This is a genomic window from Haloterrigena salifodinae (genome assembly GCF_003977755.1).
Classification (GTDB): domain Archaea; phylum Halobacteriota; class Halobacteria; order Halobacteriales; family Natrialbaceae; genus Haloterrigena; species Haloterrigena salifodinae.
This window is the reverse complement of sequence record NZ_RQWN01000001.1, coordinates 1-56,672: the sequence shown is the minus strand read 5'-3', so window position 1 is coordinate 56,672 and position 56,672 is coordinate 1. Positions and strand designations below refer to the sequence as shown.

Annotated in this window: 54 protein-coding genes, 2 rRNA genes and 1 pseudogene (1 of these 57 running past the window's edge); 26 read left to right on the top strand and 31 right to left on the bottom strand. The window is 65.9% G+C overall.

Annotated features, from left to right (window positions below):
* The 4 genes and pseudogenes from EH209_RS00280 to EH209_RS00265 form a co-directional block, all read right to left on the bottom strand.
* Nucleotides 1–623, bottom strand: the 5' portion of a protein-coding gene (locus EH209_RS00280; protein WP_126662487.1) for a M48 family metallopeptidase. It extends 34 nt beyond the left edge of the window; 623 of the gene's 657 nt are visible here — the first part of the coding sequence; its start codon is at nt 621–623; its stop codon lies off the left edge, out of view.
* A gap of 341 nt (nt 624–964) precedes the next feature.
* Nucleotides 965–1,425: pseudogene (locus EH209_RS24470) on the bottom strand (molybdopterin-binding protein); the annotation flags it as partial.
* Nucleotides 1,426–1,531: 106 nt separating this feature from the next.
* A complete protein-coding gene (locus tag EH209_RS00270) occupies nt 1,532–3,073 on the bottom strand; it encodes a hypothetical protein (protein ID WP_126661015.1) in 1,542 nt (513 codons plus the stop codon).
* A gap of 120 nt (nt 3,074–3,193) precedes the next feature.
* On the bottom strand, nt 3,194–3,967 hold the full coding sequence (locus EH209_RS00265) for a hypothetical protein (protein WP_249038716.1): 774 nt from the start codon (nt 3,965–3,967) through the stop codon (nt 3,194–3,196).
* A gap of 211 nt (nt 3,968–4,178) precedes the next feature.
* On the opposite strand from EH209_RS00265, the gene EH209_RS00260 reads away from it, so the two are divergent.
* From EH209_RS00260 to EH209_RS00250, 3 genes are all read left to right on the top strand, one after another.
* Nucleotides 4,179–7,097, top strand: a complete 2,919-nt coding sequence (locus tag EH209_RS00260; RefSeq protein ID WP_126661013.1) for an MEDS domain-containing protein — start codon at nt 4,179–4,181, stop codon at nt 7,095–7,097.
* 118 nt (nt 7,098–7,215) lie between these two features.
* Complete coding sequence (locus tag EH209_RS00255; RefSeq protein WP_126661012.1) at nt 7,216–8,733, top strand: replication factor C large subunit; 1,518 nt, start codon at nt 7,216–7,218, stop codon at nt 8,731–8,733.
* A 125-nt stretch (nt 8,734–8,858) separates the two neighbouring features.
* Nucleotides 8,859–9,059, top strand: a complete 201-nt coding sequence (locus tag EH209_RS00250; protein ID WP_126661011.1) for a hypothetical protein — start codon at nt 8,859–8,861, stop codon at nt 9,057–9,059.
* A gap of 64 nt (nt 9,060–9,123) precedes the next feature.
* Here EH209_RS00250 and bioD read toward each other — a convergent pair whose 3' ends face one another.
* The 4 genes from bioD to bioB all read right to left on the bottom strand — a co-directional run bounded on the left by bioD (nt 9,124) and on the right by bioB (nt 13,343).
* On the bottom strand, nt 9,124–9,807 hold the full coding sequence (gene bioD, locus EH209_RS00245) for a dethiobiotin synthase (RefSeq protein WP_126661010.1): 684 nt from the start codon (nt 9,805–9,807) through the stop codon (nt 9,124–9,126).
* A complete protein-coding gene (locus EH209_RS00240; RefSeq protein ID WP_126662486.1) occupies nt 9,804–11,012 on the bottom strand; it encodes an aminotransferase class I/II-fold pyridoxal phosphate-dependent enzyme in 1,209 nt (402 codons plus the stop codon). Before EH209_RS00240 ends, bioD begins: the two co-directional genes overlap by 4 nt.
* A gap of 138 nt (nt 11,013–11,150) precedes the next feature.
* On the bottom strand, nt 11,151–12,212 hold the full coding sequence (locus EH209_RS00235; RefSeq protein ID WP_126661009.1) for a transcriptional regulator: 1,062 nt from the start codon (nt 12,210–12,212) through the stop codon (nt 11,151–11,153).
* A gap of 24 nt (nt 12,213–12,236) precedes the next feature.
* Nucleotides 12,237–13,343 (bottom strand): biotin synthase BioB, encoded by a 1,107-nt coding sequence (bioB, locus tag EH209_RS00230; RefSeq protein ID WP_126661008.1) that lies wholly within the window; start codon nt 13,341–13,343, stop codon nt 12,237–12,239.
* A 214-nt stretch (nt 13,344–13,557) separates the two neighbouring features.
* On the opposite strand from bioB, the gene EH209_RS00225 reads away from it, so the two are divergent.
* On the top strand, nt 13,558–14,457 hold the full coding sequence (locus EH209_RS00225; protein ID WP_126661007.1) for a haloalkane dehalogenase: 900 nt from the start codon (nt 13,558–13,560) through the stop codon (nt 14,455–14,457).
* A gap of 41 nt (nt 14,458–14,498) precedes the next feature.
* On the opposite strand, the gene EH209_RS00220 is transcribed toward EH209_RS00225, so the two are convergent.
* The 9 genes from EH209_RS00220 to ligA form a co-directional block, all read right to left on the bottom strand.
* Nucleotides 14,499–15,110 (bottom strand): toll/interleukin-1 receptor domain-containing protein, encoded by a 612-nt coding sequence (locus EH209_RS00220; RefSeq protein ID WP_126661006.1) that lies wholly within the window; start codon nt 15,108–15,110, stop codon nt 14,499–14,501.
* Between the two features lie 44 nt (nt 15,111–15,154).
* Nucleotides 15,155–15,580, bottom strand: a complete 426-nt coding sequence (locus EH209_RS00215) for a hypothetical protein (RefSeq protein ID WP_126661005.1) — start codon at nt 15,578–15,580, stop codon at nt 15,155–15,157.
* Between the two features lie 101 nt (nt 15,581–15,681).
* Nucleotides 15,682–16,326: a triose-phosphate isomerase gene (tpiA, locus tag EH209_RS00210; protein ID WP_008895207.1), complete on the bottom strand. Its 645-nt coding sequence runs from the start codon at nt 16,324–16,326 to the stop codon at nt 15,682–15,684.
* A gap of 81 nt (nt 16,327–16,407) precedes the next feature.
* Nucleotides 16,408–16,956 carry a multiprotein bridging factor aMBF1 gene (locus EH209_RS00205; RefSeq protein WP_012943078.1) on the bottom strand — a complete coding sequence of 183 codons (549 nt, stop codon included), beginning with the start codon at nt 16,954–16,956 and terminating at the stop codon, nt 16,408–16,410.
* A 189-nt stretch (nt 16,957–17,145) separates the two neighbouring features.
* On the bottom strand, nt 17,146–17,760 hold the full coding sequence (locus tag EH209_RS00200) for a CDP-alcohol phosphatidyltransferase family protein (RefSeq protein WP_126661004.1): 615 nt from the start codon (nt 17,758–17,760) through the stop codon (nt 17,146–17,148).
* On the bottom strand, nt 17,757–18,293 hold the full coding sequence (locus tag EH209_RS00195; protein ID WP_126661003.1) for an adenylate kinase family protein: 537 nt from the start codon (nt 18,291–18,293) through the stop codon (nt 17,757–17,759). The genes EH209_RS00200 and EH209_RS00195 overlap by 4 nt, the downstream gene beginning before the upstream one ends.
* Entirely contained in the window at nt 18,290–19,435 is a 1,146-nt protein-coding gene (hisC, locus tag EH209_RS00190) for a histidinol-phosphate transaminase (protein ID WP_126661002.1), read from the bottom strand. Before hisC ends, EH209_RS00195 begins: the two co-directional genes overlap by 4 nt.
* A 97-nt stretch (nt 19,436–19,532) precedes the next feature.
* Nucleotides 19,533–20,690 carry an MFS transporter gene (locus EH209_RS00185; protein ID WP_126661001.1) on the bottom strand — a complete coding sequence of 386 codons (1,158 nt, stop codon included), beginning with the start codon at nt 20,688–20,690 and terminating at the stop codon, nt 19,533–19,535.
* A gap of 99 nt (nt 20,691–20,789) precedes the next feature.
* Nucleotides 20,790–22,556 (bottom strand): ATP-dependent DNA ligase LigA, encoded by a 1,767-nt coding sequence (gene ligA, locus EH209_RS00180; protein ID WP_126661000.1) that lies wholly within the window; start codon nt 22,554–22,556, stop codon nt 20,790–20,792.
* A gap of 122 nt (nt 22,557–22,678) precedes the next feature.
* Between ligA and EH209_RS00175 the strand changes: the two genes are divergently transcribed.
* From EH209_RS00175 to EH209_RS00130, 10 genes are all read left to right on the top strand, one after another.
* Complete coding sequence (locus tag EH209_RS00175) at nt 22,679–24,232, top strand: hypothetical protein (RefSeq protein ID WP_126660999.1); 1,554 nt, start codon at nt 22,679–22,681, stop codon at nt 24,230–24,232.
* A gap of 251 nt (nt 24,233–24,483) precedes the next feature.
* Complete coding sequence (locus EH209_RS00170) at nt 24,484–25,098, top strand: TetR/AcrR family transcriptional regulator (RefSeq protein WP_249038715.1); 615 nt, start codon at nt 24,484–24,486, stop codon at nt 25,096–25,098.
* On the top strand, nt 25,095–26,591 hold the full coding sequence (locus tag EH209_RS00165) for an MATE family efflux transporter (RefSeq protein WP_126660998.1): 1,497 nt from the start codon (nt 25,095–25,097) through the stop codon (nt 26,589–26,591). Before EH209_RS00170 ends, EH209_RS00165 begins: the two co-directional genes overlap by 4 nt.
* A 96-nt stretch (nt 26,592–26,687) precedes the next feature.
* Entirely contained in the window at nt 26,688–27,680 is a 993-nt protein-coding gene (cofD, locus tag EH209_RS00160) for a 2-phospho-L-lactate transferase (RefSeq protein ID WP_126660997.1), read from the top strand.
* Between the two features lie 102 nt (nt 27,681–27,782).
* Nucleotides 27,783–28,529, top strand: coding sequence for a tRNA-dihydrouridine synthase (locus tag EH209_RS00155; protein WP_126660996.1), 747 nt, complete (start codon nt 27,783–27,785; stop codon nt 28,527–28,529).
* A gap of 66 nt (nt 28,530–28,595) precedes the next feature.
* Nucleotides 28,596–28,967, top strand: coding sequence for a cupin domain-containing protein (locus tag EH209_RS00150; protein ID WP_126660995.1), 372 nt, complete (start codon nt 28,596–28,598; stop codon nt 28,965–28,967).
* A 210-nt stretch (nt 28,968–29,177) separates the two neighbouring features.
* Nucleotides 29,178–29,399 (top strand): hypothetical protein, encoded by a 222-nt coding sequence (locus EH209_RS00145; RefSeq protein ID WP_126660994.1) that lies wholly within the window; start codon nt 29,178–29,180, stop codon nt 29,397–29,399.
* Between the two features lie 395 nt (nt 29,400–29,794).
* Entirely contained in the window at nt 29,795–30,646 is an 852-nt protein-coding gene (locus tag EH209_RS00140) for a triphosphoribosyl-dephospho-CoA synthase (protein WP_126660993.1), read from the top strand.
* A complete protein-coding gene (locus EH209_RS00135) occupies nt 30,643–31,317 on the top strand; it encodes a DUF447 domain-containing protein (protein ID WP_126660992.1) in 675 nt (224 codons plus the stop codon). The genes EH209_RS00140 and EH209_RS00135 overlap by 4 nt, the downstream gene beginning before the upstream one ends.
* Nucleotides 31,318–31,419: 102 nt before the next feature.
* Nucleotides 31,420–31,614 carry a 30S ribosomal protein S17e gene (locus tag EH209_RS00130; protein WP_008895224.1) on the top strand — a complete coding sequence of 65 codons (195 nt, stop codon included), beginning with the start codon at nt 31,420–31,422 and terminating at the stop codon, nt 31,612–31,614.
* Between the two features lie 142 nt (nt 31,615–31,756).
* Here the strand turns inward: EH209_RS00130 and EH209_RS00125 are convergent, their stop codons facing one another.
* The gene (locus EH209_RS00125; protein ID WP_126660991.1) at nt 31,757–32,014 is read right to left on the bottom strand and encodes a hypothetical protein; all 258 of its coding nucleotides are present in this window, start codon (nt 32,012–32,014) and stop codon (nt 31,757–31,759) included.
* A gap of 163 nt (nt 32,015–32,177) precedes the next feature.
* On the opposite strand from EH209_RS00125, the gene asd reads away from it, so the two are divergent.
* Nucleotides 32,178–33,212 carry an aspartate-semialdehyde dehydrogenase gene (gene asd / locus EH209_RS00120; RefSeq protein ID WP_126660990.1) on the top strand — a complete coding sequence of 345 codons (1,035 nt, stop codon included), beginning with the start codon at nt 32,178–32,180 and terminating at the stop codon, nt 33,210–33,212.
* A 110-nt stretch (nt 33,213–33,322) separates the two neighbouring features.
* Nucleotides 33,323–33,787, top strand: coding sequence for a DUF7344 domain-containing protein (locus EH209_RS00115; protein ID WP_126660989.1), 465 nt, complete (start codon nt 33,323–33,325; stop codon nt 33,785–33,787).
* Nucleotides 33,788–33,873: 86 nt separating this feature from the next.
* On the opposite strand, the gene EH209_RS00110 is transcribed toward EH209_RS00115, so the two are convergent.
* From EH209_RS00110 to EH209_RS00085, 6 genes are all read right to left on the bottom strand, one after another.
* Nucleotides 33,874–34,317, bottom strand: a complete 444-nt coding sequence (locus EH209_RS00110) for a universal stress protein (protein ID WP_126660988.1) — start codon at nt 34,315–34,317, stop codon at nt 33,874–33,876.
* A 179-nt stretch (nt 34,318–34,496) separates the two neighbouring features.
* The gene (locus EH209_RS00105) at nt 34,497–35,462 is read right to left on the bottom strand and encodes a D-2-hydroxyacid dehydrogenase (RefSeq protein WP_249038714.1); all 966 of its coding nucleotides are present in this window, start codon (nt 35,460–35,462) and stop codon (nt 34,497–34,499) included.
* A 96-nt stretch (nt 35,463–35,558) separates the two neighbouring features.
* Complete coding sequence (locus tag EH209_RS00100; RefSeq protein WP_126660986.1) at nt 35,559–36,398, bottom strand: CheR family methyltransferase; 840 nt, start codon at nt 36,396–36,398, stop codon at nt 35,559–35,561.
* Between the two features lie 49 nt (nt 36,399–36,447).
* Nucleotides 36,448–36,879, bottom strand: a complete 432-nt coding sequence (locus EH209_RS00095) for a chemotaxis protein CheW (protein WP_008895231.1) — start codon at nt 36,877–36,879, stop codon at nt 36,448–36,450.
* A gap of 303 nt (nt 36,880–37,182) precedes the next feature.
* Nucleotides 37,183–38,340: a chemotaxis protein CheW gene (locus EH209_RS00090; protein WP_126660985.1), complete on the bottom strand. Its 1,158-nt coding sequence runs from the start codon at nt 38,338–38,340 to the stop codon at nt 37,183–37,185.
* A complete protein-coding gene (locus EH209_RS00085; protein ID WP_126660984.1) occupies nt 38,337–39,125 on the bottom strand; it encodes a ParA family protein in 789 nt (262 codons plus the stop codon). Before EH209_RS00085 ends, EH209_RS00090 begins: the two co-directional genes overlap by 4 nt.
* A gap of 202 nt (nt 39,126–39,327) precedes the next feature.
* Between EH209_RS00085 and EH209_RS00080 the strand changes: the two genes are divergently transcribed.
* From EH209_RS00080 to EH209_RS00045, 8 genes are all read left to right on the top strand, one after another.
* Nucleotides 39,328–39,687 carry a response regulator gene (locus tag EH209_RS00080; RefSeq protein ID WP_126660983.1) on the top strand — a complete coding sequence of 120 codons (360 nt, stop codon included), beginning with the start codon at nt 39,328–39,330 and terminating at the stop codon, nt 39,685–39,687.
* Nucleotides 39,687–40,733, top strand: a complete 1,047-nt coding sequence (cheB, locus tag EH209_RS00075; RefSeq protein WP_126660982.1) for a chemotaxis-specific protein-glutamate methyltransferase CheB — start codon at nt 39,687–39,689, stop codon at nt 40,731–40,733. The genes EH209_RS00080 and cheB overlap by 1 nt, the downstream gene beginning before the upstream one ends.
* Nucleotides 40,721–42,736, top strand: coding sequence for a chemotaxis protein CheA (cheA, locus tag EH209_RS00070; protein WP_126660981.1), 2,016 nt, complete (start codon nt 40,721–40,723; stop codon nt 42,734–42,736). Before cheB ends, cheA begins: the two co-directional genes overlap by 13 nt.
* 2 nt (nt 42,737–42,738) lie before the next feature.
* Complete coding sequence (locus EH209_RS00065; RefSeq protein ID WP_229380157.1) at nt 42,739–43,848, top strand: chemotaxis protein CheC; 1,110 nt, start codon at nt 42,739–42,741, stop codon at nt 43,846–43,848.
* The gene (locus tag EH209_RS00060) at nt 43,845–44,618 is read left to right on the top strand and encodes a chemotaxis protein CheD (RefSeq protein WP_126660980.1); all 774 of its coding nucleotides are present in this window, start codon (nt 43,845–43,847) and stop codon (nt 44,616–44,618) included. The genes EH209_RS00065 and EH209_RS00060 overlap by 4 nt, the downstream gene beginning before the upstream one ends.
* Before the next feature lie 136 nt (nt 44,619–44,754).
* Complete coding sequence (locus tag EH209_RS00055) at nt 44,755–46,455, top strand: type II/IV secretion system ATPase subunit (protein WP_211338305.1); 1,701 nt, start codon at nt 44,755–44,757, stop codon at nt 46,453–46,455.
* 95 nt (nt 46,456–46,550) lie between these two features.
* The gene (locus EH209_RS00050) at nt 46,551–47,939 is read left to right on the top strand and encodes an NAD(P)/FAD-dependent oxidoreductase (RefSeq protein WP_126660979.1); all 1,389 of its coding nucleotides are present in this window, start codon (nt 46,551–46,553) and stop codon (nt 47,937–47,939) included.
* Nucleotides 47,940–48,449: 510 nt separating this feature from the next.
* Nucleotides 48,450–49,403, top strand: coding sequence for a cytochrome c oxidase subunit 3 (locus EH209_RS00045; protein WP_126660978.1), 954 nt, complete (start codon nt 48,450–48,452; stop codon nt 49,401–49,403).
* 81 nt (nt 49,404–49,484) lie between these two features.
* On the opposite strand, the gene EH209_RS00040 is transcribed toward EH209_RS00045, so the two are convergent.
* Nucleotides 49,485–49,670, bottom strand: coding sequence for a hypothetical protein (locus tag EH209_RS00040; protein ID WP_211338304.1), 186 nt, complete (start codon nt 49,668–49,670; stop codon nt 49,485–49,487).
* Between the two features lie 94 nt (nt 49,671–49,764).
* Entirely contained in the window at nt 49,765–50,259 is a 495-nt protein-coding gene (locus EH209_RS00035; RefSeq protein ID WP_126660977.1) for a hypothetical protein, read from the bottom strand.
* A gap of 115 nt (nt 50,260–50,374) precedes the next feature.
* On the opposite strand from EH209_RS00035, the gene EH209_RS00030 reads away from it, so the two are divergent.
* Complete coding sequence (locus tag EH209_RS00030; protein ID WP_126662481.1) at nt 50,375–51,286, top strand: manganese catalase family protein; 912 nt, start codon at nt 50,375–50,377, stop codon at nt 51,284–51,286.
* A gap of 77 nt (nt 51,287–51,363) precedes the next feature.
* Here the strand turns inward: EH209_RS00030 and EH209_RS00025 are convergent, their stop codons facing one another.
* A complete protein-coding gene (locus EH209_RS00025; RefSeq protein WP_126660976.1) occupies nt 51,364–51,936 on the bottom strand; it encodes a hypothetical protein in 573 nt (190 codons plus the stop codon).
* A complete protein-coding gene (locus EH209_RS00020) occupies nt 51,933–54,212 on the bottom strand; it encodes a DUF6789 family protein (RefSeq protein WP_126660975.1) in 2,280 nt (759 codons plus the stop codon). Before EH209_RS00020 ends, EH209_RS00025 begins: the two co-directional genes overlap by 4 nt.
* A gap of 214 nt (nt 54,213–54,426) precedes the next feature.
* Between EH209_RS00020 and coxB the strand changes: the two genes are divergently transcribed.
* Nucleotides 54,427–55,200: a cytochrome c oxidase subunit II gene (coxB, locus tag EH209_RS00015; RefSeq protein WP_126660974.1), complete on the top strand. Its 774-nt coding sequence runs from the start codon at nt 54,427–54,429 to the stop codon at nt 55,198–55,200.
* A 448-nt stretch (nt 55,201–55,648) separates the two neighbouring features.
* On the opposite strand, the gene EH209_RS00010 is transcribed toward coxB, so the two are convergent.
* From EH209_RS00010 to EH209_RS24345, 3 genes are all read right to left on the bottom strand, one after another.
* Nucleotides 55,649–56,056 carry a DUF7344 domain-containing protein gene (locus EH209_RS00010; RefSeq protein WP_126660973.1) on the bottom strand — a complete coding sequence of 136 codons (408 nt, stop codon included), beginning with the start codon at nt 56,054–56,056 and terminating at the stop codon, nt 55,649–55,651.
* 182 nt (nt 56,057–56,238) lie between these two features.
* Nucleotides 56,239–56,360, bottom strand: a 5S ribosomal RNA gene (gene rrf, locus EH209_RS00005).
* A gap of 117 nt (nt 56,361–56,477) precedes the next feature.
* A 23S ribosomal RNA gene (locus EH209_RS24345) occupies nt 56,478–56,672 on the bottom strand; the annotation flags it as partial.

Here is a 56,672-nt window from a genome sequence, read left to right as displayed (position 1 = left end):
CGTGTCTCGAGGGATGGATGCGTCGATCGGGGTCCCGTCCCACTGTTCGCGGGTCCAAGAGTCGGAAGCACGTTGATCGCGTTCGTCGATCGAGCGTGGTCTCGGAGATCCGCAGTCGGTTTCGGAGTCGCCGACTCGTCGAGTGTCTCGAGTGCGCTGGCGAGTGCAGCGGGCTCACCGGTCATCACAGCGGCGGCGCGGTCGGCGGCCAACTCTCGACCACGCGAAAAGATGCTGACACCAATCAAGGCGATAAACGAGAGGTGATGGCCACAGAGCTCGAAGACGTTCGACGTGCGACCCTCGTCTTCCGTGAGCGTCTCAGCGGCGATGAGCGGCATTAGTAGGACCGAGATCAGTCGAAGATCGTCGTTGGCGATATGACCGATCTCGTGTGCGAGCACTGCCGACAGCTCGGACTGTGACAGCGTCTCGATAAGCCCCGTCGAGAGTACGATAACCGGCGTCTCGTCGCGGTCAGCGTTGATAATGGACGTATCTGGCCGATACGTCGTATATGCAAGCGGAGTGGCCGTCGAGTCGATCCGGACCGTCGGTGTCGCAATCCCTACCTGCCTCGCGAGCCGCTCGGCTGAAGAGTCGATATACGACGTCTCGGCCATCGTGGTCTCTGAGAGCGGCGTCGTTCGCTCGAGGAAGGCGGCACGTTCGGTTCGAATAATGCGTACGATCGCTCGAACGAACAAGCCTGTTGCGCCGAGCGCACAGAGTAACCAGACGATCGGCCAGAACATCTGAGGAGGAGTGATTTGAACGAACCCCAGGAGATCTGATCCATACGCGGAGAGGATCATTCCACCAGTGACTGCCATTACGGCCACAATAGCGAAGCTGCAAGCGAGTACCATCCCACTAATGGCTGCCGCGAGGACCGCACGGGTTGCGAGTCCAGCCGGGCCCGTCAGTCGCATATCGGACTATTTTCCGTACTGTCTAAAAAAAGATAGTTCCCTATCGAAACGTCGAACCGCTCGGTGACGCCCTCGAGCACCTCGTGGAGCGATCCCTCGGGTGCCGGTGTGTACAGCGTCTCCGCGGTGGAGTCCCCTCTGAAACTCGTCGGCGACCGCCTCGAACATCGCCGTTATCTCGTCGGGGATGCCGGCGAAGACGGAGACGTTCTCGACGATGCAGCCTGGGGCCCACCCCTCGTCGACGACGATCGGCGTCGCACCCTCGGGGATCGAGGCCGCGGCGCGATGTCGAGCTGGAGATCGTACTCTGCGACCATCTCGAGGTTCGCCTCGCGGAACGCGGCCACCTTCTCGGCCAGCCGCGCCCGGATCTCGCCGTGGACGACGAACTCCCGCGCTCGGTGATCTGCTCGGCCAGCCACGAGGCGTTCGTGTTCGTCGTCGCTCCGGCCAGCAACTCGTCGCCGACGGTGACGATCACGGCGTGCATAGCCGCCGTTCGACCTCGAGTTAGCCGCTCCGCCCGCGGAACTCGATCGAAATTGGGGACGATGCCGAGCCGATACTCCGTCTCGGACTGGCGGAGGCGGGTGCCGTCACGACCACCGCGTGATTGGTTCGTTGGCTCCCGCTCGACGGACGTATTCGGACTGCATCCCGGTGACCGCGTCGACGAATCGCTCGCCGGCATCCAGACGGTCGCACACTCGCTCGAGCTTCCAGCGGCTAGGTGTCGTTCGCTCGGTCCAGCGCGCTTCGAGGGGACTGAGATACGTCTCGATCGTCTCGTCGGACACGCCTTGCTCCCGGAGGCCGCGGCGGGCGAACGCGAAGAGTTCGTCGTATATCACGTCCCGATCGGATGTGCGATCGCCGTCGGCGGTGATCCACGCGAGATCGGCCTCGAGGCCGTTCGCGACCGCGTCGTAGAAACTCGCCGCGGCGGCCTCGCGCTCGAGGGTCGCGATCGGATGGGCGGCCCCGACGAGCCCGCGGAGGAGGCCGGCGACGAGACACTGGAGGCCGACGGTTTCGGCGACCGTCGGCTGGGTCGGCAGCGGTCGGTACTCGAGTCGGACCGACCAGCGATCCCCCTCCGCGACCGGCTGGCCGCCGACGACGGTGCGGAGCCACCGCCAGTAGGTCCCGCGCTTGTGGTCGAGTTCCCAGAACCGATCGGCGAACTCCTCTCGGTCGCCGGCGGCGAGCCACTCGCGGAGGAACGGTGCACAGGTCTGGTCGGCGACGAGCCTGTCGATGGCGTCTGTCGTGCGCTCGATCCGCCGGGGAACGCGAACCTTTTCCCAGGCCCGATTGACGGACTGTTCGAACACCGGGATCCGGAGTTCGTGGTGGGTCGCCTCGAGGAGCGCGTACGGATCAGTGGGACCCGCGGACTCGTCCCGTTTCTCAAAATCGTATAGATCGGGCGGCAACAGCGGCGAGTTCGTCGCGAGCGCCAGCACCGGACCGAGGGTCCCGAGCGCGGTGTTGTAGTACCGTGGAAACGCCTCGACGTCGGGGATCTGGACGTGGGGCTGGACGGAACTCGTCAGCGACTCGAACAGGAGCGACGGGAACGTCTCCTCGACGCCCGGCACCGAGAGCGCGATTTCGCCCCCCGTTCGCGCCAGCACATCGTTGTCGATCGCGTAGTATCGCGCCGATTCCGTCATGTTCTCTGCGAGCGTCACGCCCTCCCGCTCCGCGGTGGCCGCGAGGTACTCGCGGGTACCCTCCGACGGCGGCCGCGTCCACATCGCGTCCAGTACGATCTCGAGGCCGTCCGCTTCGGCGTCCGATTGCGCCTTCCGGACGCGACGCTCGAGTTGGGCCGCCTGCGCGGCGATTCCCGCCCCGTCGAACGGCGTCGGTTCGGTGTTGAACTCGACGTTGTGTCGCCCGAGTTCTCGCTCGCAGCGGCCCTCGAAGACGGCGTCCGGGACGCGAGCGAGACGTCCCGCCTCGTCGACGGCGTAGGCCTCGAGCTCGAGCCCCAGTCCGAAGCCGGGACTGTCAAATCGGCCGGCTCGGAGGGCGTCGGTGACCCGCGCGGCCTGCTCGTCGACGCGCCGGTCGAACTCGCGGCGCGTCTCGTCGGCCAGCGATCGCGCGACGAGGGCGACGGGATCCGTCATTACGGAACCGACTCGAGCCAGTTGCATCAAACCGGGGTGTGGTCGTCCGCCGGAACCCACGTCGCGTATCCGCCGCTATCGCCGCGACGGCGACCGCCCGTTCGGCGCGCCGAATTGGCGCTACGGATCGACGCGAACGTCGAACTGCGCCGTGATCAGGGTCCCCTCCGGCCTGGTCTGTAAGAACAGCCGATACCGACCCGGAGTTGGAAATCGGGCCCCGAATTCGACGCGGCCGCTGTCGGGGGCCGTCGCTTCGGGATGGACGTGCAGGTACGCGAGGTCGCCCTCGCGGAGCGCGACGAGATGCCCGAGCGCACCGAGGTACGACTCGAGTTCCGGCTCCGGATCGCTGTCGCGCCGAACCGCGAACGACAAGCGGCCGCGTTCGTCGGCGACGATGTCGTCGGTGAGCAGTTCAATCCCGTAGTTCCCCGCGGTCGCGCGACGCGAGGCGTCCGGGCGCTCGTCGTGGGTCACCGTCCCGGGTGCGAGCAGATCGAAACCCAACGTGGTCGGGTTCCCGTCGACGACGACGTCCACGAACGCGCGGTAGACGCCCGGATCCGGCACCGCGAGATCCTCGACGAGCCACGTCCCGTCCGACTGCAGTTCCGGGTGGCGGTGCTGGAATCGGGTCAGATCCCGCCGCACGACGACGAGGTGACTCGGCCGGCCGTGCGCCTCCTCGAAGTCGGTCACGACCGCTCCGTCCTCGTCGACGATCTGGAACGTCCAGTGGACGGGCGTCTTGGGTTCGAATCGCGTCTCCGACGGCTCGAGGCGGAGCCCGTTCGCCGCGAGCGACAGTCCGCCCGGCGCGGCGTGTCCCCCGGGTGCGTGCCCCCGATTCGCGTCGGTCGATCCGTCGCCGTGACTCGAGTGCTCTCCCATACCGAGCGGTTCGCTCTCGAGGGCCATACTGCTTGGCGTCGGGATTACCTACGCGATACGAATAGACTTATGCGCGCTTGAGATGCTGAATATTCACTCGTAGAGGGCTTTAGTCGGCAGCGTTAAATCCCTCAGCCACAGTCCTCGTGGGTGGTTATCACTATCTCGATAATGCCGATCTTTAACCGTCTGAATCGAATATCCCGGTCTAATGAATCAAGCCGCCGGACGCTATGACCAGCCGGAGGTACTGGGCCTCGAGAACGGTCTCGAGGCGTTTCAGTCCAGTTCCGAGTTCCGTGGTCCAGTCGAACCGCTCGACGAGCACACCTGCAACGATCACTTTGCACACATCTACGAGACTCCTGCGGAGAAGTTCGGGGCCGCCATCCCGTTTATTCGGCACGGGCTCGAGCGCGGCGAGCGCGTCATGTATGTCATCGACGAGAGTACCGAAGCCGAGGTGCGGGACGCGATGCGCGACGCCGGACTCGATGTCGATCCCGCGCTCGCCGCGGGCGCACTGACGTTCCACACCGCACAGGAGACCTATCTCCGAGACGGATCGTTCGAGCCCGACGAGATGATCGACTTCTACGGTGAGATGGTCACCGAGGCTACGAAGGACTACGAGGCGCTCCGGATCGTCGCCGAGATGACGTGGCTCGACGACGACGAGACGCCGGTCAAGCAGTTCATCGAGTACGAGCAGAAAATCAACGATCTCTTCGACCAGACGGATTCGCTTGCGGTCTGTCAGTACAACCGTGACTTGTTCGCACCGGAGGTCATCCGGAACGTCGTCCAGACGCACCCGCATCTCATCTACGACGGCGCCGCGTGCCACAACGTCTACTACACGCCGCCGGAGGAGTTCTTCGGTGCCGACGCACCGGCCCGCGAAAACGAGCGCATGCTCCGGACGCTCCGGGACCGGACCACGGCGAAGGCCCAACTCCACCGCCGCGAACGATTCCTGCAGAATCTGTACGAGGTCTCGTCCGATCCCACGCGCTCGTTCGAGGAGAAATTGCAGGCGCTGTTCGATCTCGGATGCGGGCAGTTCGGCCTCGAACTTGGAGCGATGGCCACGGTCGATCCCGACGCCGATCAGTTCGAGGTCGAATTTGTGAGCGACGATCACGAGTACTTCGAGGCGGGTCTCGAACTCCCGCTGTCGGAAACGTACTGCACCGCGGCGACCGACACCGGCGGGATCGGGAGCGTGGCCGACCCCGTTGCGGCCGGGTACGACGATATCCACGTTCACAACGAGTTCGGCATCAAAACGTATCTCGGCACCTATATCGAGGTCGAGGGCGACGACAACCGAACGTTCTTCTTCGTGTCCGAGAAGCCCCGCGACGAGGACTTCTCGGCTAACGAGCGCACGTTCCAGCGGTTGCTGGGGCAGTGGGTCAAGTACGAACTCGAACGCCAGCAGCGCGAACGGTTCCTCCACGAGTGTTACGAGATCACGTCCGATCCCGCCCTCGGCTTCGAGGAGAAACTCGAGCAGTTACTCGAACTCGGATGCGACCGGTTCGACCTCGAGATCGCCGGCCTGAATCACTTGCCGTCGTGGGACGGCAAATTCCGACTCGAGAAGGGTATCGGACTCGGCTTAGATGCCGACGAGGAGCTGTGGACCGACCCGGACAACGGCTGTTACTGCCGTCAGACCGTGACCGAGGATAGTCCGGTCGAGATGCTCGACGTGCGCGGCACTCATTGGGCCGAGGACGCGATCTACCAGGAGTTCGGCCTGACGAGCTACCTCGGGACGAAAGTGTCGACCGGAGCCGCGCCGTACGGCACGCTCTGGTTCGGGAGTACCGAACCGCGGGAGCGACCGTTTTCGGAGACCGAACGCTCGTTTATCGAGTTGATGGGACAGTGGGTCAGCTACGAGATCGAGCGCCGCGAAAACAACGACTCCCAGCGGAAACTCTACGAAATCACCGCCGATCCCGATCTCGATCCAGACGAGAAGATCGATCAATTGCTAGCAGTCGGCTGCAAGCGGCTGAACCTCCCCATCGGGATGCTCACTCGCAAACGCGAGCGGGCGTTCGAGATCGAGCATATGCACGGTACGCATCCCGAACTCGACGAAGGGACGCTCACCCCGCCGTTGACGGACAACTACTGCCGTCGCGTCGTCAACACCGGGGACTCGATTAGCGTCGGCGACGCCGAGGCGGCCGGGTGGGACGGCGACGCGCTCTACCACGAATTCGATCTCAAGTGTTACGCCGGGACGCAGGTGTTCGTCCGCGGCGAGAACTACGGCACCGTCTGTTTCACCGATCTGGGGACTCGAGAGGAGTTCACCGAGGCGGAGCAGGTGTTTCTCGATATCCTCGGCCAATGTGTGAGCTACGAAATCGAGCGCCAACAGCACGAGGCAGACCTCAAGGACACGATCGAGCAACTGGAACGATCCAACGACCGGCTGCGGCAGTTCGCGTACGCCGCCTCGCACGACCTGCAGGAACCGCTCCGGATGGTTTCGACGTATCTACAGCTGCTGGAAAACCGGTACAAGGAGGACCTCGACGGGGACGCGAAGGACTTCATCGATTTCGCAGTCAACGGAGCCGACCGGATGCGGGAGATGGTCGACGATCTGCTCGCGTTCTCGCGGGTCGAACACGCCGACGATGAGTTCGATTCGGTCGACTGTGACGCGGTCCTCGACCACGTCACCGACGATCTCCGGATGCAGATCGAGGAGAACGACGCGGAGATCAGCAGCGAGTCACTGCCGACGGTGAGCGGCGACCACGAGCAACTCGAGCACCTGTTCAGTAATCTCGTCTCGAACGCTATCAAGTATAACGAGAGTGATCCGCCGTGCGTCGAAATCTCGGCCGATCAGCGGGCTAACAGCTGGGAATTCTCGGTTACCGATAACGGGATCGGGATCGCGCCGGACGAAGCGGACAAGATATTCGACGTTTTCAAGCGGCTCCACCACGACGACGAGTACTCGGGGACGGGAGTCGGACTCTCGCTCTGCCAGAAGATCGTCAATAATCACGGCGGCGAAATCTGGGTCGAGTCCGAACCCGGCGAGGGGGCGACGTTCTCATTTACGCTTCCTGCGACGCGGAATCCGACGCAGTGAGTCCGCGGCCGTACGGTCCGCTGCGGCCCTGAACGACCGTCGACTTCGACGGTCGACCCGGCGCTTTCGAACGCACGCTCCGCAACCACTAAACGCCGAACGGCCCAACGACGTCACAATGACCGACTGGACCGAGAAGTACCGTCCGACGACACTGTCGGAGGTACGCGGAAACAACAAGGCCCGCGACAAACTCGAGGACTGGGCCGAGAGCTGGGACGACCACCGGGATGCGGTGATCGTCCACGGGAGCCCGGGCGTGGGGAAGACCTCCGCGGCCCACGCGCTGGCCGGCGACATGGGGTGGCCGGTGATGGAGCTCAACGCCAGCGACAGCCGGGGGGCCGACGTCATCGAGCGCGTCGCGGGCGAGGCCTCGAAGAGCGGGACGCTCACGGGCGGCGAGGCCGGCCGGCGACTGGTGATCTTAGACGAGGCGGACAACTTCCACGGCAACGCCGACTACGGCGGTTCGGCCGAGGTCACGCGGGTCGTCAAGGACGCCAACCAGCCGATCGTCCTCGTGGCCAACGAGTTCTACGACATGAGCCAGTCGCTGCGCAACAGCTGCGAGACCATCGAATTTCGCGACGTCTCGAAGCGCTCGATCGTCCCCGTGTTGCGCGATATCTGCCGGCGCGAGGACGTCGAGTTCGAGGAGGAGGCCTTGGAGAAGATCGCCGAGGACACCAGTGGCGACCTGCGGTCGGCAGTCAACGACCTGCAAGCGGTCGCCGAGGAAGCCGAGCGGCTGACCGTCGAGGACGTCGTCACCGGCCAGCGCGACACCACTGAGGGAATCTTCGACTTCCTCGACGCGCTCATCAAGGAGGAAGACGCCGAGGGCGCCCTTCGCGCATCGTACGACGTCGACGAGAACCCCGACGAGATGCTGAACTGGATCGAGGACAACGTCCCCAAGGACTACGCGGGCGCGGAGCTGGCCGACGCCTACGAGTTCCTCGCGAACGCCGACCGGTGGCTGGGCCGGGTGCGGGCGACCCAGGACTACTCCTACTGGCGCTACGCGTCGGACAACATGACCGCCGGAGTCGCCGCCTCGCGCCGCGAGCCCAAGGGCGGTTGGACCCGCTACGGGCCGCCGAGCTACTGGTCGAAACTCGGCCGCACCAAGGGGACCCGTAACACCCGCGACGCCATCGCGGAACGCATCGCCGAACGCGAGGGCACCAGCGTCGGGACCGCCCGGCGGGAGATACTCCCGTTCCTCTCGGCGATGACCCACCACTGCAAAAACCGGGATCTGACGGTCCGGATGGCCGCGGTGTACGAACTTGACGAGAAGGAAGTTTCGTTCGTCACCGGCAGCGGGAAAGATACCAACAAGGTCGAGTCCATCGTCGAGGAGGCCGAGGAGCGACGAACCGAGGAGACCGTCGAACACTCCGGCTCGGCCTTCTTCGAACCCGAGGACGCCGGCGACGGTGACGGCGAGGACGATCCCGATGCCGCGGACTCGAGCGACGAGGCCGATGGGCAAGAGACTCTCGCGACGGCCGGGTCGGCGGACGACGCGAACGGAGCGGCGGAGTCGGCGACCGACGAACCCGACGCGGACGGCGGCGAGGATCCCGACGCCGACGACGACCAGTCGGGACTATCCGACTTCCTCTAGCCGACCGCAACGATGCGAACCAGTCGATCTTCGAGAGAGTCTACGGACACTGATATACCACCGTGTAGTACTACCGGCACTATTACTTCGGAGAACGACGACAGTTACTCTCGGTGACCGACCGAATGACTGGCCAACACACCTGTCCCCTCTGTACGGACGCGTACGACGATCGAACGAGCCTCCGGGTTCACCTCGAGGTCGAACACCGGAAGTCGGAGATCGTCTCCGAGTTCGTCGACCTGCACGCCGCCGGCGCCGGGAGCCGGGTCGACGGCGATCCAACGGTCGTCGGAGAGGACCGACAGGCGCCGTCGGCCGACTGAGGTTCCCGTTCTGTCCTTCCCGTTCTCCCCGCCCACGTCGAGCGTCGGCTGACTCGAACAGACTTCAGTCGTCCGCAGTCGAGAGTCGCTCGAGGAACGAAGCCGAGAGCGCGTCGGCGACGCCGGTGGCCAGCGCCGCCGGCGACTCGCCGTCGAGCGGCGGCACCGTCTCGACGCCGTAGCCGGTCATACGCTCGAGTTCGTCGGGGTTCGTCCGCTCGGCGACCGTCGCACCGGCGTACTCGTTGCAGACGATCCCCGCGATGTCGACGCCGCGACGCTCTAGGGCCTCGATCGAGAGCGCGGTGTGGTTCAGCGTGCCCAGCCCTGAGCGGGTGACGACGACGGCCGTCGCCTCGAGGTCGGCGACGAGATCGATCACCTCGCGGTCGCCGGCCAGCGGGACGCGGAGCCCGCCGATCCCCTCGACGATCGGGGCGGCCGTCTCGGCGACGGCGTCCTCGCAGGCCACCCGAAGTTCCTCGTAGGAGAGTTCCTCGTCGGCCATCTCGGCCGCGACTCGCGGCGCCAGCGCGGGCTCGAGATAGTGGGGACAGGTCGCCGCCTCCGAGTCCCCACAGGCGTCGGCGACGAACGCAGCGTCGTCGTCCGGCGGATGCCCCGTCTGGGCAGGTTTGATCGCTCGGGTGTCGACGCCTCGCTCGCGAAACCAGCGGGTGATCCCCGCGGTGACGACGGTCTTTCCGATTCCGGTTCCGGTGCCAACGACTGCGATGGGGTCGGTCATAGGAGTCCGAGTTCGTCCCCGGTCGCCCGGAACGCCTCAAGGCAGGCGACGATGTCGTCGCGATCGTGGGTCGCCATCGGAACGACCCGGATGCGACTGGTTCCCTCGGGAACCGTGGGGGGCCTGATCGCGGGCGCGACGACGTTTCGTTCTCGCACGCCCTCCGCGAGCGCGAGCGCGTCGGTTCGATCGCCGACGATGACCGGGAGGATCTGCGAGTCGCCGAGCACCTCCAGACCCATCGACTCGAGGCCGTCTCGGAGGTGCGAGACGTTCTCCCAGAGACGCTCGCGGACGTCGCTGTGACGGGCGACGTGCAGCGCCTCGCTGGCGGCGGCGGCGGCGGGCGGGGCGAGGCCGGTCGAGAAGACGAACGAGCGGGCGTCGTTGACGAGACACTCGATTAGGTCCTCGCTGCCCGCGACGTAGCCGCCCTGACTCGCCAGCGCCTTCGAGAGCGTTCCCAGCTGGATGTGGACGCGGTCCGCGATGCCCTCGGCCTGGACGACGCCGCCGCCGTCGACGTAGAGCCCGGTCGCGTGGGCCTCGTCGACCATCACCCACGCGCCGTGGGCCTCGGCGGCGTCGCAAATCGCCTCGAGGGGCGCGACGGTGCCGTCCATGCTGAACACGGAGTCGGTGACGACCAGCCAGGACTCCTCGCTCGAGCCGGCGCGGTCGGCCCGGTCCTCGAGTTTCGACCGCAGGTCCGCGGCGTCGCAGTGGTCGTAGACGACCGTCTCGGCGTCGGCGAGTCGACAGCCGTCGATGATGCTCGCGTGATTGAGCTCGTCGGAGAAGATCACGTCCGGCGCTAAGGCCGCGATCGTCCCGACGTTGGCGGCGTACCCCGAGGAGAAGACGAGCGCGCGCTCAGCGTCTTTCGTCTCGGCGAGCTGGCGCTCTAAGTCCCGGTGGACCATCGTATCGCCGGTCACGAGCCGGCTCGCGCCGGCGCCCGTGCCGACGGTCGCGGCGGCCTGCCGGGCGGCGTTCTCGACGCGCTGGTCGTCGGTCAGCCCCAAGTAATTGTTCGAGGCGAAAACCAGCGCCTCGGTCGAGTCGAGGACCGGTAGCTCGCCGCCCGACGGCGGGGCGAAGTAGCCACGCTCGGCGACTCGGTCGACGGGCGAAAGCGATCGTTTCAGATCGGTGTCCTCGAGCGATCGGAGCCGGTCCTCGAGGTCGAACCCGCGATCTTCCATTCGGGTAAAGGGTGACATTGCCATGGTTTCACTCTCACGGTTCCGTTCGGAGCGGCCGTTCCCCGCGATACCATCCGGGAGGACGGCTCGGGCACTGCTGTGGCTGCGTCGGCGGAGCGGACGGGACGCCCGAGCGGTTCAGAAGCCGGGCATCAACTCGGCGGGACCAAAGACGCCGTACTCGCCCGCACGGTTTCGGCGAGCGCCGGCTTTCAGGTAGCCAAGCGCCGGTCCGTTGACGTTGGCTTCCATGCTCGTCTCGTCGCCGAGTTGGAACGTGTTCGTCGACGTCTCGCCGTCGAACGTCCGGCCCGTCACGCGGACTGTCGTGGTCGTCGGCTTCTCGTCGCTTTGCACGTCGAGGATGCCGCCCACCGTGACGTCCTCGGCGTCGCAGACCCCCGCGCGCTCGAGCAGGACGTCGTCGGCGTGTTCCATGTCTTCGAACTCGATGACGCCGTCGCGGTCGTCGATGATCGCCTCGATTTCCTCGTCGGAGAGGTTGCGCGCGGTCTCGATGTCGTAGTCGGGGAGGTGGGCGATGTCCTCGCGGACGGTGCCACGGTTGTCCTCGTAGCCCGACTTGAGTCCGACGCCCCACCAGATGTCGACGTCAGTGACCTCGACGAACGACTGGGCGGCGAGCGCCGCGGCGCCCGTCAGGAGACCGGGCGTCGCGCCGGCGCCGCAGATGAAGGTGATGCCCGCGTCCTCGAAAGCCGCGCTGCGCTCGTCCAACATGTCGATCACGCGCGAGCGTTTGAGCACGTCGATCAGCACGCCCGAGTAGCCGCCCTCGAGGAAGCGGTCGGCGACCCGCGGGATGAAGTCGTGTTCGTAGTTCGGCAGCGCGAGCAGGACGGCGTCGATCCCGTCGCCGCGATCGATGACGTCCTGAATGGGGTCCTCGCTGGGGCGAGCCTGCTCGGAGGCGATGACGCCCCTGTCCTCGCCGTGTTGTTTGACGCCGCCCTCGCTGTCGAGGGTAGTCGATCCCCCGCCGTCGGTTGCGACTTCGTTGTCGATATTCCCCTCCGTCGCCGCCAGCAGTTCGTCGACGTCCAGCCCGTCGAAGTCGATCGCGGTGCCGTGGCGGTCGCAGGCCGCGACCGGCGTCAACTCCGCTTTGTGCTGGCTCACTTCGAGCGCTCGTCGGCCGATACCTCCCGTTCCAAGTACTGCAAACGTGACTTCGTCCATGAGTGTACTCGCGTCTCTCGTTCGTCAGTCGTCGCTCGGTTCCGCGCCCGTACTCGCCGACGTCTCGGTCGACGATTCCGCAGCGTCGTCGTGGCGGGCCTTGACCGTCTCGGGGTCGTACTCGTTGACCTCCATGTTGGGCTCGAGTCCGGCCCGCTCGACGATCGCGAGGTCGTCGCCGGGCGACTGGCCCTCTGTGGTCAGGTAATCGCCCGTGAGCAGCCCGTCGGCGCCGGCCTCGAGGGGCAGGTGCTGCTCCTCAGGCGCGAGGTTCGCTTCGCGACCGCCGGTCAGGCGCACCCGCGACTCGGGGTGGAGCAGTTTGTAGACCGCGACCGTCTTCACGATCTCCTCAGTGGTGATGTCGGCACCCCGTTCGTACAGCGGCGTCCCCTCGACCGGGTTCAACACGTTCACCGGCAGCGAGGAGATGCCGATGTCCTGGAGGGCGATCGCGGCCTCGACGCGGTCGGCCGGCGTCTCGCCCATTCCGAGGATGACGCCGGCACAGAGGTCCATCCCCGCCTCCTTCGCCACCTCGAGAGTCTCGACGCGATCCTCGAAGCTGTGGGTGTCGACGATCTCAGGGAAGTACCGCGGCGAGGTCTCGATGTTGTGATTGTAGTGGTTGATCCCCTCGTCGGCGAGGATTGCGGCCTCCTCCTCGGTCAGAATACCCAGCGAGGCGTCGACCTCGAGATCGCACTCGTCGCGGACGAGCCGGATCGACTCGAGAACTTCCGCCCACTCCTCGGGACGGCGTTCCTTCGAGACGCCCTTCTCGGCGACGACGATGCCGAAGCGCTGGGCGCCGTCGGCCTCCGCGCGCTTGGCCGCCTCGAGAATCTTCTCGGGACCGAGGAAGCCGTAGGTGTCGATGCCGGTGTCGAAGTGGACCGACTGGGCGCAGAAGCCGCAGTCCTCGGCACAGTTGCCGGCCTTCGCGTTGACGATCGAACAGGCGTCGACCGTGCCGTCGCCGAAATGGTCTCGCACGACGGCGCCGGCCTCCGCGAGCGGTTCGACGGGCTGGGCTAGTAACGCGAGCCCGTCGGTCCGATCCAGTCGCTCGCCGGCCAGCACCCGCTCGAGCGCGTCGTCGACCGTCCGGTTGTTCGTCTCGTAAACCACGTTTCTAGAGGAGGTTAACGAAAATATAACGTTTTTGGATGTTCGCTTCGAGAGAAAACGGACGGAGCGAGCGTCTAAAGGCGCCGGTTGCGTCCCATAGAGCGCCGTACGAACGCGCTCCGTTTCGAGACTTGGGGGGTCGAGCGCTGACAACGCGCGGCCCGTTTACGTCGGTTCCCCAACTATTTAATATTGGTGTGTGGTCACACGGTTCATGGTAGTACGCATCTCGGAGGAACGGTTCGCCGATGTGCCCAATTTCGACTACGAACCGAAGTACGTCGACGTCGGCGAGTTGCGAATGGCGTACGTCGAAACCGGCGGGAGCGGGGACGACGGCGGAGATGAGGAGACGTTCCTCTGTCTCCACGGCGAACCGACGTGGTCGTTTCTCTACCGGAAGATGATGCCGATCCTGGCCGAGCGCGGTCGTGTCGTCGTCCCCGATCTGATCGGCTGCGGGCGCTCCGACAGGTACGAGGACCGCGACGCCTACTCCGTCGAGATGCACTACGACGCGCTCGAGACGTTCGTCGAGGAACTCGATCTGACGAACGTCACGCTCGTCTGCCAAGACTGGGGTGGCGTCCTCGGACTCCCGCTCGCGGTCCACCGGCCCGAGCGGTTCGCGCGTCTCGTCCCGATGAACACCGGCGTCCCGGACGGAACTCAGGAGATGAGCGACCGGTGGCACGAGTTCGCCGAGATGGTGGCGACCGCCGACGATCTCGACATCGGTAGACTCGTCCGGAACGGCTGTTACCGGGACCTCTCTGAGGAGGTTGTCGACGCCTATCGCGCGCCATTCCCTGACGAGCGATACATGGCTGCCGCGCGAACGTTTCCGGGCCTCGTTCCGACATCACCCGACGATCCCGGCGCGGACCTGATGGCGGAAACGCAAGAGCGCCTCGGCGAGTGGGAGAAACCGGCGTTCGTGCTGTTCGGAAGAGAGGATCCGATCACGTCTCACGACCGCGATCCGCTCCGACACCACATCCCGACCGCGACCGAGCAGCCCGACGTCTGGATCGACGAGGCGGCACACTTCCTACAGGAGGACGCCGGCGAGGAGATCGCCGAACGCATCGTCGAGTTCGTCGATCGGACCTGACTCGAGCCGGGCAAGGTGAGCTCCGGGCAACCCAACGACCGCTATCCGGGCTGCTCCTCCCGGCGAACGAAGCCGATCGTCGCCGGATCGAAGTAGTACGTCGAGCGACAGTCCGCACACGAGGCCGTCAACAGCTTCCCGTGTTTGTACTGTTTCCACAGCTTCGTCTGGTCCCGTTCGATATCCAGCGTGACCGGGTGGCCGCAGTCGGGAATCGTACAGGGAAACCGGATGTACCAGTTGGGCACCGAGAGCGCCCCGAGGGGCGCGAGTTCGCTCCGGAGGCGACTGAGCAGATTGAAGATCGTAAACGACGGGTTCTCCCGATCAATCGCCACACCGTCGACGTCGCTTACGTACCCGTCCCGCTGGCGTTCGTCCTCGTGGAGCGGGAGCACCGGAATTCCCTTGGCCCGCGCGTAGCCGATCTCCTGGTTGATCCACCGATCGGTCGCCGCGTCGTCGGTTATCACCGCGACGACGACGTCGCTGTTCGCGAGTCGTCCCTCGAGTCGCTTCCGCGGGCGGCCGGATTCGACCTCCTCGAGGGCGATGTGGACGCCGAAGGGGAAGTTCTTGACCGTCGAGAACAGTTCCTGGACGAGATCGAGGTCGCCGGGGGCGTGCGAGACGTAGATCTGTTCTCCGGTCATCTGCGAATCTACAACGACTGGTTTGTGAGACATCATTAATCTATCTACTCGGTACCAGTCACCGGCCGCCGCGTCTCGAGCACGCGCTGGGAGAACTCGAGGTCGTCCAACTCGATGCCGAGCCCGTCGAACCACTCCCGTTCGACGTGCCAGCGGCCGCGGACGTCCTCGTCTGTCGTCAGCGACGTCGCCTCGAGGCGACCCGGCGACCACTCGCGCTCGGCGGCGACGTCGAGCAGCGTCCGGACGACGACGCCGACCTCACCGCTCTCTATCCCTGCCGTTTCGGAGACGGTCTCGTACTCGAGGGTGAGTCCGGTGCCGTCCGGTGGCGTGGCTCCCTCGTCGAACGAATCGCTACCATCGGTCACCTCGCTATCGGGCGGACGATACTCGCAGTCCGTCACGTAGATTCCCTGGCCCATCAAACGGTTCTCGAGAGCGACGTCGAGGGGACGCTCGTCGGTCATGCGGTACGCTACCGCAACCAGGGGGAAAAGTCGTCGGTTGAGATTCGGTTCTGCCGGCGGTCGGGCTCGGGTTACGTCGCCGTTGAATCGCTCGACGCCGCTCAGAGCGGCTCGACGAGGTCCTCCAGGGCCGCCTGCGGGTCGTCGGCCTTCGCGACGCCGCTGGCCAGCAGGACGCCCTCGGCGCCGAGGTCGCCGGCCGCGACGACGTCGTCGCCGGTGCTGATGCCGGCACCGCAGAGGACCGACACCTCGCTATCGACGTTGTCAGCCGCCTCGACGGCGTCCTCGACGATATCGGGATCGGCCTGGCTGACCGGCGTCCCGGTGCCGATCAGTTCCGGCGGCTCGACGGCGACCGCGTCCGGACCCAGCGCCGCCGCCGCGCCGATCTGTTCGGGGTTGTTCGCGCAGACGACCGTCTCGAGGCCCGCGCGCTCGGCGGCTTGGACGGAGCCGTCGATATCGGCCAGTTTCAGCCGCTTCTCGGAGTGGTTGATCAGCGTCCCGACCGCGCCCGCGTCAGCGACCGATTCGGCGAGCGTGTGGCCGGTGTTGCTCCCGTGTTCGATCGGGTCGACGTGCTGGGCCCACGTCTCGACGCCCGTCTCGGCGACACGGGCGAGGTCGGCCGCCTGCGGCGCGACCGCGAGGCGCGCGTCGGTCGATTCGTCGACGTCGCGGACGGCTTCGGCGACTGCGACGGGGTCACAGGGATACGTCTTCAGGTTAACGAGAACGAACATACGAGCACAGCCATCCGCACGGAAGAAATAGCTTGCGAGTCGCCGGCGCGAATTGGCGTCGGTACCCGGATCGGTCGCCCGTCAGTCCTTTCGCTTGACGACGTCGCCGAGCGTGTAACTGCCCGAGGCCGACCCGCCCGACCACTCCGAATCGTCGCCGGAGCTCCCCTCGGCGCTCAGGTCGATCTCGAGGAAGCTCTCGAGTTCCGACTGAACGCGGTCGCTGGGGAGCGTGTCCCCACGTTCGATCTTACGGATCAGGCTCGCCTTCTCGTTGAGTTCATTGGCCAGGTCCGACTGGCTGAGCCCCTTCTGCTCGCGGGCGTTGCGGACGCGGTCGTCGTAGTCGGTCGCGAGTTCGTCCATGTCGTCGAACATGTCCGACCGACGCTGGGAACTCGAGCCGCCCGAACGGGACGACGAACTCGATGCAGAGCCACCCGAACTACCCCCGGAGCTGGACGACGAACTCGATCCGGTCGAGTACTTCGTCGAGGAGCTCGAGCTGGAGGTCTGCTTGACCTCAGTACCGAAATCGGTACAGTCTGAACACACGTCGAGCTTCGCGCCCTCGACCTTGATTGTCTTCGGAGACGACGTCTCGGCGCCACACATCTCGCACTGGACCATAGGGGTACGTATATTCCGGCGAGCCATAAACCATGCGGCGCGGTCTCGATGGGTTGGAGTTGGCACTGGTGACTCAGTAGTCGGTGACGCGTCGGTCGCTGCTCGAAGCCCAGGGACGACTGCAAACTCGAGCGAGATGGCACGAAAACGAGAACGGGAAAGCGAAACGCGACTCCGAGAGCGCGAAAATCAGTCCAGCGCCGCCCAGGAGTAGGCGAACCGCTGGAGCGCGGTCAGGTGGCCGACGACCGCGAGGAAGATGAGCAGCCAGCCGATCACCGTGACTCCGCCCGGCTCGAGGTCGGCCAGCGGGTAAGCGACGAAGCCGACGATCCCGATGATCGCCAGCCGGTCCGCGCGGCCGACGAGGCCACCGTAGACGCGGTCGAGGCCGACGGCCTGGGCCTGCGTGCCGAGGTAGGAGGTCATCACGACGCCCGTCACGGCCAGGAAGCCCAGCAGGTAGTCGTCGACGCCCGCGGCGAGGCCGGCGATGACGACGATGTCGGCGTAGCGGTCGAGGACGTGATCGAGGAGGTCGCCGCCCGCGGAGGCGACCTGTTGTTCGCGTGCGAGCGCGCCGTCGATGATGTCCAGCCAGCCGTTGAGGAAGACTAGCGTCGCGGCCGCGACGTACCAGATCGGATCGGCGCGACCGCCCAGCGCGAACGCGGCCGCCGCGAGGACGGCCATGCCAAAGGCCAGCACGCTCACGCCGTCGGGAGTCAGCCCGACGCGGTCGAAGCCTCTGACGAACGGATCCAAGAATCGGGAGACGTACGGTCTGAGTTTATCCAGCGTCATGCCAGGTACCCCACGTAGTCGACCTCGCCGGCGCTCGGCTCTCGTTCGCCCGTCGCGACCGCCTCGAGGGCGTCCGCGACGGCCTCGGGGTCACGGTCGGTCGTATCGATTTCGTAGACCGACTCGAGGCCGTATTCGTCGACCGCTTCCGAGAGGATGACGTCCAGCGCCTCGCTTTCGGCGTTTTCCGTCGCCTTCGCCTCGGTCTCGCCGCGCTCGCGGAGTCGCGCCTCGAGTTGCTCCGGCGCACACCGCAGGACGGCGACCCGGTCGGCCGCGAAGTGGTGGGCGAGATGGGACTCGATCACGACGTCGTCCCGGCCCTCGAGCCAGGCCGCGAGTGCGTCGAGGTCCGCGATCTTGCTCTCGCGGTCGGCGTCGACCTCGGTGTAGAGGCCCTCGTCCTCGAGGACGCGGTTGAGGTGGACGACGTCGAAGTCGGGCGCCGCGTCGTCGTCCGTGAACCGCGACTCGAGGAGTTCGGTCGCGGTGGTCTTCCCGGTGCCCGGGGTCCCGGTGACGGCGATCCTCACGTGTCGGACACCTCTGCTTCCGAGTCCATCGCGGGTTCACCGTCGGCATCGAGGTCCGCGAGCACGTCGTTTACTGTCTCGACCGCGCGCTCGGTCTCCTCGTCGGTGCCGCAGGTGATGCGGATACAGGCCGGGAGGCCGAAACTCGAGCAGTCGCGGACGATGACGCCGCGCCGTTGCATCTCCTCGGCGACAGCCGAGGCGTCGCCGACGTCGACGAGCACGAAGTTGCCCTCGCTCTCCCAGACGTGTGCGTCGATCGCGTCGCGCATGTGTTTGCGCGATTCACGAGCCGTCTCGACGGTTCGCTCGACGTGTTCCTCGTCGTCCATCGCGGCGAGCCCGGCCCGGCAGGCAAGTTCGCTGGCCGCGAAGGGAGTGTTCACGCGGGCGTAGGCCTCGCTCCACTCACCGGGGACGACGGCGTAGCCGAGGCGGACGCCGGCCAGCCCGTAGGCCTTGGAGAACGTCCGCAGGACGGCGATGTCGTCGCGAGCGTCGTACCCCTCGCGGCCCTCGATCAGGGCGACGGCGCTGTCGCGGTCGGCGAACTCGCCGTAGGCCTCGTCGACGACGAGCAGCGTCTCGTCGTCGGTCTCGTCGGCGAGTCGCTCGATCTCGGACAGCGGCATCGTCGATCCCGTCGGGTTATGGGGACTGGTGACCCAGACGACGCGGTCGCCGTCGTACGAGTCGAGGACGCCCTCAGCGGTCTGTGCGAAGTCGTCCTCGCGCTCGATGGCGTACTCCCGGACCTCGCCGTGGTGGTAGCGGGCGCTCATCCCGTAGTAGGCGAAACCCGGCGTCGGGACGCAGACGGTGTCGCTGGGATCGAGGGTCGCCCGGTGGAGGTAGTCGATCGCCCCGTCGCCGCCGTTGGCCAGCCAGACCTGCTGGTCGTCGACGTTCCAGCGGTCGGCGACGGCGGCGGTCAGGTCGGCGTGGGCGGCTTTCGGGTAGGAACTGACGCTCGAGGCGGCGTCGCGAAGCGCCACGGCGGCCGCGGGGGAGGGGCCGTGCGGGTTCTCGTTGGAGGCGAGTTTGACGAATTCCGAGGGGTCGCGCCCGAGTTCGCGGGCGACTTCCTCGATGCCTCGACCCGCCTCGTAGGCGACGTGGTCGGACAGGTCGCGCGGTTGCATACGAGCATCCTGTCGGGCGTGGGTCTTAAGGGTGCTTACCTGTCTTCGACGCGGGGAGTTTTCCCGTCACAACAGCCGACCCCCGAACGGTGCCGATTCAGTTCGGGAGCCGCCCGATTCGCTCGAGTCCCAGGAGGACGACGGCCGAGGCTCCGAGGAGGAGCGCGGCGCCGGCGAACACGCCGTCATAGGTGTAGCCGCGCTCGAGGATCCATCCCAGGGCGGACGAGCCCAGCGCCTGCGCGAGCATCCAGGCGGAGCTGAACACGGCGTAGGCGCTGCTCCGCGTCGAGTCCGGGAGCGTATCGAGGAGATACGCGTCGGTGGCCGGGAACAGCGCGTGGATGACGAGTCCGACAACCGCGCTGAGAACGGCCAACGCGAGGAAGCCCTCGACGGCCGTCAACAGGAGTAGCGTCGCGGCGAACGTTCCGACGACGCCGAGCAGGTACGGAACGTAGGGGAACCGATCGGCTAGATTCCCGCTGAAAAAGAACGCGGGGACGCCGGCCGCGAAGACGATCGTGAGCAGCGTGCCCGCCGCGCCGTCCGAGAGGCCCTTCGACTGCATGTACAGTTCGTAGAAGTTGAACAGCCCCTGCCAGACGAACGAGGTCGCGCCGACGATCGCCAGCGCCGTCACGATGAGCTTCCACTCCGAGAGCGCGCCGGCGACGAAGTCGCGGTCGGCCTCGCCCGCCGCCGGCATCTCGGTCCGTCGCGCGGTGGCCCACGTGACGGCCGTCAACAGCGCCGCGCTGGCGGCGATCGTCCACAGCGAGAGCCGCCAGTCGACGAGCAGCGTGAGCGCGACGAACGGGGCAGCGGCCACCGCGCCGATCTGGGCGGCGGCGCCGTGGATCCCCATCGCGCGGCCGACCCGCGACGGGAAGAGTTCGCTCAGCAGCGGGTTCGCCGCGACGAAGTAGACGCCGGAGGCGATGCCCATGAGGAAGGCGCCGATCAGCAGGTGTCGAACGGTCGTCGCGTTCGCGGCGAGCGCCGCGGAGATCGCGAGAATCGTCCCGGAGCCGATCGCGACGTGGTGTCTCGGAACTCTCGTGAGCAGCCACCCCGTCGGCAGCCGCGGGGAGGCGCTCCCGACCCACACGAGGGTCACGATGAGCCCCGCCGTCGCCTCGCCGATCCCGAACTCGGCGATGAAGACGTCCAGCAGCGGCGCGAAGATGATTCTGGCGAGGTTGAGAAGAAAGACGAGACCGCAGAGAGACGCGAAGAGTCGGGTGCGGGACACGGTCACGCTTTCCGATAGTCGCTCTCAAGCGTTCCGAAAGCGGAACTATCAGTACACTATTCGCTGAGTCGTCCTCGACGATACCTCCCTCGTCGATCGCTACGCTCGCAGCCGTTCGACGCGCTCGAGCGTGTCCGCGTCCTCGGGGTTCTTGTCGGAGCGAACGCTGAGGAACCGCGGGAAGCGAAGCGCGTAGCCCGACGAGTAGGTCGGCGAGCTCTGGATCTCCTCGTAGCCGACCTCGAAGACGATCGCGGGCTCTATGTCCACCGCCTGGCCCTCCTCGGCGGCGATGTGGGGCTCGAGGAGTTCCGTGAGTTCCTCGAGTTTCTCGTCGGTGATACCCGTCGCGACCTTGCCGACGGTCTCCAAGTCGTCGCCCGCGCGCACGGAGAGCTCGAAGGTGCCCAAAAACGTCGCGCGCCGACCCTCGCCCCACTCCGCGCCGGTCACCACGCAGTCCAGCGTCTCCACGTCGGGTTTGCGCTTGCGCCAGTGTTTGCCCCGCCGGCCCGGCGAGTACGCCGAGTCGGGGTCCTTGAGCATGATCCCCTCGTGGCCCGCCTCGAGGGCGTCGGCGTCGATTACCTCGATCTCGTCGGGGTCGTCGGTCGTCCAGAGCAGCGAGAGTCCCTCAATCTCGTCCTCGTCCTGCTCCAGCGACTCGCCGTCCGCCAGCACCGTCCGCAGCCGCTCGTGGCGCGTCGTCAGCGACTCCGCAAGCAGGTCCTCGCCGCCGGCGTGCAGGCAGTCGAAGAAGACCGGTCGCACCGTCACGTCCTCGCGGGCCTTCGCGACGTCGTGTTTCCGGCGGAAGCGCTTGAGCACCTCCTGGAACGGGAGCGGATCGTCGTTCTCGTCGATTGCGACGACCTCGCCGTCCAGAATCGCGGGTTCCTCGATGGTCGCCTCGGCGAACTCGGCGACTTCGGGGAGGGCGTCGGTGACTTCCTCCATGTTTCTCGAGAAGACGCGGGTCTCGGCGTCCGCCTTGGCGGCCTCGGGATCGTAGTGCAACTGGATTCTAGCCCCGTCGTACTTCCATTCCACGACGGCCTCGTCCCACTCCTCGAGCGCGTCGGTCACTGTCCCCGCCTGGGCGAGCATCGCCTGGACGGGTCGGCCGACCTCGAGGTCCAGTTCGTCGAGTCCCTCGCGGCCCTCGTCGCGGGCGACGCGGGCGACCTGCCCGTAGTCGTTCGAGACCTGCAGGGCGCGCTCGACGCGCTCGACGGGGACGTCGAAGGCCTCGGCGATCGCGTCCCGGACGGTGCCCTCGCCGACGCCGATGCGCATCTCCGAGAGGACGAGCCGCGCGAGGTAGCGGGCCTCCTTGCTCGAGCAGCGGTTGAAGAGGCCGAACAGCAGGTCGACCCTGCGGTCCTGACTGCCCGACCCCTCCGCGGCGGCGAGGTCGGCGAGCGTCTCGTAGACCTCGCGAACGGTGAGATCGTTCTCGTCGGCACCGCCGCCACCGTTTCCGCCCCCGCCGGTGAACGCGCCCAGACCCTGCTGGCCGCCAAAGTCGTAGCCGGCGGCCACCTCGCCGATCTCGCCGACCTCGGCCAGTCGCTCCTCGACGTCGTCGCCGCTCACGTTCGTCCCCGCCGCGCGGGCGATCGCCTCGTAGCACGTCGCCGGGCCGATGTCGAGTTTCGTCGAGTCCCAGGCCGGGAAGACGCGTCCCTGGACGAACCGGGCGACGATCTCGACGGTCTGCGGATCCACCGCAGAGCCAGCGGAACGTCGGTCCTCGCTGTCGTCGCCCGCGTCCGCGAGCAACTCGCTGGTTCGAGCGACGATCTCGAGATCGGCCGGCTCGGCTTCGATCGCGGCGGCGCGGTCGGCGAACGTGGCGAACTCCATCGGCGGGGTGTACCGGTGGCGGGAGTAAAACGGTTCTGAGACCGCTCGAGTGTCGGGTCCCGAGCGCCTCGCCGCGGGCACGAGGCTGTGCTTTAAAGGCGATCGCGCTCGCACTCGGAGGTATGCCAGAGGAGGAACTCGCCGAGCGAGTCGCCGACGTGCTGGCCGTCGACGCCGCGGGGTTTCGCGAACAGGCGCAGGTGGACGCCGAGGTGATCAAAGACGCCGTCGACGAGGGCGTCTTCGATAACCCGCAGGCGATCGTCGGCCTCGAGTACGAGTTCTACGCGGTCAAGAACGACGACTGCGCGCTGCGGCGGGTTCCCCGCCGGTTGCTCGAACTGATCGGGTTCGAGAAGGAACTCGGGCTGCACAACGCGGAGATGACGACTAGTCCGCAGCCGATGAACGCCCACGGGCTGGCGGCCCAGGAGTCGGAAGTGAAGGCGCGACTGCAGACGGCGCTGAACGTCACCCAGTCCGAGCGGATGCGGCTGGTTAGCGACGCGCTCTGGACGCTGCCGCCGGAGGGTGAGGACGCGACGACGTACCTCACCGACAGCGTCGAGCGGACGACGACCGACGACGACGGCACCGAGCGCTCGTTTCGCATCGCGACGAACATGAGCGACTCGGCGCGCTACCACGCGATGGCCAACACGGACCAGGCCGAGTCCGCCGGCATGTGTATCCAGGCCCCCAATGTATCGCTCCAGGCGGACACCGTCATGCCCGAGAGCCTCATCACCTCGATCCAACCCCACTATCAGGTGCCCCACGCGCCGGATCTCCCGGACTACTTCAACTACGCACTGCGCATCGCGGGGCCGCTGCTCGCACTCGGCGTCAACTCGCCGTTCTTCCCGGCCGACCTCTACGACGACGAGGCGACCCCCGAGGAGATCCTCCGGGACGGCTGGATGGAGCACCGCATCAGCGTCTTCGAGACCGTGCTCAACGATCCGACGACCGGCGAAGGGAAGGTCCGCTTTCCCCGCGATCTAGGGACCGTCGAGGACGCGATCGACCGTGTCGCCGACGACGACACTATCGTCCCGATGCCCGTCGACTCCGGCGAGCGCTTCGACGACCGGTTTCCCCACTTCAGCCGCAAACACGGCACCTACTGGCGGTGGATCCGCCCGGTGTTCGGCGGACCGACGCGCTCGGCCGCCAACGCCCGCATTGAGTTCCGCCCTATCCCCGCCCAGCCGACCGTCCGCGACTCCACGGCCTTCCTCGCCGCCTTCGCCGGCCTGATGGAGAGCCTGACCCGCCTCGAGCACCCCGTCCTCGAGCTCGACTGGCAGCTCGCCCGGGAGAACTTCTACGCGGCGATGGTCGACGGCCTCGAGGCCGAGTTGAACTGGATCACCAACGATGGCAAGGAGACCGCCGACAAGCTCGCGCTCTACGAGGACCTGCTGGCCCACGCCGAGGACGGGCTGACGAACCGCGGACTGAGCGAGGAAGAGGCCGCGAAGTACCTTTATCCGCTCCGGCGACGGGTCCGCCAGGAGGTGACGCCCGCCAGCTGGAAACGCGAGCAGGTCCGGTCGGCGCTCGCTGACGGCGCCGACCTCGACGCGGCGATCGAGGCGATGCAGCAGGCGTACATTCACCGACAGTCGGAGACGCTCCTCGACGGAAGTTTCGCCGACTGGATCGGCGACTAGTCGGTCTCGGAACCATCTCGCGTCTGGTAGTTCTTCGACCCGTCTCGCGGCGGGCGATTCGGTGATTTGATCGCGTGACTCGGCTCGAGCGATCCGGCGACGACGAACGCTTACTGGCCCGCCCCCGGGTCGGCGAATCAGCCGTGTGAAGGGCTCGCAGCCCGCTCGGTGGGCGAATTCGAATCCCAAGATACTTCCCTAACTGGCCGGTCAGTTACGACGAGAACGACCCCTTCGGATCCAGGACCCTAATGACTGAGACGACAGCAACTACCGACGAACTCATGGAGGCGACCTACGCCGCGCTCTGCAAGCACGGCTACGCGTCGCTCCGAATGCGAGACATCGCCGCCGAATCGTCCAAGAGCAAGGCCACGCTCCACTATCACTACGAGAGCAAGCAGAACCTCCTCTACGCGCTGCTGGACTATCTTACCGACTCCTTCGCGGAGCGAGTCGAGACCCTCGAGGGCGAGACGCCGGCCGAACGGATTCTGGCGCTCGTCGATATCTACCTCGAGCCCGCCGCGGACGATTCGCTGCCCGAATTTCGGACCGCGCTGCTCGAGATCAAAGCCCAGGGGCCGTACGACGACCGGTTCCGTGCCGAACTCGCTGAGTTCGACCGGATGCTTCGCGGACGGATCCGATCGCTGATCGAGGACGGACAGGACGAGGGCGTCTTCCGGCCGGACGTCGACCCCGACGAAACCGCCGAGTTCATCGTCACCGCGCTCAACGGCGCCCAGACGCGCCACGTGGCCGTCGATCACCCGATCGAGCGGACCCGGCGCGCGCTCGAGACCTACGTCCGCCGCGAACTGCTCGCAGCCGACGCCGACGAGACGGAGGAGCGATTCGAGTGACGGTGCGCGATCACCTCGAGGCGATCTTCAAATCGGCCGACGAGCTCGACCTAACCGAGGGCGGGATCGCGCGGCCGCTGATTTACCTCTCGATTCCGCTGATCATCACGAACGTGTTGCAGGTCACCTACAACCTCGCGGACACGTTCTGGCTCGGCCAGTACAGCACGACGTCGCTGGCGGCGATCAGCTTCGCGTTCCCGATGGTCTTTTTCCTCATCGCGCTGGCGCTCGGCGTCTCCGTCGCCGGGAGCGTCCTCGTCGCCCAGCACACCGGCGCGGATAACCCCGAGCGAGCGGAGTACGCCGCCTCGCAGACGGTCATGTACGCGATCCTCGCGTCGCTCGTGCTCGGCGCCGTCGGCTACCGCTTCGCCGGCGATATCCTCGCGTTGTTCGGCGCCGAGGCCGACATCGAGCCGCTGGTCACCGCCTACATGGAGGTTTTCTCCGTGGGGCTGGTGGCCGTCTTCGGCTTCCTCGTCTTCCTCGCGCTCATGCGGGGGTACGGCGACACCGTCACGCCGATGCTCGTCATGTTCGGCTCGGTCGTGCTCAACATCGTCCTCGACCCGTTCCTCATCTTCGGGTTCGAGGGGAACCCGCTGTTCGGCTACCTCGGTCTTCGCGGCCTCGAGGCCGAGTTGTTCGCCGCCACCGGCTACGCCGGGTCGGGGATCGAGGGCGCCGCGATCGCGACCGTCTTCTCGCGGGCGTTGGCGTTCGCCGTCGGCCTCGCGATCATGTTCCGTGGCACGCACGGCGTCCGGATCCGCCTCTCGCAGATGAAACCCGACCTCGAGTACGCGCGGAAACTCGTCGAGATCGGGACGCCGGCGTCGATCGAGGGGACCGCGCGGGCCCTCTCGATCAACCTGCTGTTGGTCATCATCGCGATGTTCCCCGAGACGGTCGTCGCCGCATTCGGGATCGGGACCCGCGTGTTCTCGGTGATCTTCCTCCCCGCGATCGCCTTCTCCCAGGGGATCGAAACGATGACCGGCCAGAACATCGGCGCCGGGAAGCGCGGGCGCGCCGAGCGGACGAACCACTTCGGCGCGAAGGTCATGCTGATCACGCTCACCGGCCTCGGCGTGGTGGTCTTCCTGGCCGCCGCGCCGATCGTCTCGGTGTTCACGACCGACGCCGCGGTCGTCGCCGAAGGCGCGACCTTCCTCCGGTATACGTCTCTGACGTTCGGGTTCATGGGCGTGATGAGAGCCTACAGCGGCGGGTTCCGTGGGGCCGGCAAGACGCTGATCGCCGCGGCGATCTCCGTGCTCACCCTCGGTGTGATCCGCTTCCCGCTCGCGTGGATCGGCGCCCAAAGGGTCGGCTCGAACGGCGTCTGGGCCGCCTTCGCCGTTTCGACCGTCATCGGCGGCGGGATCGCCTACGCCTGGTTCAACTGGGGCGACTGGCTCGATTCGGCGTCGGTCGAAACCGGCGCCGCGGTCGGCGCCGAGAGCAGCGGAAGCGTCGGCGACGACTGACGCGATTTCGGCGGAACCACCCCAGCCTGACGCCGGATCTCCTCGCCCCGGAACCAGCCACAAGTGATTAAGTATTCACGCTCGAGAGTGTTGCGTATGGTAACTTTCCTCTCCGGAGGCACCGGAACGCCGAAGCTGTTGGACGGTGCCGCCGCCGCGTTCTCGCCGGAGGAGACCACCGTCGTCGCCAACACGGGCGACGACATCGAAATCGGTGGGCTGTTCGTCTCGCCGGACGTCGATACGCTGCTGTTCCAGGGCGGCGGCGTGCTCGACCGCGAGATGTGGTGGGGAATCGACGGGGACACGCACCGGACCAACGCTGCGCTGTCGGATATCGCGTCGGCCGCGGGACTGCCCGACGGCCCGCAGTTCCTCTCGGAGGAGCGACAGACCGAGGGGCGCGACCTCGCGGACTGGCGACGCTTCTCGGGGGTCGCCGAGTTCATGACGATCGGCGACCGCGACCGGGCCGTCCACATCACGCGGACGAGCCTCCTCGACCAGGGACTGTCGTTGAGCGAGGCGACCCAGCGACTCGCGGACGCCTTCGGGCTGACGATCGATCTCCTGCCGATGAGCGACGATCCCGTCGCAAGCCTCGTCCACACCGAACAGGGAATGATGCACTTCCAGGAGTACTGGGTGGCCCACCGCGGCGAACCGACCGTCGAGACCGTCGAGTTCCGCGGGTCCTCGAACGCCGAGCCGGCGCCGGGCGTCATCGACGCGCTCGAGGACACCGTCGTCATCGGCCCGTCGAACCCCGTCACGAGTATCGGGCCGATGCTGACGCTGCCGGGCGTGGCCGACACGCTCAGCCAGTCGACGGTCATCGCGGTCTCGCCGTTCCTCGGCGACGACGCCTTCTCAGGGCCGGCGGGCGATCTCATGTCGGCGGTCAACGCCGACCCCAGCACCGAAGGGCTCGCGACGGCCTATCCGTTCGCCGACGCCTTCGTCATCGACGAGGGCGACGACGCCGAGTTCGACCGGCCGACGATCCGGACCGACATCGAGATCGACTCCTCCGACGACGCCGCGCGCGTCGCCCGAACGGTCAAGGAAGCGATCGATATCGTGGACTGAGCGTCAGGCTCCGTCTCGTCGTCGTCCGATTCTCGACCGAGCGCAGTCGACCGTCAGCCGCGAACGACTACGTTCAAGGCCCCCCGGCGCCGACACTCGAGTATGTTCACGCCGCCGCTCGCCCTGGCCAGCCTCAGCGGGGAAGCCGACGCCGAGTGGGCTCGAGCGGGCGCCGACTACGCGGGCGCCGCCATTCTCGGCGGCATCGCCATCGACGCGGGGTCCCGCGCAGCGGCTCGGGAACTCGTCGAGCGCGACCGAACCGAGTTCCTCCCCGACGATCCCATCGCCTTCATCGACCGGCAACTCGCCGCCCTCGAGGACGCGCCGATCCAGCCGGCGTTCAACGTCCGGAGCACGACGCCCGATCCGATCCCCGACGCCGCCCGCGTCTGCCGGGACCGGGACGCGTTCCTCGAGATCAACGCCCACTGCCGACAGGACGAACTCTGCGCGGTCGGCTGCGGCGAGACGCTTCTGCGGGACCGCGAGCGCCTCTGCGACTACGTCCGGCGGGCCGCCGACACCGGCGCCACCGTCGGCGTGAAGGTCCGCGCCGAGATCTCCGCCGTCGACCTCCCCGCGCTCGCGGCCGCGCTCGAGACTGCAGGCGCCGACTACGTCCACGTCGACGCGATGGACACCGAGTCGGTCGTCCGCGATATCGCCGACGCCACCGACCTGTTCATTATCGCCAACAACGGCGTCCGCGACGACGCGACCGTCCGCGAGTACGTCGAGTACGGCGCCGACGCGGTCAGCGTCGGTCGCCCCAGTGACAACCCGGTCGTTCTCGAGCGCGTCCGCGAGGCAGTAGAGCGGCGACTCGGCGCGGAAGCGTGCCCGTAACTCCGATCACTCGTTCGCTCTCCGGTCGGCCGAACAGTTATTTTCGTCGCACCAGTCCGTGATCCCATGGGCTACCACGTGATCGATCCGAACAACCTCGAACCGGAACCGAACCGCCCGTCGGAGATGCGTTACGTCAGCGAGGCGGCGGCGATGGACCGGATGGGACTGCGCGTCTACCGCGTCGAACCCGGCGAAGAGATTCCGCTCTCGGGGCTACACTACCACGACGAACAGGAGGAGGCATTCTACGTCCTCGAGGGCGCGCTCAGCGTCGAGACGCCCGATCGAACGTACCGGGTCGAAGCGGGTCAGTTCTTCATCGCCGAACCGGAGAGTCCACACCGCGCACATAACGCGGCCGACGCCGCCGGCGACGTGCGGGTGATCGGAGTAGGCGCCCCGCCGCTCAGTGACGGCCACAGCTACGAGCGGTGACGCGTCTCGGCTCGCGACCCCTTCATGATCGCCACGCCGCCGACGGCGTCCGCGAGGCCGTCGATCGACGCCTCGCTTTCGAGGAACCCCGTCGCGATAGCGCGACCGCGACGCCTCGGCGTCGCCTCGAGCCCTGCCGACGTAATAAAGCGTCACTATGTTCGGACGGAGACTTTTCAGTGCGACGTACAACTCCGACGTAGAACCAGCATGGGCCGTCCCAACGAGTATGCCGGCGATATGCGCTGGGGATGGGAGTGTCCCCGCTGCGACGTGGACGTATCGGTCGCCAGAGACCCCGGGTCGGAGACGTTTCACTGGGTGTGCCCCACCGAGGACTGCCCGTCGGTCGGGTTCGGGTTCACCTCCCGGCGTCGGGCGCGCCTCGCCCTTCGCGAGTACCGCGAGGCCTACCAGAACATCTACCGCTGAACGCAGTTTCTCCGGGCGTCCGTCTTCGGTCGCGTTCTTCCGCTTTGCCTTCCCGAAAATAATCGAAACCAAAGAGTTCACTCCGAATGCGTCTTCCAGTGGACGAGCGAGCGACTCCGGGGAGCGAGTTGGTCGGAGAGAGCGTGGCAACCCATAGCCGCCAGGTGAGCGGAGCGCTTCGGGTTAGACTCCTCTTTGTGGTCGGTTCCAGTTCCGTTCATAGAGAGGTAACCGAACCGGTCATCTGACAGGTCGCGGACGACGACGGCCGATAGCGACACCGCGAACCGAGAGAGCGAGAGAGACGGCCGTACGGACTCTCGAGGGGAGCAGTCGCGGGACGCCCCCGTCCGAAGACGTACATCCATAAACCCTCCCCGTGCGTATCGAGACGCATGCGAACGCCAGCCGCAAACGCACAACTGGCTCTCCTCCTCGAGGTCGCGGGCACGCCTAAACCGGGCAACGTCGACCGGTGCCGCGACCTCGATGACCTGCGATTCGAACACTTCCTCGCGGGGGCCGTCGGCGCCCGCGACGGCCTCGAGATGGCGGCGAACGGCGGTGCGGTCGGCGCTGCCTTCGAACGCGCCGTGGCGGGGATGGCCGGCCAGCGCGGTGGCAACACCCAGTTCGGCTCGCTGCTATTGCTCGTGCCGCTCGTCCGCGCGGCCCGCGAGGAACTCTCCGCGCCCGTCGTCGAGGCCGTCTGCGAGGACACCACCGTCGCCGACGCAGCGAACTTTTATCGGGCGTTCGACCACGTCGACGTCTTCGTCGACGATCCGCCCGCGGATATGGAGCCCCTGGACGTCCGCCGCGGGAGCGACGCCGTCCCGGCCGTCGAGGACCGAGGGCTGACGCTGCTGGATATCATGAGTCGGAGCGTCCCGGGCGACGACGTCGCGCGCGAGTGGGTCGACGGCTTCGAGCGCTCCTTTCGGGCCGCCGAACGCCTCGCCGCGGCCGACGGCCCGCTGGGTGACCGCACCGCGGCCGTCTTCCTCGCCGAACTCGCCGAGCGGCCGGACACGCTCGTCGCGAACCGCAGCGGCGAGGCCGTCGCGCGGGAGGTCACCGACCGCGCGGCCGAGTTGGTCGAGCGCGACGCGCTCGAGACCGACCCCGAGGCAGTCGAAGCCTTCGCCGAGGACCTCGTCGTCCGCGGCGTCAACCCGGGGACGACCGCTGACATCACGGCCGCAGGGCTGTTCGTCGCCCTCGAGCACGAGGCGATCGACGTATGACCGGCGACGAGTCGGGATCCGACGCCCTCGAAACGAGCGGCGAGGACGGCGACTCCGTCGCGTGGCCCGTCTCGCTGTCGGGAGTCACCGAGACCGTCGTCGCCACGCGCGGGCCGAACGGGCTGTGGAACCTCGCCGCGCTCGGCCTGTTCGCGCCGGAGTGGAGCGACGTCGCGAACGAGGGTCCCGAGGGCGACTCGAGCGAAACCCCTGATCCCGTTACCGCGCGCACGTGGGGGTCCACCCGCACCCGCGGGAACTTCCGCCGGCAGGGGGAAGGGTACGTGCTGTTCGTCGACGATCCCGTCCGCTTCGCCGACGCCGCGCTCTCGATCGTGGAGCGCGAAACGCCGGTTCCTGACGCCGCGAACGCGTGGGCCCGCATCGCCGTCGAGTCGCTCGAGACGGGCGTCGACGAGGGAACCGAGTGGGAACGGTGGGCCCTCCGGCCCGTCGAGGCCGCCGTCGAATCGACGGCGGTACCGACGATCGACCGCGGGTTCGGCGCCGTCGTCGAGGCCACCGTCGCCGCCTCGCGGCTGGGCGTCGCCGGCTACGACGACGAGGACCTCCGAGAGCGCCTCGAGTACTACGCTTCGGTCGTCGACCGCGCGGGCGGTCCGCGCGAGCGTGAGGCGCTCGAGCGCGTGCGCGAGCACTCTTCGTGGTGATACCGGACGCGCGACGACGCCGTCGGAGCCGACCCGCGACTTCGTCCGCGACCGACAACGAAAGAGAAAGGCATTAAGAGCCTCTGGACGGAACCTCCCTACATGGCAATCAAACCGGCCTACGTCAAGAAGACGGGGACCATCCTCCTGGAGCGGTACCCGGACGCGTTCACGACCGACTTCGAGCAGAACAAGGAAAGCGTCGAAAAGCTCACGAACGTCGAATCCAAGGGCGTTCGCAACCGCATCGCGGGCTACGTCACCCGCAAGAAGAGTTCGCAGGCAGCCGCAGCGTAATCGGAGCGTTTTCTCTCGAGTTCCGCGGCCGCGAGCCGCCTGTATTGCGACGATCCGGTAGTACTGGGTAACGTTAGAGGTGAGCGGGAGAGCCGTCGACGAACGGACGGCGCGTCGAGTCGAGTTCGAGTCGGCAGAACGGTCAGTGGTCGAAGCCGGAGTCCATGAACAGGGCGACGATGAGCGCGCCGATGGCGAAGAACATGGTCAGCATAAAGCCGACCGCGCCGGTGACGATGTTCATCTCCGTGCCGACGACGAACAGTGTCATCCTCTGAAATCCCGTCCAGGCGAAGACGACGGCGACGAGAAACAGGAGTACCGAGACGATCGCGGCCCCGGTCTGGAACAGGCCGTCGAACGGGCCGATGCCGCTCGAGTTCGCGGTCGAACTCGTCATCGGGACCACCCCGCGTCCGAGTCGAATCGAACGTATTGCGTGTGCATCGGTAAATCAATTTCACTCCGTTTTCTTAACGTCTTCTATGCGCCGCGTCGAGCGGGCGCCGCTCGTGCGACGAAAACCCAAACGGTTTTGCGGATACGCCACCGAGTGCGGGAAAATGGCAGTACGAGCAGGCGTCCTCGGCGCGACCGGTGCCGTTGGACAGCGACTAATCCAGCTTCTCGACCCTCACCCGGAGTTCGAGATCGCAGCACTGACCGCCAGCGACTCCAGCGCCGGCAAGAGCTACCGACAGGCCGCGAAGTGGCGCGTTAACAGCCCCATCCCCGACGACGTCGCCGACATGACCGTCACGGCGACCGACCCCGACGAGGTCCCCGACGACGTCGACCTGATCTTCTCGTCGCTCCCCTCGAGCGTCGGCGCGGAAGTCGAACCCGGCTTCTGTGAAGCGGGCTACGTCGTCTCGTCGAACTCCTCGAACGGCCGGATGGACGACGACATCCCGCTCGTGATCCCGGAGGTCAACCCCGGACACATCGACCTGCTCGAGGTCCAGCGCGACGAGCGCGGCTGGGACGGCGCGATGGTCAAGAACCCCAACTGCTCGACGATCACCTTCGTCCCCACGCTGGCCGCCCTCGCGGAGTTCGGCCTCGAGAAGGTCCACGTCTCGACGCTGCAGGCCGTCTCCGGCGCGGGCTACGACGGCGTCAGTTCGATGGAGATCATCGACAACGCCATCCCCTACATCGGCAGCGAGGAGGACAAACTCGAGACCGAGTCCCGCAAGCTCCTCGGCGAGTTCGACGGTGCCGAACTGAGTCACAACAGCATGGCGGTCTCGGCCTCCTGTAACCGCATCCCAACGATCGACGGCCACCTCGAAAACGTCTGGGTCGAGACCGAAGAGGAACTGACCGTCGACGCGGCCGCAAAGGCCATGCGCGAGTACCCCTCGCTCGACCTACGCTCCTCGCCCGACCCGCTCATCCACGTCTTCGAGGAACCCGACCGGCCCCAGCCCCGGATGGACCGCACGCTCGGCGACGGGATGGCCATCGCCGCGGGCGGCCTCCAGGAGACGCCCTTCGGGCTCCAGTACAACTGCCTCGCGCACAACACCATCCGCGGCGCCGCGGGCGCCAGCGTCCTGAACGGCGAACTCCTGCTCGAGCAGGGCTATATCTAACTGCTGAGGGCGCTCGCCGACGTCGGCCGCCCATTTTCGATCAGTCCGTTCGCGAGAATACCTGACTGATTTGGCGGGGGGCACAAGTAGGGACGACCCCTACGACAGGTATGCTCCCAGTCATCTCCGATCCCGAGTCGCTGACCCCCGTTACCGGCGAGACCCCCGGGGACGGCTCACAGTTCGACGCGCTCGCGGATCGGCGTCGCCGGGCCGTTCTCCGATATCTGGACGCCCGCGACGAGGAGTCCGTCTCGCTGTCCGACCTTGCGGATCACCTCGTGCTCGAGGACGACGCGGACGACGGCGGCGCGCTGGCCAGTTGCGGCGACGCCCTGTTCGGGACGCGGCGACGCGTCGCGATCACGCTCCGACACAGCCACGTGCCGAAGCTGGCGGACGTCGGGGCCGTCGCGTTCGATATCGATTCGAACACCGTCGCGCTGACCGAGCGCGGCGAACAGTTGCTCGCTCGAGCGGACGATATCGACGCGGAGCCGGACGCCGAAAGCGAGGCTGATCGGAATGCGACCGGCACAGCCCGTGGTCGTGCCGCCGGAACGTCGACGTCGTAATCGCAGAAGAGTCGCAAAAACGCGAGACGTATCCTCGAACCGCTGAGTACTGCAAGCTCGGGACGCGAACGGTCGGCACCGCGCACTCACGACTCCTGCGGGGCCGACTCGAGCGGTAGCGCGACCACCGGAACTGACGCCTCCTTGACCAGCCGTCGCGCCACGTCGCCGGTCAGCAGTTCCGCCAGCCGGTTCCCCTTTCGAGCCGCGAAGACGACGGCGTCGACCTCGCGGTCCTCCGCTTCGGCGAAGATCCGCTCGACGATATCGGTGCCGTAGAGGACTGCCGTCTCGACGGTCGCGTCGGTCGCCTCGAGCGGCCCGCGCGCACGATCGAAGATCTCCTCGGCGTACTCCTTTCGCTGTTCCACGCCGGCCTTGTCGGGCGCGCCGCCGGCCTTCTCGATCACGTTGACGACGATCGTCCGACTCGAGTCGGCGAGATACGGGGCGAGCGCCGCGGCTGTTCGCTCGCCGTCTTCGGGGGTCGCGACGGGGACGAGGATCGGTCCGTCGAACGAGAGCGTCATTGGTCCTTCGCTCGAGCCCGGTTCGTTCGGTTTCGGTCCGCTCTAGACAACGGTTTCGTTCGATCGCGAGCGTTCCGACCGCGGGATCGACGGGCGACTGCTGGTTTCATACCGGGAATTGGTGCGGTACCGTGAAAAAACTGCAGTCGAATCCTCCGGTAAACGGAACCGGACGGCGTTCAGGGGCAGACCTGATTCTCGAGGGCCGCGTCGGGATCGTCGGCGAACCGGCGGGCGTTCTCGGCCACGATATCGGCGAGTCGCTCGTAGTACTCGGGGGTGTGGCCGGCGTTGTGGGGCGTGATCTGGACGTTTTCGAAGGTCCACAGCGGGTGGTCCTCCGGCAGCGGTTCGGGATCGGTGACGTCCAGCGACGCGCCGCGGATCCAGCTCGAACGCAGCGCCTCGACGAGCGCGTCGGTGTCGACGACCGGCCCGCGGGCGACGTTGACGAGGACCGCGCCGGGATCCATCGTCACGAACGCCTCGCGGTCGATCAGCCCGCGCGTAGTCTCCGTGAGCGGACACGCGAGCACCAGATAGTCGGTTTGTGCGAGCGCGTCCTCGAACCCGTCGCCCTCGAAACCGACTACCTCGTCGGTCGGACCGCCCTTCTCGGGCGTGTATCGGACGCCGATCGTCTCGACGCCGAAGGGCTCGAGGCGGTCGGCGACCGACTCGCCGATCGCGCCGAGGCCGACGATCGTCACCGTCGACCCCTGCAGTTCCTCGGCCTGGTAGTGGCGCCACTTCCGGCGGCGCTGCTGGCGCGCGCCGACGTGGAACCGGCGGGTGAAGCGGAGGATCGCGCCCAGCACGTGCTCGCCGATGTTGGGTCCGTGGACGCCCGAGGCGTTCGTTACGGCGACGCCGCGCTCCTCGAGTTCCTCGAGGGGAAGGTGGCCGGTCCCCGCGTAGGCGCAGGCAAAGACCTCGAGGTTCTCGGCGGCCTCGAGCAGCCCGTCCTCGAGGGTCATCCCGGTGACGAAGCGGGCGTCCCGAATCCGGTCGCGCTCCGCCGTCGGCGTGCGGGCGAGGTCGACGGTGCCGTCGGGCAGCCGGTCGCGGAGCGCGCCCGCGTACCGTTCGATCGGCATGCCGTGAGTTCCCTTCCGGAGCACCAGAACGTCGGTCGGCGTGGACATATCGCTGTCGACGCGTGCGAGACACATCAATCATCCCGATGGATAGCGGCGAACGGGCGACGCCGCACCCCGTTCGGCAGTCGTCTCCGCCGGCGATCACTGCCGCCGGTAGATCCGCGACGCCCTGTCGGCCGGCTCGAACGCGTTCTCGATGTTCCGCGTCAGCGATTCCGACTTGCCGATAACCAGATAGCCGCCCGGACGGATCGCGTCGGCGAGCTTCTCGAGCACGGTTCGGTGGTGGCGGTCGTCGACATAGATGAAGAAGTTCCGACAGAGCACCAGATCGTAGGTCGATCCGATCGAATCGGTGATCAGATCGAACCGATCGAAGTCGACCATTCGCTTGATCGAGGACCCCACTCGGTAGGATTCCACGTCGTCGTCGTCGTCTCGATCGTCCGGACAGTCGAGGTAGGAGCGGTACGCGTCGAGATACGACAGCTCCGTCTCGAGGTTGGACGTTCGTTGCTGTTCGTAGACGCCGTTTCGCGCCCGTTCGAGCGCGTTTTCGTCGATGTCGCTGGCGCGAATAGAGAGGCGATGGGACGAGATCCCCGCGCTTTCCCGAGCGAGCATCGCCAGCGAGTACGGCTCGCGACCGTCGGAGCAGGGGACGCTCCACGCCGAAAGCGATCGGTCCCGCCGTTCCTGGAGCGTCTCGAGGACGCCTCGAAGCTCGTCCCAGACGGAGGTGTCGCGGAAGAACGACGTGACGTTGACGCTCAGCGTATCGAGCAACGCCGTCTGCTCGGCGCCGTCGTCGTCCTCGAGCAACGAGAGGTAGCTGCTGTAGGCGTCTCGCTCGAGACCGTTTCTCGACAGCCGGGATCGGATTCGGCGGCGGAGATACCGATCGGCGTAGTAACTCGTCGCGAACCCGTACCGGGATTCGATGTGCGAAAGGAGGCGGTCGAAATCGTCGGTGTGTGTCATGGAGTCAGCTCCGTCGTGAGAGTCGGTCTCGAATGCGCTCGGGTCCGCGTCAGATCCTGATCGCGGTCGGATCGACCCAGACGACGAACTCGTCTTCTCGTCGGATGACGCCGGCGATCCCGTCACCGTCGACCGCCGTGTTGACGACGTCGGACGCCAGCGCCTGCACCTGGTGGACTTCGTCGGCGAACCAGCCGATCCGTTCGGGTGCTCCCCGTTTACGTTTGAAGACGATGATCCGATCCCCGAATCCGTCGTCCTCGAGCCCGAGAAGCGTCTTGAGGTTCACGATCCTGGTCGTCTCGCCGCGGAGGTCCATGACACCCTCGACGTGGGCCGGCGTGTTCGGGATCGCGGTCAGTTCGTCGGAGTTGACGATCTCGGCGATGTAACCGATCTCGACGCAGTAGCGGTTCTCGCCGAGGTCGAACTCGAGGACGTGCGTTCCGTCGGCGTCGGACTGGAGCGACTTCGTCGCCATGGTCACTGTTCGTCGCCGGCGGATCGCCGTCGGTCGGTCGAAGTCTCGTCGCCCATCGACGGCCGTCGGTCGGGCACTACGCTGGCGGCGTCGTTCGATAGTCCGCACTCTCGTATCATAGTAGCTAGGCTGATATACAACAAGTTAAATATTTTTGCTATACGAATATCAGTATTCGAATGGCGGCCAAAACGCTAATATACACCCGTAACAGGAGATATGACGGATATTTATCTATGATGAGAATCTGATTAGAAGTCTAAAATCGCGTAGATATGCAGGCCGATATGGAGGTCGCGGACGTTACTTGATCTGCTCGATGATGCTGTCGATATCCAGCCACGAGATCAGGCTCGTGTGATCGCCGTTGGGTTTCTTGATGACCGAGTCGACGAACTCGTGGCCGTTGTCGTCGGCGCCCCGAGACTCGTCAATCTGGTCCTCGTGATACGTCGCGGCCTGACGGACTTCGGTCACCCTGATGCCGAGTTTCTGCTTGTCGTCGCCGCGGTTGAGCACGACAATGTACTGCTCGTCCGAAGGTTCGCTCCGCTCGATGTTCAACAGGGCCGTCGGATCGACGACCGCCGTGATCTCACCGCGGAGGTCCGTGACGCCGTCGATCGCCTCCGGACCGCGCGGGAACCGGGTGATCTCTTTCATCTCCACGATCGCGCTGATGCGATCGATCGCGATCGCGTACCGGTCGTTGTTGAGCGAGAACTCGAGGACCTGAACGGTGCTCTCGTCGCTGCGAGCCGAGTGGTTCAACGCGGTGTCGTCGGCGAACATCCCGTCTTCAGCGCCGACCGCACCCCGGAGGACCGACCCGTCCCCGGACGCCGTGTCGGTTTCCAGCGCCGTCGCGTCCACGATCGGTTCCATTCCGTCGGCCGCATCGAACTGCTGGACGCGACCCGCCGCAGCTCCGTCGCCCGCGGCTGCCGATTCCGCGGCCGGAGTGAGTGGGTTGTTCGCGCGGGTCGCCGGATCGGCGCGGGCGGCCTGCCCGCCGCCGTACGCTTCTGGTTCGGCGCCCCGTCCCGGGGCGGACGCCGCGTGAGAACCCGTCCGTGCGGCCGGTTCGGCGGCCCGGGCCCGAGGCTGCGTCGTCTGTCCGGTCGGCTCGGTCGCTCGCTCGGCCGAACCGCCGGAGTGCTCGGGGACGTCGTGGGAAGCCGGTTCGGAGACGTCACCGGAACCGGACTCGGCGGCGGCAGCCGTTTCGACACCGTCGTCGGACCGATCGGCGCTGCCGGCGGCGGCGTCGGTCGCGGTCGGTTCGGGATCCCTCGAGTCGGGGTCGTTCGTCCCAGAATCGTCCGTCTCGGGCGCGGCGTCCGCGTCGGCGGCGTCGTCCGCCGCCGATTCGTCTTCGTCGCCGTTGTTCGCGTTCGCAGTCGCCTGCGATCGGGATCGGTTCCGGATCCGTTTGATTCGTTCTGCTCGTTCGTCAGTCATACTGTCATCTCCGTGGTGGAAAACTCCTCGTCGAGCGAGGCCGCGACCGCTCGGAACCGCTCGCACATGTCGATCTCCTCGTCGGCCGCGAAGATCGACCGGCCGCTCGAGAACGCCCGCTGGAGGGCGACGCGTTTCCGGACCTCGAACGTAGGGACGTCGGGGACGGCCTCCTCGAACCACTCGAGCATCTCGGTCGCCTCGCCGGTGTTTTCGATCCGGTTGACGACCAGCGATTTGGCGTCGATCTGCACGTCGTGTTCCATCTCGAACGCCCGCGTGTAGTCGAACAGCAACTCAAGGGAGCGCTTGCTCGTCGATTCGGCCAGCGCCGGAATGACGAGGTTGGGCGCGGCATACAGCGCGTTGTCGGTGAGCATCCCGAGGTGGGGCGGGCAGTCGACGATCACGTAGTCGTAGCCGTAATCCGCGGTGTCGAGCAGCTTTGCGAGCCGCCGTTCGCCGTCGTCCAGTTGCAACAGCGACGCTTCGGCGGCCGTCATGTCGATGTTGCTCGGGAGCACGTCCATCTCGTCGTGATGCCAGACGAGCTCGTCGAACGAGACCGACGAGTCGTCGACGAGCGCGTCGAACAACGTCGGCGGAGCCGCGTCGTACGCGTCGGTGAGGCCGAGCCCCTCAGTGCCGTTGCCTTGGGGATCGAGATCGACGAAGAGGACGTTCCTGTTTCGCTGACTGAGCGCGCCAGCGAGAGTGATCGCCACTGTCGTCTTTCCGACGCCCCCTTTCTGATTGGTTACACAGAGCCGCGCGAGTCGCGCCATTCGGTCAACGGTTCTGCCGCATACTACATAACTCCGATGGCTGTTGAAAGGCCGATAACTGGACAAACGCGTTCTAAGTAACCGTATATGGAGACGATATCAACTCAAACCTCGTATCGAGATTTGAGTCCAAACCTATATGGTAAGAAATCATAGTAGTTAGCCGTATTCTTTATACGGGTGTCGTTAGAAGGCCACCACTATGACAGTGAAGGTACTGATCGTCGATAACTCCGAAGTGATGCGAGAAGTGTTGGAAGAAGCGATCAAGGAGGAGTTTTCCGTCGTCGCGGAGGCCGAAAACGGAGCGGAAGCGATCGAAGCGGTCGACACCTACGACGTCGACGTCATCATGATGGACATGGTGATGCCGGGCATCGACGGCGTCGAGGCGACGGCCACGATCAAGGAGAAAGCTCCCGGTATCAAGGTCATCTTCTGTACGAGCGTGACCCAACAGGAGCGGATGAAGCCGGCGATCGAGGCCGGGGCTGACGGCTACATCATGAAGCCGTTCGAGAACAGCACGATCCGAGAAGCGATTCACGATGTCGTCTCCTGATGGTTCGCGCCGTTATCGCGGACGATTCCGGCGTTATGCGCGAGATTCTCTCCGAGATTCTCACGGCGGCCGGAATCGACGTCGTCGAGGCGGTCGAGGACGGGACCAGCGCCGTCCGCGCGATCTTAGAGCGCGATCCCGACGTCGCGACGATCGACATCAGCATGCCGGACAAGAACGGCCTGGAAGTGATCGAAGAGGTCATGGCCGAGCGACCGACGCCGATGCTGGTGATCAGCGCTCGAGCAAACGACGGGGCGTCGGAGACGTTCGAGGCCCTCGACCGGGGGGCCGTCGACTTCATCGCGAAGCCGAGCGGGCAGCTCTCGGTCGACATCTGGTCCCAGCGTGACGAGATCGTCGAGAAGGTTCGGGCCGCGGCCGCGGTCGATCCGACGACGCTTACCCAGGACGCCGGCGCGGAGCCGGTTCAGTCGACGGTTCCGGCCGACCGGGTCCCGGACGGATCGACGGTCGTCATCGGGTCGTCGACCGGCGGACCGCAGGTCCTCGAACGGGTGCTCGCAGAACTGCCGCGAGAAGCGAAGTTACGAGTTCTCATCGTACAACACATGACAGACCACTACACCGGACGTTTTGCAATGCGTCTGAACGAGCGAACAGCATACGAGTGTCGAGAAGCATCGGACGGCGATACGGTTGGGGCGGGCGACGCGGTCGTCGCAAAGGGCGGTCGCCACCTCGAGGTGACGGCCGATCGCGACGGCGAGCTCGCGGTCGCCCACGACGACGGGCCCAAGATCCACAACGTCAAACCCGCGATCGACGTCACGATGCGGTCGGCCGCCGAGGCGGTCTCCGGGCCCCTCGTCGGGGCGGTGTTTACCGGTATGGGCGCCGACGGCGCGGCCGGACTCTCCGCGATCAAGGCCGCCGGCGGAAAGACCATCGCGCAGGACGAGGAGACCTCCAGAGTCTTCGGCATGCCCGGCCGCGCGGTCGAAACCGGCGACGTCGACATGGTGTTGCCGGAGAAACGGCTCGCCGAAGGAATCGTTAACGCGCTCGACGGGTGGTCCGGGTGAGCGACGCCATCACCACGTTCGTCCACGAGAGCGAGGAGGACATCCAGAAGCTGAACAACGCCCTGCTCGACCTCGAGAACGATCCCGACGGTAACGAGGCGATCGAGACCGTCTTCCGGGTCGCCCACAACCTCAAAGGGAACTTCGGCATCATGGGCTTCGCCACGGCCAGCGAGCTATCACACGCCGTCGAAGACCTCCTCGACCAGATCCGGGACGGCCGGCTCGAGGTAACCTCCGAGCGGATGGATCTCGTCTTCGAGGCGGTCGACCAGATCGAGCTGATGGTCGACGAGATCGCCGAGAACGGCGAGCCGACGACCGATCCCGCGGAGACGATCGAATCGATTCGCGCTTCGATCGACGGCGAGAGCGCTCAAGCGGCGACCGAACAGCCAGCTGCGAACTCCGCCACCGCGGTCGACGACGCGGCGGACGACGACGGCCGATCTCGCTACCGTGCGACCGTCGACGTGGGCGAGACCGACGCCAAACGCGTCGACGCGATGTTCGTCCTCGACGCGACGGGCGACGCCGACGCGTTCGAGCTGGTCCACACCGTTCCCGATCGGGACACGATCGAGGACGGCGAGTTCGACGGCACGTTCGACGTCGAACTGGCAGTCGACGCCGCCGACGACGGCGACGAGATCGCGTCGTTCTACGAGGAGAGTCGCTACGTCGAATCGGTGACCGTCGATTCGGTCGCCGACGCGACCGAGACGGAGACGGCCGACGAGACGCCCGCGCAGACGGTCGACAGCGGAGTCGAGACCGCTCCTGACACGTCAAGCGAGGACGGCGACGACGACTCCGACGAATCGAACTCCGAGGAGACGTCGATCGCCTCGCGGCGCAACAAGGAGGTCGAATCGATCCGCGTCGACGTCGAACAGGTCGACCGCCTCTACAACCAGGTCGAGGAGATGGTCACGAGTCGGATCAAGCTCCGCAAGATCATCAAGGGGAGCGGACTCGTCTCCGCCGAGGAGGAACTCGAGGAACACGGCAAGATCACCTCGAGCCTGCAGGATACGGTCCTCGAGATCCGCCTCGTTCCGCTGGAGAAGATCGTCGGCAACTTCCCGCGGGTCGTCCGCGACCTCGCGCGCGATCAGGGCAAGGAGATCGACTTCGAGATGGAGGGCGTCGACAACGAGATGGACCGCTCGATCCTCAACGAACTGAGCGACCCGCTGATGCACATCATTCGGAACGCGGTCGACCATGGGATCGAGCCGCCGGCGGTCCGCGAGGAGAAGGGCAAGCCCCGCGAGGGGACGATCCGCCTCACCGGCGAGCGCGAACGCGACCGCGTGTCGATCACCGTCGAGGACGACGGCGCCGGCCTCGACGTCGAGCGGATCAAGGAGAAGGCCGTCGAGAAGGGGATCATGACCCAGGAGGAGATCGATGTCCTCGACGAGTCCGAAGTCTACGACCTGATCTTCCACCCGGGGTTCTCGACGCGCGACGAGGTGACCGAAGTCAGCGGTCGCGGCGTCGGGATGGACGTCGTCAACGAGGTCGTTCGCGGCGTCGACGGGACGATCAACGTCGAGAGCGAACCTGACGAGGGCACGAGCGTCACGCTCACGCTCCCCGTCAGCGTGGCGATCGTCCGAGTGCTCTTCGTGACGATCGGGGACGAAACGTACGGCATTCCGATCAAGAACATCGACGAGATCTCCGAACTCGAGGACCTCACCATCGAGACGATCGAGGGCCAGGAGATCATCACGCACGACGACCGCGTGTACCCCCTGATCGCGCTCGACGACACCCTCGACGTCGGCGACGCCGAGCGCTCCGACGACGACATGGTGATCCGGATCAAGACGGACGTCCGTCAGGTCTGCATCCGCTGTTCGGACGTCGTCGGACAGGAGGAGGTCGTTATCAAACCGTTCGAGGGGATCCTGAGCGGTGCGCCCGGCATTAGCGGGGCGTCCGTCCTCGGCGAGGGCGAGGTCGTGATGATCCTCGACGTGGAGACACTGTAACCATGAGTATGAAACTCGACTTACGAAAGCTAGAAGAATTCGACCAGATGGCCATCGACGGCGCCGACGGGGCGAGCGACCGACTCTCCGGGCTGACCGGGGTCGACACCTCGGTCGACTGCAGTCGCTTACACGTCGTCGCCGCGACGGCGGTGATCGACGAGTTCGAGCGCGACGACGTACTCGCCATCTCCATCTCCCTCGAGGGCTATCTCGAGGGGGAGGTCGTCACCGTCCTCGACAGCGCCAGCGCCCGCGAACTCGCCGAGGCGTTCATGCCGATGCTGCCCTCGGACGACGGCTACACGTCGAAACACGAGTCGGCTGTCGAGGAGATCTGTAACGTGATGGTCAGCGGCTATGTCGACGGCTGGGCGAACGTCCAGGGCGAGTCGATCGTCATGTCGCCGCCGTCGGTCGTCTCGAGCGCGTTCGACCCCGAGGAGGGCGTTCGATCCGAACTCCTCGAGGAGACCGAGCACGTGCTCTCCCAGCGTAGTTCGATCGTGACGCCTGACGACGAGATCGAGTTCCAGATGTTCCTCTTCCTCGACGAGGCGACGTCCCGCACCCAGTTCGGCGCGGACCCCGACGCCAGCGCGATCGATTACGAACTCCTCGAGGTGCTGACGGCGCTGGACGGGATGGAACCGCGGTCGATCGGCGACCACCTCCTCGAAACGACCGAGTTCGACGCCGACGTCGCGGTCGACACGCTGGATATCGTTCCGGCCGAGCGACTGTCGGAGACGGTTTCCGACGAGGAGAGCTTCGGCGCGGTGGTCGAACTCGTCGATCCGCCGATCGGCTCCGCAATCACCTTCTTCGACGACCGCGACGGATCGACCGACGAGGTCGGCGCCGCGGTGACGACGAGCCTCGTCGACGAGATTGCCGACCGGCTCGAGGTAGCGGTCCGGGCCGGCGAGCCGACGATCGTCGACGACATGCGGTCGTCGATCGTCAACGACGTGGTCGCGAACCTCGGACCGGGCGAACGGTTCGTCCTCAGCCTCGAGGGGCTGCTCGAATCGACGGCGGGCGATCTCAGCTGCGACGTCTACCTGCTGCTCAGCCCGAAGGAAATCGCGGACTACTGGGCCCAACGATGAGCGACGACGCGAACGACGAGGACGGCGGGATCACCATCTACGGCGCCGACGACGGGGCTGACGACGAGGGCGACGACGCCGACGACCTCGGAATCAGCGTCTACACGCCGGCGACCGACGACGACGAGGACGACGGCGACGATGACGAGGTCGAGGTCCCCGTCTACGGCGAGTCGGCGGACGACTCGAGCGCGGACGAGGACAGCGACGCCGATGGCGACAACGGCGACGGTGATGACGACGACTTCGAAATTCCGGTCTTCGGCGACTCCGACGACCCGGAGCCGACGGCAGACCCCATCTCGGTCGGCGTCGCGGAGTACGCGATCACCGACGAGGGGCGACCGCTGCGGACGAGCGGACTCGGCTCCTGTCTCGGTCTCGTCGTCCACGACGACGTCCGGGGCGTCAGCGGCCTCTTACACTTCATGCTCCCGCGGGCCGCGGAATCGAACGGGCAAAACCACAGCGACGCGAAGTTCGCCGACACGGGGATCGCCGCGATGCTCTCGGCGTTCGTCGCGACCGGCGGCGACCTCTCGTCGGCCTCGGCTAAGCTCGCCGGCGGCGCGACGATGGTCGACTTCGATCGGGTCGACACCCCGATCGGCAGCCGAAATGTTGAGGCGGCCCGGCGCGAACTGTCCGACAACGGCGTCGAGGTCGTCGCCGAGGATACCGGCGGCGACGCGGGACGATCACTGCGGTACGATCCGCAGACCGACGAACTCCGCGTGACCGGCGCGAACGGCACCGAGCGAACACTGTGACGCCACTCGACCCGATCACCGCGGACCGCCGGCCGGCATCCCGTCGGCACCTCCGTCCGCGGCCTCGAGGGCCGACTCGCAGTTCGACGCGGGGCGTCTCTCGAACCGGACGGCAGACGAACAACACCTAGCATCGATGGCCTGGCAAATCGATCCCGGCGACTTCGACGAAACGAGTCTCTCGAGCGACCTTGAGGAGCAGATGGATCGCCATCCGCACCTCGAGGAACACGTCACCGCGTTTCACGACCGAACGAACGTCTACCCGCGGTACATCGACGAACCGGAGGACCACCACAACACGACGGTCGACCACCCCAACTACTGCTGGCAGATCGATGATCTCGTCTTCGCCCACGTGTACGGGTCGACCGATCAGGACCCGATCTACTACGCGATCGAACCCTCCCTGAGTTACGACGAGGTCACGCTGTTCCGGGAGGTGAAAAACCGGGTGCTAAACAAGAACGTGACCGATCCCGGCGACGTGGACCGCGAGGACATCGAAGAGGTCCTCGAGCCGGTGGTTTCGGTGACGACGGAGGCGCCGCCGGAGGAGCGGTCGGCCGTCGACGGCTTCCTCGGTCGGCTCCGCGGCGCGCTCTCTCGGCGGCCGATCTCGGTCGACCAGCGGACCTACGAGCGACTGCGGTATCAGTTCCGGCGGGACGTGCTCGGTCTGGGGCCCCTCGAGCCGGTCTTGCTCGACGATAGTAACGAGGACATCCACGTACTCGCCCACGATAACCTCCACGTCTACAACGACGTCTTCGGCCTGGTTCGGACGGACATCGACTTCGGATCGGAGTACGAGTACGAGCACTTCCTGCGGTCGATGGGCGAACGGATCGGCGACCCGCTCTCCGACGCCGACCCGATCACGGACGGAACCCTCCCCGACGGCTCCCGATTCAACGTCGTGTTCAGCAACGACGTCTCAGTAAAGGGGCCGTCGATGACGATCCGCCAGCAGGACGAAATCCCGCTGACGATGACGGCGATTACCCGCGGCGGAACCTTCTCGCCGACGGCCGCAGCGTACCTCTGGCTGGCGATGGAAAACGAGACCAGCGCCATCGTCGCCGGGGAGACCGCGTCGGGGAAGACGACGACGCTCAACGCGTTGACGTCGTTCATCCCGGACGACGCGAAGATTTTCACGGCCGAGGACACCGCCGAGGTCATCCCGCCCCACGACACCTGGCAACAGCTCCTCACGCGGGAGGGGACCAGCAACGAGGTCGACCTCTTCGACCTCGTCGCCGCCGCGCTTCGCTCGCGGCCCGACTGCATCATCATCGGCGAGGCCCGCGGCGAGGAGGTTCGAATGGCCTTCCAGGCGATCCAAACGGGCCACCCCGTGATGATGACCTTCCACGCCGGCAACATCAAGAGCTTAGTCCAGCGGCTGAAGGGCAACCCGATCAACGTTCCCTACTCCCACCTGGACAATCTCGACCTCGTGATCTTTCAAAACTTCATCCAGAGCGACGACTACCGGCGCTGTACGAGCATTTACGAAATCGACAAGTTCTCGAGCGAACTCGGCGGACTGGTCACGAACAAGGTCTTCGAGTGGGATCCCGTCGACGACCAACTGGAGTTTACCGGCATGAACAACTCGGTGCTCTTGGAGGACAAGATCGCGACGCTGCACGGCTACGAGGATACGCGCGACATCTACGACGACCTCGAGTATCGGCGCCGGATCATCGAGAAGATGGTCTACAAGAACGTCGTCGACTACGAGGAGTTCAACCGAATCATCTCCGAGTTTCAACAGGACGGTCACGCCAGTCTCCCCTTCCACGTCGAGAAACCGGAATCGATCACGTGATCTCCGATTCGGCGCGGCTACCGCTCGTTTCCGTTCAGTTCAGTCGCCGTCTGTTTCAAGCATTTTAATATGGGAGGCTGAGACCTCTACGGAGTATGGAACGCGTAGATGTCGCGATCGTCGGTGGCGGACCCGCGGGGGCGTCCGCGGCCGAGCGGGCCGCCGCCCACGGCGCCGAGACCGTTCTCTTCGAACAAGGCGTCCCGCGGGAGGACCGCGACGGCCTCGGGCCCGACTCGACCGACGCCGCCGGGATGCTCGACTACTGGATCGATATCATGGAGTTCGACTACCGGGAGATTCCCGACGACGTCATCTTACGGGAACTCGAGGCGACCGAGTTCGTCGGCCCCTCGACGTCGGTCGAACTGACGAATACGGGGATGGACGCCAGCTACCCCAACTTCGGCTACACCTTCCACCGCGCGCGCATGGACGACTGGCTCTACGAGCGCGCCGAAGACGCCGGCGCCGACCTCCGCGTCGGGACGGGCGTCAAGAACCTCGATACTGACCTCCGCGCCTCGAGCCCGAAGGGGCCAACCCACACGCTGACCCTCTCGAACGGTGACGAACTCGAGGCCCAGTACGTCGTCCTTGCGGACGGCCCCCAGCGCCGGATCACCCTCGACGCGCTCGACCAGTTCACCGCGCCCGGCCGCAGCGTCTCCGACTACCTCTCGCCGCCGGAGGCAAACCACATCGCCTACCAAGAGTATCGAGACTTCCCCCCCGAACTGTTCGAGGAGTTCGAGGACACCCTCAAGTTCTGGTGGGGGTACATGCCCGGCGAGACCGCCTACCCGTGGGTCTTCCCCAACGACGGCACGGTCGCCCGCGTCGGGCTGACCATGCCCATCGGGATGGAACTCGAGGACGTCGAAAACCCCGCCGCCTACGCCTTGCTCGAGCACGACGACGACAAGCTCCCCTCGGGCGCGGAGTACATCCGGCGCCTGCTCGAGCGCGAGTACGGCGACGAGTACGACATCGAGACGGACATCCCGCGCGTCGAGGACCGCGGGAAGTCGAAGGGGACCGAGACGTACCCCATCTCCTCGACGCGACCGATCGAGTCGCCCGTCGGCGCCAACATCGCCGTCGCCGGCGGCGCGATGGGGACCACCTCGGCCTTCCACGAAGGCGGCTACCACGTCGCCGTCCGCACCGGGAAGATCGCCGGCCGGCTCGCCGGAACCGACTCGCTTGCGAACTACAACGACGTCTGGAAGCAGGCCATCGGCGACGAGATCCTTCGTAACGTCTCCTTCGCCGACATCGTCAGGGAGTACGAACCCGCCGACTGGGACCGCACGTTCGAGATCGTCAACCGGATGCAGGGCGGCGACGGCGAGGGCCTGGTCAGCCGCGGCTACTCCGCCGGAATCGGCGCTTCGAAGGTTCTCCTCGAGTACAAGCGCCGAAAGTTCACCTACCGCGACGGCGGCTACGTCCAGTTGCGCGAGGACGAGTACTTCTACTGAGTCTCGCGTTCCGCTCGCCTCGGTTCGCCCGCGACTTCGTGTTCCCGGCCAGTTGTATGAAAACCAGCACTGAGGGGAAGTCGGATCGTACGGGAACACGTGCCAGCTATCGACAGCGACCGCACTCGTCGGTATCTCTCCGGCGCGTGCGTCGCCTGACTCGGGGCCCTCATCCTGCTCGTTCCCCGCTACGATGTCTGGACGACCTCCGGAACCTCTCGTGGGGACTGCTCGAGACCTGCTCGAGAACCGCAACACGATTCTCGCGACCCGGTAGCCACGCGAGGCGCGCCCGCGGACGCCGCGGGACCGAGCGCCGACGCCGCGGCGGACGAACGCGAAGCGACGGACCGGGAATCGCGATCCGACGCCGGCTGACGGTTGCGGAACGGACGGTATCGATACCGATACTCGAGGACCCGACGGCGACGGACGCGCGGGAGCTCGTACGAACACCCTCCCGGCGCGTAAGCGGCGATCCTTTTTCCGGCTCGACGTTGGACTGCGGATATGGATCGACGCACCGACGCGAGCGGTTCGGACGACGACACGGCGTTCGAGACGGCTCCGGTTCGAACCGACGGCGGCGGCCACGGCGTCTCGAGCGACGGCGCGACGGCCGGGCACGATCCGGACGGGCCCGTCGGCCCCGATAGCCCTCATCAACCCGACATCGATCACGACGAGCACGAACACCGCAGTCGCTGGCCGCTCGTCGCCGCCGTCGGCGCCGGTGGGCTCTACGGCGGCGCCGCGATCGCGATTCTCGGGAACGAAACGGGCCTGCTGCCGCCGCTCGTGGGCGTCGCCCTCGCCGTCGTCGGGACGATCGTCCTGCTGGCCGGCATCGCCGGCTGGGTCGACGAGGTTTTTCTCGCGCCCGCGAGAGAGGGGGCCGTCGGCGGGTCGTCTCGAGAGTCGTATGTCTGGACGACGTTGCTCTTTCTGACGACCGACGTCTCGACGTTCGGCGCGCTGTTCATCTACTACTTTTTCGTCAGAGTCGGCGCGTGGCCGCCAGAAGAACTGCCGGCGCTGCTGGGATCGCTCGTGATCGTCAACACCGCGATCCTACTCGCCAGCAGCGTCACGTTCCACTACGCGCACGAAGCGCTCGAGGAGGGGAACCGGCGCCGTTTCCTCGGACTGCTCGGGACGACGTTGGTACTCGGGATCGTCTTCCTCGGCGGTCAGGTCTACGAGTACTACGAGTTCGTCGTCCACGAGGGGTTCTCGATCACTAGCGGCGTCTTCGGGACCGCCTTCTACGGCCTGACCGGGCTCCACGGCTTTCACGTCGCGCTCGGCGTCGGCGGGATCGCCGTGTTGTGCTGGCGCGCGCTCCGCGGTCACTACGGCCCCGATCAGGACACCTCCGTCGCGACCGTCTCGCTGTACTGGCACTTCGTCGATTTCGTCTGGGTGTTCCTCGTGCTCGTCCTCTACGTGGGCGCGACCGTTTGAACGGCCCGCGAACTCGGTCGCGCGACGATACACCCGCTATCGCCGTCGCGCTACGTTGTGGTCCCATCGGCGTCTCCCTCGCTACGGGAGATCGTCGCCCGCCTCGCGCTCTTCCTCGAGGAGTCGGAGCGTCGGGTCGGAACAATCACAGAAGTTCGTCTGCCCGAGCGGTTTGTGCGTCCCATCGGGCCAGACGTGAACGATACCGATCCGGCCACAGCCGGCGCACTTCGCCGCGGCACGCCGTCGCTTCTCGTGTTCGGCCACTGATATCACCTCGAGTCCGGGGTACGAGAGCCAGCGGGGAAAAACCCCGGTGGGCCGGCCGCCGCGGGTGTGGAGCCGAATCGGCGGTCGTCGACTAGTCGGCGCTCGGCGCGGCCGTTTCGTCGACCCCGAGGTCGACGGTGACGTACTGCGAATTCGCCGTCTCCGGCGATCCGCGAACGGCACCCAGCGAGAGCGAATCGCCCGGCTGGAGGGGATCGGAACCGGATCCGCCGCTGTCGCCATTGCCGTTGCCGCCATCGCCACCGTCGCCGGTACCGCCGGCGGTCGTAAACAGGAGCGCGCGAAAGGAGGGCGCGGCGTCGTACGAGACCACGCGGCCGGTCGCCTCGTCGAGTCCTCGGGGTCGCCAGTCGACGGGTTCCCCGACCGTGATCGCACTGTCGGGCACGTGCTGGTAGGAACGCATCACGCCCTGCTCGATCGGTTGCTCCGCGCTCTCGGTCGACTCGGGCCGCGACCCGTCGGCTACACCCGTACTCGAGGTGCCGACGAGCGCTCCGGTCGACAGGAGGCCGCACTTGACAAACGTTCGCCGCGTCGTCGACCCTGACGTATCCTGGCGCATGAGTTCGCTCCGTGTTCTCGACCACCGACGATGGGATAATGATTTTCCATGCTGACACAACGCCGCACTGGCAAGTGACAGCGTTATTTCAATGGCTCTGGCCAGTGAGAGCTGGATGTTCTTCCAAGAACCGGAGCTCCAGTACGAGGTTACCGTCGAAGAACCGGATCCGCACTTCGCGAAGCTTCTCCAGCAGGCGATCGGCGGACAGGAAGGGGAGATGCGCGTCGCGATGCAGTACATGTTCCAGGCCTGGGCGCTCCCCGAAGGCTACGAGGAGTATCGGAACCTCCTGATGGAGACCGCGGCGGAGGAACTGGGTCACATCGAGATGCTCGCCACCGCGGTCACCAAGAATCTCCGCGGCTCGGCCAAGCAGATGAGCGACGAGGCCGAGGAGACCGCGGCGACGGCCGCGGCGATGACCGGGCAAAACCCCCGCCAGTTCCTCTCGGCCGGCGAGTCGGCGATGCCCGTCGACAGCAACGGCGTCCCCTTCACCGGCAACTACATCGTCGCGTCGGGTAACCTCGCGGGCGACCTCTACGCGAACGTGATGTCCGAGGCGACCGGGCGCACGCTCGCGACCCGACTCTACGAGTACACCGACGATCCCGGCATGAAGGACATGCTCGCCTATCTCATCGCCCGGGACACCATGCACCAGAACCAGTGGCTCGAGGCCCTCGAGTCCCTCGACGATCCGGTGCCGGTGCCCGCGAGTTTCCCGCAGGAACAGGAAAACCAGGAGTACAACTACGCGTTCATGTCGACCCGACGCGAACAGCAGCCCGACCCCGGCTACCCGTGGACCCAGGGCGAGGCGCCGGACGGGAAGGGACAGTTCTCCTATCTCCCCGAGCAGCCGGGCGACGGGGAGGTCATCGCCCCGCAGCCGAGTCCGATGACGAACGACACGCCGAGCCGACCCGACGACGCCGCCGCCGGCGATTCGAACGCGACCGGAATCTCGGAGACGACCGACTCGAAGCCCTCCGACGGGAACGCGACCGACTCGAACCAGTAAGCCGAGCGCTCGGCGACCGTCGCGTGCTCTCGAAGAAGACGACTCCGCGACCGCGGCGACGAAAGCCGTCAATCGCCTTATCGCCGCATCCGTTCCTCGAAGCCCGCCAGTTTTCGGTAGATCGGCGGCGTCAACACCCCGCCGATCCCCATGAAGATCGCCACCGCGCCGATCGGGAACAACAACGGCTGTACCTCGAGACAGGAGTTCTGGGACGTGATCTGCACGTAGTACCGCGTCCCTTCGTACTCGACGACGGCGCCCTCGAGCAACGCCGCCCGGTTCTCGACCTCGCCCGAAACCACCCCCTCCTGTAGGGGACTATCGATCGCTTCCTCGAGGGCCTTCCGTTCGGCCGCCGAGAGCTGTTCGGCGGGGATTTCGTCGATGGTCGCCAGCGATTCGTCGTACTCGTCGGCGGGTGTCGCCGCGATCGTCGGCTCGCCACACAGCCCGAGGCCGTCCTGAACGACCACGTAGCCGCCGACGATCGAAAGGGGGAGGCCGACGGCGATCAGCAGAACGCCGAGAAAAGGGGCGGCGTAGGTCAATATGAGCGACTCCGACGACGCGGTCGGCTCGACGGGACCGGTACTGTCCGTGGCGGGTGGCTCGTCCGCGTCGGACGGCGTGGCGTCGTCGTCGCTCATCGAGGCCCCTCCGGCGACGTCGGGCGGCGACCGCCGAGGTACGTGATCATCCCGGCGAGTCCCAGCCCGTAGATCCAGTGGGCGAGCAGTGTGAAGACGAGATAGGTTACCAGCTCAAGGCCGGTCTGCCCGGTGTAGAAGGCGATGACGAATCCCGAGGCGATGACCGTCGCGTACCACAGGCCCGTGATGAACGTGAGTTCGCCCGGCAAGTACTCACCGAGCGAGAGGAACAGCAGGGGCCAGACCGTCATGCCTGCGAAGAGGAAGAGCCCGTAGCCGAGCGCGAGGTTCGCCGGCAACCCTACTAGCGTCGCGAGGTTCGCGAAGGACTCGAGGTCGAAGACGCCCAACGCGACCGCGACGAGGAGGACGCCCGTCAACAGTAGCGTGCCGACGAAACCGCCGGCCGCGCCCGCGCCCGCGTCGCTCAGGGCGCGTCGGGCGACCGGCACGATGCGACCGTACAGCGACGGCGGCCGCTCCTCCTGGGCGGGTACGTACGACGGCCGGACCTCCTCTGGTTCGCTCGGCGGAATCCCGTGCTTGCGCTCGAGGCGGTCCTCGAACCACTGCCACTCGGGCGTGAACTGCTGGGTCGCCTTCAGCTCCCACGGGTCCGCGGTTTCGACCCGCGCCCCCTGGAAGTACGACCAGAGCATGTTGTAGAGCCACATGAGTACGCTGATCCCGATGATGAACGAGCCGACGGTCGCGACGACGTGCAGCCCCGAGTACTCCGCCGGATAGGTCGCGTACCGACGGGGTTGCTCGAGGAAGCCGAGCGCCATCAGCGTCATGAACGTGAGTCCGGAGCCGATGACCAGCAGCGACGACTGGAAGATCGCGAGCCGACGGTCGTACATCCGCCCGGTAATCATGGGGTACCAGTAGTAACTGGCCGCGAACATCATGAACGGGATGATCCCCATGAGAATCAGGTGGAAGTGACCGACGACGTAGTAGGTGCCGTGGTAGACGATGTCGACGGGGATGACCGCGAGGAAGATGCCGGTTACGCCGCCGACGATGAACAGCCCGACCGAGCCGACACAGAGGATCGTCGGCGCGGCCAGCCGGACGTCGCCGTTCCACATCGTCGTGATCCAGTTGAATACCTTGATCGCGCTGGGAACGGCGATCGCGATCGACGTCGCCATGAAACTCGCCCGGATGCGGGGGTCGACGCCGGTCACGAACATGTGGTGGGCCCAGACGCCGAAGGAGAGGACGCCGATCGCGATCGTCGAGTAGACGATGAACTTGAACCCGAACAGCTTCCGGCCGACGAATTTCGGGAGTATGAGGCTCATCAGGCCGGTCGCTGGGAGGAAAATGATATATACCTCGGGATGGCCCCAGAACCACAGCAGGTGCTGCCAGAGGATAGGCCCGCCGCCCTCGACCGCGAAGAACGTCGTTCCGAAATTGCGGTCGAGCAGCAACATGAGCAACGCGGTGCCGAGCAACGGGAACGCGAAGATGATGATCGCGCTCGTGATGAGCATGTTCCACGAGAAAATGTCGAGGTTCGCCCACCCGATCGACTCGTCGCGCTCGTAGACGACCGTCGCGATGAAGTTGATCCCGCCGATCGTGGTCGCGATGCCGCTCAAGTGGAGGCCCAACAGCAGGAAGTTCGTCTGGGGGTTCGGCGCCAGCGACAGGGGCGGATACATCGTCCACCCGATCGCCGGTTCCTGAAACGCCAGCAGAACTGACAACCAGTCGTTTGGGACGGCAACCGCGAGCACTGCCCCCGTTACTTCGGCGACGATTCCCAGCCGAGCGAGCAACAGCGACGGCGGGAGGAGCCAGAACCCGATGGCGTTGAGCCGCGGAAACGCCATGTCGTCGGCGCCGATCAGCAGCGGCAGGAAGTAGTTTCCAATCCCGAAGAACACCGGCGTGACGAAGAAAATCAGCATCGTCAGCCCGTGCATGGTAAACAGTTCGTTGTACGTCTGCTCCGTCCAGAGGTTCGCCTCCGGCGTCAGCAGATGCGTCCGAATCATCATCGCGTCGATCCCGCCCCAGATCGCCGCGACGGTGCCGAACGCGATGTAGAGCAGTCCTATTTCGCGATGATTAGTCGTCGTCGTCCAGCGAATCGCGGCCGCCTTCGCCTCGGCCAGACTCAGTTCGCGACGGTGTCCCGTCGCGTATCCCCCGTCCGGCGACGGCTCGCCTCGAGCGCGTCGCGCCAACACGATCGTCAGGAGACAGCCGATGACGACGACCGAGAACAACGAGACTTCCATGAGCGCGCGGTTCATCGGCGCAGACCACCGTCGTTTCGATCGCGCCGCTCGTCGCCGTGCATAGCGATAGGCTCACCACCGACCCCAATAAATATGAACTGACGAGAGAGTGACTGTCACCCATTTTGATAGGCGTTCGACCCCAGTCTCCGTCTAAAACGGTTCGAAATGCTGACTGTTCATCGAACGATGAACGACGTATAACACGCCGGTCGTTGAACCGCCGTCAATGAGTAGCCGCCGTCGCACGACCGTCGCGTTCGTCGCCGCAGCGCTCTCCGCGCTTGTCGCGCTGACCAGTACGGTTGCGGCGCAGTCGCCCAACCGCGAACTCATCGATGGCCTCGAGTATCAGTTGCTCTACGCGGCCCTGCCGCTTACGCTGTTCGTCCTGATGATCCTGATCTACGCGGCCGTCAAGTTCCACGACAACGACGATCCGCAGCCGACGACCGAGGACCCCGCGCTCGAGATCACCTGGACCGCCGCGACGGCGATTATCCTGCTGTTCGTCGGCCTCTCCGGTTACTCCGTCCTCGTCAACCCCTATATCTCGCCGTCGCAGGCAATCGACACCGACGATCGAAGCCAAGAGGGGTTCGACTCATTCCAAGACCTCCCCGATACCGGCGACGAAGAGGTCCACGTCCGCGGCTATCAGTGGGAGTGGCAGGCAACCTATCCAGACGCCAACGTCACGACTGAAAACCAGATCGTGATTCCCGCCGGCGAGGACGTGACGTTCTGGCTGACCAGTGACGACGTTATCCACTCGCTTTTCATTCCGGATCTGGGTGTCAAACAGGACGCGTTCCCCGGCGACTACACTCGCGCACGGACCGTCGTCGACGAACCCGGCCGCTATGACGTGGTCTGTGCGGAGTTCTGCGGCGCCGGCCACTCGCGGATGCAAGGTGAGATCGTGGTCGTCGACGCCGAAACCTATGACCAGTGGCTTTCGGAAAACGAGGGGACCGTCGCCGAAGCGCCGAACCCCGACTGAAAGGGACCCGATACCGATCGGACGATGGAAGAGTTAAACCGGACGACCTCCTAAGGCCAGTGCGTGCCTTTAGTCCCCGTCCGAGTCTACCCATCCGGGTGCGATGACAGCACGGCGAACCCGGGCACGCGATATCCGGTGGGCCTCGCCCACCCGTTCGAGGAGCACGACCGCTTCTCCGCCCGGCACGAGGGTTAGCCAGCCGACGCGGCACGCCGCCACGGGATGAGGCTGGACGTTAGTGTTCCGGGCGATACCGATTTCCGAACGGCAGCTCCGCTTTCATCCACTGCAAGTCGAGCAAACGTGTAATACCCTGTGCGTTAGCATTCATCACTGTGGGTATCTCACCCACACGCTCCATTCCCCTTGGGCGACCGTCTCCGCGGCGTCGACTCGTGGTAGAGACTCGCGGTTTCCGAACGCGAGCCGAGTCGCTCGTGCTCTACTACTGCTCCCTGTTCGAAGAGGGAACCGGTTCGCTGTACAGGAACGATTCCATTGATGACCCTGTTACCGTGACTTCGTCTTCGCTCGCGCGCGCCTGACGAACGGTTTCGCTGATCTCGTCGAACCCGTCGCTAACGATCACGTCCCCCGTCCGATTGTCGTGTTCGATGAGATCGTGGTCCTCGAGCTTCGGAAGATGGCTGTGGACCAGCGATGTCGTCACACGTTGTTTTTGCGCCTCGGTGACGACCTCGATCGATTCGCCTTGTTCCCAAGCGGCGATCTGTAAGGAAATGCTCTCGATGTTCGCGTGGTCATTCTTTAAAAAGTAGTAGAGGAGGTATCGACAGCGCGCCTCGGAAAGAAGTCCGTATACGATGTCCAAGGAGAGACGTTCTGATTCCATATTATACGGTTTTCCACACACCCGAATAAGCCCCGCTCCAAAAATATTTGGTCCGATTGGAACGGGAACCGTTGTGCCGAGGGCTAGAGATAAACACGACTGGTAGCGATATCACTACGGAATAAATACGAGTAGCCCCACACAGCCAGTGCTGTGCGGGGCGTGATGATGAGAGTATGAGTGGATGGCGGCGAATCGGGTCTCCCAGAGGCTCGCGCACTCCAGTACTCACCGAAACGCAGGCGGGCTTAACTACCGTGTTCGGGATGGGTACGGGTGGAACCCCGCCGCTGTGGCCGCCTCAACGCCGATCGACGGAATCGAACCGCCGCAATACCAATATCGGTGGTATGTGACCGTGATTGTACGTGTAGTCCAGTTAGCGCCTGGACCCGTTTCCGGGTCTGATCCAGATGCGATATGAGTGTGTGGCTTGATCGGTTAGTGCTCGCGGACTCAACACCTCGTTGCCTTGGTGCGTACATCCCGAGTCTATCGAACTCGTCTTCTACGAGTGATCTCGATGGTATCTCTTTTCCAAGTGGGTTTCGAGCTTAGATGCGTTCAGCTCTTACCCCGTGGTGCGTCGCTGCCCGGCACGTGCCCTCTCGGACAG

Excerpts from the sequence above, each read along its gene's own strand:
- bioD (WP_126661010.1), bottom strand. The coding sequence starts at position 9,807 with ATGACCGACCCCATCGCAGTCGTTGGCACCGGAACCGGAATCGGAAAG.
- cheB (WP_126660982.1), top strand. The coding sequence starts at position 39,687 with ATGGTTCGCGCCGTTATCGCGGACGATTCCGGCGTTATGCGCGAGATT.
- EH209_RS00220 (WP_126661006.1), bottom strand. The coding sequence starts at position 15,110 with ATGACCGGAGAACAGATCTACGTCTCGCACGCCCCCGGCGACCTCGAT.
- EH209_RS00270 (WP_126661015.1), bottom strand. The coding sequence starts at position 3,073 with ATGACGGATCCCGTCGCCCTCGTCGCGCGATCGCTGGCCGACGAGACG.
- EH209_RS00130 (WP_008895224.1), top strand. The coding sequence starts at position 31,420 with ATGGCAATCAAACCGGCCTACGTCAAGAAGACGGGGACCATCCTCCTG.
- EH209_RS00145 (WP_126660994.1), top strand. The coding sequence starts at position 29,178 with ATGGGCCGTCCCAACGAGTATGCCGGCGATATGCGCTGGGGATGGGAG.
- EH209_RS00085 (WP_126660984.1), bottom strand. The coding sequence starts at position 39,125 with ATGGCGCGACTCGCGCGGCTCTGTGTAACCAATCAGAAAGGGGGCGTC.
- EH209_RS00030 (WP_126662481.1), top strand. The coding sequence starts at position 50,375 with ATGTTCTTCCAAGAACCGGAGCTCCAGTACGAGGTTACCGTCGAAGAA.
- EH209_RS00050 (WP_126660979.1), top strand. The coding sequence starts at position 46,551 with ATGGAACGCGTAGATGTCGCGATCGTCGGTGGCGGACCCGCGGGGGCG.
- EH209_RS00010 (WP_126660973.1), bottom strand. The coding sequence starts at position 56,056 with ATGGAATCAGAACGTCTCTCCTTGGACATCGTATACGGACTTCTTTCC.
- EH209_RS00225 (WP_126661007.1), top strand. The coding sequence starts at position 13,558 with ATGGTAGTACGCATCTCGGAGGAACGGTTCGCCGATGTGCCCAATTTC.
- EH209_RS00255 (WP_126661012.1), top strand. The coding sequence starts at position 7,216 with ATGACCGACTGGACCGAGAAGTACCGTCCGACGACACTGTCGGAGGTA.
- EH209_RS00265 (WP_249038716.1), bottom strand. The coding sequence starts at position 3,967 with ATGGGAGAGCACTCGAGTCACGGCGACGGATCGACCGACGCGAATCGG.
- EH209_RS00110 (WP_126660988.1), bottom strand. The coding sequence starts at position 34,317 with ATGACGCTCTCGTTCGACGGACCGATCCTCGTCCCCGTCGCGACCCCC.
- EH209_RS00150 (WP_126660995.1), top strand. The coding sequence starts at position 28,596 with ATGGGCTACCACGTGATCGATCCGAACAACCTCGAACCGGAACCGAAC.
- EH209_RS00125 (WP_126660991.1), bottom strand. The coding sequence starts at position 32,014 with ATGACGAGTTCGACCGCGAACTCGAGCGGCATCGGCCCGTTCGACGGC.
- hisC (WP_126661002.1), bottom strand. The coding sequence starts at position 19,435 with ATGCAACCGCGCGACCTGTCCGACCACGTCGCCTACGAGGCGGGTCGA.
- EH209_RS00045 (WP_126660978.1), top strand. The coding sequence starts at position 48,450 with ATGGATCGACGCACCGACGCGAGCGGTTCGGACGACGACACGGCGTTC.
- EH209_RS00200 (WP_126661004.1), bottom strand. The coding sequence starts at position 17,760 with ATGACGCTGGATAAACTCAGACCGTACGTCTCCCGATTCTTGGATCCG.
- EH209_RS00205 (WP_012943078.1), bottom strand. The coding sequence starts at position 16,956 with ATGGTCCAGTGCGAGATGTGTGGCGCCGAGACGTCGTCTCCGAAGACA.
- EH209_RS00240 (WP_126662486.1), bottom strand. The coding sequence starts at position 11,012 with ATGGAAGATCGCGGGTTCGACCTCGAGGACCGGCTCCGATCGCTCGAG.
- EH209_RS00135 (WP_126660992.1), top strand. The coding sequence starts at position 30,643 with ATGACCGGCGACGAGTCGGGATCCGACGCCCTCGAAACGAGCGGCGAG.
- EH209_RS00215 (WP_126661005.1), bottom strand. The coding sequence starts at position 15,580 with ATGACCGACGAGCGTCCCCTCGACGTCGCTCTCGAGAACCGTTTGATG.
- EH209_RS00025 (WP_126660976.1), bottom strand. The coding sequence starts at position 51,936 with ATGAGCGACGACGACGCCACGCCGTCCGACGCGGACGAGCCACCCGCC.
- EH209_RS00095 (WP_008895231.1), bottom strand. The coding sequence starts at position 36,879 with ATGGCGACGAAGTCGCTCCAGTCCGACGCCGACGGAACGCACGTCCTC.
- EH209_RS00250 (WP_126661011.1), top strand. The coding sequence starts at position 8,859 with ATGACTGGCCAACACACCTGTCCCCTCTGTACGGACGCGTACGACGAT.
- EH209_RS00235 (WP_126661009.1), bottom strand. The coding sequence starts at position 12,212 with ATGGACGAAGTCACGTTTGCAGTACTTGGAACGGGAGGTATCGGCCGA.
- cofD (WP_126660997.1), top strand. The coding sequence starts at position 26,688 with ATGGTAACTTTCCTCTCCGGAGGCACCGGAACGCCGAAGCTGTTGGAC.
- EH209_RS00175 (WP_126660999.1), top strand. The coding sequence starts at position 22,679 with ATGCCAGAGGAGGAACTCGCCGAGCGAGTCGCCGACGTGCTGGCCGTC.
- EH209_RS00020 (WP_126660975.1), bottom strand. The coding sequence starts at position 54,212 with ATGAACCGCGCGCTCATGGAAGTCTCGTTGTTCTCGGTCGTCGTCATC.
- EH209_RS00055 (WP_211338305.1), top strand. The coding sequence starts at position 44,755 with ATGGCCTGGCAAATCGATCCCGGCGACTTCGACGAAACGAGTCTCTCG.
- EH209_RS00065 (WP_229380157.1), top strand. The coding sequence starts at position 42,739 with ATGAGTATGAAACTCGACTTACGAAAGCTAGAAGAATTCGACCAGATG.
- tpiA (WP_008895207.1), bottom strand. The coding sequence starts at position 16,326 with ATGTTCGTTCTCGTTAACCTGAAGACGTATCCCTGTGACCCCGTCGCA.
- coxB (WP_126660974.1), top strand. The coding sequence starts at position 54,427 with ATGAGTAGCCGCCGTCGCACGACCGTCGCGTTCGTCGCCGCAGCGCTC.
- EH209_RS00140 (WP_126660993.1), top strand. The coding sequence starts at position 29,795 with ATGCGAACGCCAGCCGCAAACGCACAACTGGCTCTCCTCCTCGAGGTC.
- EH209_RS00090 (WP_126660985.1), bottom strand. The coding sequence starts at position 38,340 with ATGACTGACGAACGAGCAGAACGAATCAAACGGATCCGGAACCGATCC.
- EH209_RS00080 (WP_126660983.1), top strand. The coding sequence starts at position 39,328 with ATGACAGTGAAGGTACTGATCGTCGATAACTCCGAAGTGATGCGAGAA.
- EH209_RS00115 (WP_126660989.1), top strand. The coding sequence starts at position 33,323 with ATGCTCCCAGTCATCTCCGATCCCGAGTCGCTGACCCCCGTTACCGGC.
- EH209_RS00060 (WP_126660980.1), top strand. The coding sequence starts at position 43,845 with ATGAGCGACGACGCGAACGACGAGGACGGCGGGATCACCATCTACGGC.
- EH209_RS00170 (WP_249038715.1), top strand. The coding sequence starts at position 24,484 with ATGACTGAGACGACAGCAACTACCGACGAACTCATGGAGGCGACCTAC.
- EH209_RS00105 (WP_249038714.1), bottom strand. The coding sequence starts at position 35,462 with ATGTCCACGCCGACCGACGTTCTGGTGCTCCGGAAGGGAACTCACGGC.
- asd (WP_126660990.1), top strand. The coding sequence starts at position 32,178 with ATGGCAGTACGAGCAGGCGTCCTCGGCGCGACCGGTGCCGTTGGACAG.
- EH209_RS00035 (WP_126660977.1), bottom strand. The coding sequence starts at position 50,259 with ATGCGCCAGGATACGTCAGGGTCGACGACGCGGCGAACGTTTGTCAAG.
- ligA (WP_126661000.1), bottom strand. The coding sequence starts at position 22,556 with ATGGAGTTCGCCACGTTCGCCGACCGCGCCGCCGCGATCGAAGCCGAG.
- EH209_RS00260 (WP_126661013.1), top strand. The coding sequence starts at position 4,179 with ATGAATCAAGCCGCCGGACGCTATGACCAGCCGGAGGTACTGGGCCTC.
- EH209_RS00100 (WP_126660986.1), bottom strand. The coding sequence starts at position 36,398 with ATGACACACACCGACGATTTCGACCGCCTCCTTTCGCACATCGAATCC.
- EH209_RS00155 (WP_126660996.1), top strand. The coding sequence starts at position 27,783 with ATGTTCACGCCGCCGCTCGCCCTGGCCAGCCTCAGCGGGGAAGCCGAC.